Here is a 57,671-nt window from a genome sequence, read left to right on the forward strand (position 1 = left end):
AACGCATTGAACAGGCCCTGGTGGCCCTGGACCCGGCGCATTTGCAGGTGCTCGACGAGAGCCACATGCACAGCCGCGGCCAGGAAACCCATTACAAGGTGGTGCTGGTCACCGACCGTTTCGCCGGCCTGTCGCGCGTGAAGCGCCAGCAGATGGTCTATGCCACCCTGGGTGAGCTGATGGGGCAGTTCCACGCCCTGGCCCAGCACACCTACACCCCCGAGGAATGGGCACAGCTGGGCGTCGCCCCGGCGTCGCCCACCTGCGCGGGCGGGCATTGATCCAGAGCAATACTTCCTGGGCCGGTTTTTTGATAGAATTGGCCCAGGTGTAATTGCTGACACTGTGGGAGGTTGCTTGTGTGGGAGCTGGCTTGCCAGCGAGCCTTTGATTCTCAGAGCTCGCTGGCAAGCCAGCTCCCACACAAGCAACCTCCCACATTTATTTTTCGTACCCCTGAACCATCAACCCGGTCCGCCCTTTACGAGGGCAACCACCTGGAGTTTCATCCATGACACAAGCCATTGTCGTGGCGGCACTGTACAAGTTCGTCACCCTGGAAGATTACGTTGACCTGCGCGAGCCCCTGCTCAATGCCATGGTCGACAACGGCATCAAGGGCACCCTGCTGATCGCCGAGGAAGGCATCAACGGCACGGTCTCCGGCACCCGCGAAGGCATCGACGGCCTGCTGGCCTGGCTGCGCAGCGACGCGCGCCTGGTGGACATCGACCATAAAGAGTCGTACTGCGACGAGCAGCCGTTCTACCGCACCAAGGTCAAGCTCAAGAAAGAGATCGTGACCCTGGGCGTGCCGGGCGTGGACCCCAACCGCAGCGTCGGCACCTACGTCGACCCCAAGGACTGGAACGCGCTGATCAACGACCCCGAAGTGTTGCTGATCGACACCCGCAACGACTACGAAGTGGCCATCGGCACCTTCGAAGGCGCCATCGACCCCAAGACCACCTCGTTCCGCGAGTTCCCCGACTACATCAAGGCGAACTTCGACCCGGCGGTGCACAAGAAAGTGGCCATGTTCTGCACCGGCGGCATCCGCTGTGAAAAAGCCTCCAGCTACATGCTGGGCGAAGGCTACGGCGAGGTGTTCCACCTCAAGGGCGGCATCCTCAAGTACCTGGAAGAAGTGCCCCAGGAAGAGTCCAAGTGGCAGGGCGACTGCTTCGTGTTCGACAACCGCGTCACCGTGCGCCACGACCTCACCGAGGGCGACTACGACCAGTGCCACGCCTGCCGCACGCCCATCAGCGTCGAAGACCGTGCCAGCGAGCACTACGCGCCCGGCATCAGCTGCCCGCATTGCTGGGACAGCCTGAGCGAGAAAACCCGCAAGAGCGCCATCGACCGCCAGAAGCAGATTGAATTGGCCAAGGCGCGCAACCTTCCGCATCCGATAGGCCATAATTACCGTAAAGCCGCTGCCCAGGACTGACCCCATGCAAAACCGCCTGCTCTACGTGATGGACCCCATGTGCTCCTGGTGCTGGGGCTTCGCACCCGTGGCGCAGGCGCTGATCGAGCAAGCCCAGGCCGCTGGCGTGGGCGTGCACCTGGTAATGGGCGGCCTGCGCACCGGGGGCGGCGCGGCGCTGGAACCGTCGCTGCGCAGCAGCATCCTGCACCACTGGCACGCGGTGCACGAGGCCACCGGCCAGCCGTTCCAGTTCGACGGCGCGCTGCCCGAAGGCTTCGTCTACGACACCGAACCGGCCTGCCGGGCGGTGGTGGCGGTGCGCAGCCTCGACGAAGGCGCGGCCTGGGCCATGGCCAAGCTGATCCAGCACGCTTTCTACGCCGAAGGCCGCGACGTGACCCAGGTGGCGGTGCTGGTGGAACTGGCCGAGGCGGCCGGCATCCCGCGCATCGAGTTCGCCGCCGCCTTTGACAGCGCCGAGCAGCTGGCGGCCACCGCGGCCGACTTCAACTGGGTGCGCGACCTCAACATCGCCGGCTTCCCCACCTTGCTGGCCCAGCGCGGCGGCCAGATGGCCCTGCTGACCAACGGCTACCAGCCGCTGGACGAGCTGGCGCCGCTGTTCGCCCGCTGGCTGGAACGGGCTGCCCATGCTTGAGCTGCCCGGGCCGACCGAACTGCCCCTGCGGCCCGAGCCGGTCACCCCCGACCGGCTGAGCTGGGCGCACATTCGGCAATTGGCCCTGCGGCACCGCAAAGCCCTGTGGCTGGCCAATGGCGTGGCCGTGCTGGCCACCCTGTGCAGCGTGCCCATTCCCCTGCTGTTGCCGTTGCTGGTGGACGAAGTGCTGCTGGGCCATGGCGACACCGCGCTGCAAGTGATGAACCACGTGCTGCCCGGCGCCTGGCAGAAGGCCGCCGGCTACATCGGCCTGATGTTGCTGGTGACCTTTGCCCTGCGCTGCCTGGCGCTGGTGTTCAACGTGGTGCAGGCCAGGCTGTTCGCCGGGCTGGCCAAGGACATCGTCTACCGCCTGCGCATCCGCCTGATCGAACGCCTCAAGCGCATCTCCCTCAGCGAATACGAAAGCCTGGGCGGCGGCACCGTGACCACGCACCTGGTCACCGACCTGGACACCCTGGACAAGTTCGTCGGCGAGACCCTGAGCCGCTTCCTGGTGGCCATGCTCACCCTGGTGGGCACCGCCACCATCCTGATGTGGATGAACTGGAAGCTGGCGCTGCTGATTCTGTGCTTCAACCCGCTGGTGATCTTCGCCACGGTGCAGTTGGGCAAGCGCGTCAAGCACCTGAAGAAGCTGGAAAACGACAGCACCGCACGCTTTACCCAGGCGCTGACCGAAACGCTGGAGGCCATCCAGGAGGTGCGCGCCGGCAACCGCCAGGGCTTCTTCCTCGGCCGCCTGGGCCAGCGCGCCCGTGAAGTGCGCGACTATGCCGTGGCCTCGCAATGGAAAAGCGATGCCTCGGGGCGTGCCAGCGGCCTGCTGTTCCAGTTCGGCATCGATATCTTCCGCGCGGTGGCCATGCTCACCGTGCTGTTTTCCGACCTGTCCATCGGCCAGATGCTGGCGGTGTTCAGCTACCTGTGGTTCATGATCAGCCCGGTGGAGCAGTTGCTCAACCTGCAATACGCCTACTACGCCGCCGGTGGCGCGCTGACCCGCATCAACGAACTGCTGGCGCGCGCCGACGAGCCGCAATACCCCGGCGGCATCGACCCGTTCCGCAACCGCGACACCGTGGGCATCGAGGTGCGCGACCTGAGCTTCGGCTACGGCGAGGACCAGGTGCTGGAGCACCTGGACCTGTCCATCGCCCCGGGCGAGAAGGTGGCCATCGTCGGCGCCAGTGGCGGCGGCAAGAGCACCCTGGTGCAACTGCTGCTGGGCCTGTACACGCCGCAGAGCGGGGTCATCCGCTTTGGCGGTTGCACCCAGCAGGACATCGGCCTGACCACCCTGCGTGAAAACGTCGCGGTGGTGCTGCAGCACCCGTCGCTGTTCAACGACACCGTGCGCGCCAACCTCACCATGGGCCGCGAGCGCAGTGACGAAGCCTGTTGGCAGGCCCTGGAGATCGCCCAGCTGGACGCCGCCATCCGCCTGCTGCCGCAAGGCCTGGACAGCATCGTCGGCCGCTCTGGCGTGCGCCTTTCCGGCGGCCAACGGCAGCGCCTGGCGATTGCCCGGATGATTCTGGCGCAACCCAAGGTGGTCATTCTCGACGAGGCCACCTCGGCGCTGGACGCTGCCACCGAGTACAACCTGCACCAGGCCATGGCGCGCTTCCTCAACGGCCGCACCACGCTGATCATCGCCCATCGCTTGTCGGCGGTGAAACAGGCCGACCGGGTGCTGGTGTTCGATGGCGGAAGGGTGGCCGAGGACGGCGATCACCAGCAATTGATTGCCGATGGCGGGCTGTACGCGCGGCTGTACGGCCACTTGCAACAGGTCTGAAACGTCCGGTTTTGAGTACATTTGTACCAAAGACAACGCTAGCCATTCATTTGGATAGGCCTGTAAAGTGCCGCCTTGAACGAAATGTAATGCCTGATCATCGATAACCCACTGAACGCGCAGTTTTCGCCTAGGCTGAGCTGATGTGAGTGGAGTTTTCCTGGATGGTTGTCTGGCTCTGCTGATGCAAGGGACCTCATGAAGCAAAATCGGACTCTCGAAACGCCGAGATTATTAGGCATCGTCTGGCCATTTATAGCAGTCGTATTGTTTCAGGCACTATTGGGGTGCATCAGCCTATACGCGTTGTCGGCCGTGCGGGGCTATGTGGCCGGCGAGAGTCTGTGGTCCAAGGGCCAGAAAGACGCCATCTACTACCTGAACCTGTACGCCGACAGCCGCGACGAACGCATTTTCAGCAAATACCAGGCTGCCATTGCCGTGCCGCAGGGCAGCCATGACCTGCGCGTGGCCCTCGACCAGCCCGTTCCGGACCTGGTCGCGGCACGCCAGGGCATCCTGCAGGGCGGCAACCACCCTGACGATGTGTCCAGCCTGATCTGGCTGTACCTCAATTTCCGTCATTTCAGCTACCTGGAGCGCGCCATCGAGCGCTGGACCGTGGGCGACAGCTACCTGGTGCAGCTGGACTCGGTGGCCCAGCAGATGCACGCCGGCATCGGCAGCGGCAGCGCCAGCGAAGAAGACATCATGCGCTGGAAGGACCGCATCCTGGCCATCAACGACGGCGTCACGCCGGCGGCCAAGGCCTTCAGCGACGCGCTGGGGGAGGGCTCGCGGTTCCTCTGGCGGCTGTTGATGCTGGTCAACGTCGGCACCGCGCTGCTGCTCATCGCCCTGGCCCTGTGGCGCAGCCACAAGCTGCTGGTGCAGCGCCGCGCCTTCGCCACGGCCCTGGAGCTTGAGAAAGAGCGTGCCCAGGTGACCCTGGCGTCCATCGGCGATGGCGTCATCGCCACCGACTTCGAGGGCTGCATCGCCTACATGAACCCGGCTGCCGAGCAGCTCACCCACTGGAACGCCGAGCAGGCGGCCGGCCTGCCGCTGGCCTCGCTGTTCAACCTGCTGGACGAAAACGCCGAGAAAGACAGCTTCACCCTGATCGAGCACATTCTCGGCGGCCAGCTGACCGGTGGCAGCGAGCACGCCAAGCTGATCCAGCGCCTGGACGGCAGCACCGTGTCGGTGACCCTGGTGGGCGCGCCCATCCGCACCGATGGGCGCATCAGCGGCACCGTGCTGGTGCTGCACGACATGACCCAGGAGCGGCAGTACATCGCCAACCTGTCCTGGCAGGCCACCCACGACGCCCTGACCGGCCTGGCCAACCGCCGCGAATTCGAATTCCGCCTGGAGCAGGCGCTGGGCAACGTCGGTCGCAACCAGTGCCGCCACTCGCTGATGTTCCTCGACCTGGACCAGTTCAAGCTGGTCAACGACACCTGCGGCCACGCTGCCGGCGACGAGCTGCTGCGGCATATCTGCACCTTGTTGCAGTCGGGGCTGCGCGACGGTGACACCCTGGCGCGCCTGGGTGGCGACGAGTTCGGCATCCTCCTGGAAAACTGCCCGGCCGATGTCGCCGAGCGCATCGCCGACAGCCTGCGCCAGACCGTGCAGAACCTGCATTTCGTGTGGAAGGGCCGGCCGTTCGTGACCACCGTGAGTATTGGCCTGGTGCACATTGCCCAGCTGCCTACCACCCTGGAAGCCTCCCTGCGCGCCGCCGACATGGCCTGCTACATGGCCAAGGAGAAGGGCCGCAACCGCGTGCAGGTGTACCACGCCGACGACACCGAGCTGTCCATGCGCTTCGGCGAGATGGCCTGGGTGCAGCGCCTGCACATGGCCCTGGAAGAGAACCGCTTCGTGCTCTACGCCCAGGAAATCGCCGCCCTGGGCCGCACTTCGGCCTCCGGCGGCCATGTGGAGATTTTGCTGCGCCTGCACGATGAAAGCGGGCGCATCATCATGCCGGAGAACTTCATCCCCGCCGCCGAGCGCTACGGCCTGATGACGGCCCTGGACCGCTGGGTGGTGCAGAACGTCTTCAAGATCATCCAGCAGTGCATGAGCGAAGGCGTGGAAGGGCCGCTGGCCATCTGCGCCATCAACCTGTCGGGCACCAGTATCGGCGACGAGGCGTTCCTGGAGTACCTGCGCGAGCAGTTCCAGCGCTTTGCCATCCCGCCGGAGCTGATCTGCTTCGAAATCACCGAGACCGCGGCGATTTCCAACCTGGGCAGCGCCATTCGCTTCATCAACGAGCTCAAGAGCCTGGGCTGCCGCTTCTCGCTGGACGATTTCTGCGCCGGCATGTCCTCGTTCGCCTACCTCAAGCACCTGCCGGTGGATTTCCTCAAGATCGACGGCAGCTTCGTCAAGGACATGCTCGACGACCCCATCAACCGCGCCATGGTCGAGGTGATCAACCATATCGGCCACGTGATGGGCAAGGAAACCATTGCCGAATTCGTCGAAACCCCGCTGATAGAGCAGGCTTTGCTGGAAATCGGGGTAGATTATGCCCAGGGTTATCTGATAGAACGTCCACAGGTATTCACCTGCGAAAGTCTGCAACGTCGCGAGGTCCGCCCGCGCCCCTTGTTGTTCAAGGCGCCGGGGACTTTTCGCTGATGCCGCAGCCGTGACCGTCACTCAATAAAGAAGGAATCTGACAAGTGATCGAGGCGTTCGTCCGTACTGGCCCCCTCATGGAAGCCACCAGTTACCCGCTCTGGGCCCAACAGCTGATTCGTGACTGCAGCGAAAGCAAGCGGCGCGTGGTGGACCATGAGCTGTACCGCGCCATGCGCGATGCCACCCTCAGCGCCAAGACCATGCGTCAGTACCTGATTGGTGGCTGGCCGGTGGTGGAGCAGTTTGCCCTGTACATGGCCCAGAGCCTGACCAAGACCCGTTTTGGCCGCCACCCGGGCGAGGACATGGCCCGCCGCTGGCTGATGCGCAACATTCGCGTGGAACTCAACCATGCCGATTACTGGGTGCACTGGTGCAACGCCCATGGCGTCAGCCTGGAAGATCTGCAGGCGCAGGACGTGCCTGCCGAGTTGCTGTCGCTGAGCCATTGGTGCTGGCAGACCACGTCGGCGGATTCGCTGATCGTCGGCATCGCCGCCACCAACTACGCCATTGAGGGCGCCACCGGCGAATGGTCGGCGGTGGTCTGCGCCAACGACGTGTACGCCAATTCTTTCCCCGAGGAAGGTCGCAAGCGCGCCATGAAGTGGCTGAAGATGCACGCCCAGTACGACGATGCCCACCCGTGGGAAGCGCTGGAGATCATTTGCACCCTGGCCGGCCACAACCCCACCAAGGCGCTGCAGGCCGAGCTGCGCCGCGCGGTGTGCCGCAGCTACGACTACATGTTCAACTTCCTGGAGCGCTGCATGGCGTTCGAGCGCGAGCAGCACAGCGTGCGCCGCGAACGCCTGGCGGCGGTGGCCGCCCAGCACTGAGGGTGATTACTGGGCGTTGAACGCCTGGCCGTTCACGCCCGTGCTGTCGGGGCCCATCAGGTACAGGTACACCGGCATGATGGCCTCGGGCAGCGGGTTTTTCTCCGGCGCTTCCGCCGGGTAGGCCTGGGCGCGCATGCTGGTGCGCGTGGCGCCCGGGTTGATGCTGTTGGCGCGCAACGTGCCCATGCCATCGAGCTCGTCGGCCAGGGTCTGCATCAGGCCTTCGGTGGCGAATTTCGACACCCCGTACGCACCCCAGTAGGCCCGGCCCTTGCGCCCGACGCTGCTGGAGGTGAACACCATCGAACCATCCGCCGACAGCTTGAGCAGCGGCAGCAGCGTGCTGGTGAGCATGAAGGTGGCGTTGACGTTGACGTGCATCACCCGCATGAAATGCTCGCCTGACAGCTGGTCGAGGGGCGTGCGCGGGCCGATGATGGAGGCGTTGTGCAGCAGCCCGTCGAGGCGGCCGAACTCGTTCTCGATCATCACCGCCAGCTCGTCGTAGTGATGCGGCAGGGCAGTTTCCAGGTTGAAGGGGATGACCACCGGGCGCGGGTGCCCGGCGGCCTCGATCTGGTCGTAGACCTCGCTCAGGTTGGCTTCGGTCTTGCCTAGCAGCAGTACGGTGGCGCCGTGGGCGGCGTAGGCGAGGGCGGCTGCGGCGCCGATGCCGCGGCCGGCGCCGGTCACCAGGATGACGCGGTCCTTGAGCAGGGCGGGTGGGGCGGTGTAGTCGAACATGAAAATTCTCCTTTGCGGCCGCCACATCCCCGTAGCCGCTGGCGAAGCCTGCGCTGGCCCTGAAGTGCGCCGTAGATCTCCAGCGGGGCATAGGGCCAGCGCAGCCTGGCGGCAGCGGCTACGGGCGTGGTGGGCCGGCGGTCAGCAGCTGCAAATGGCCTGGTCGAGCACCTTGCGCAGTTCCAGCGGGTGGTCCACCACCACGTCGGCGCCCCAGTGGCTAGGGTTGTCGTGGGGGTGAATATAGCCGTAGCGCACGGCCGCGGTGCGGGTGCCGGCGTCGCGGCCCGACTCGATGTCGCGCAGGTCGTCGCCCACGAACAGCACGCTGGCCGGGTCCAGGTCGAGCATCTTGCACGCCAGGGTCAGCGGCTCGGGGTCGGGCTTGCTGTTGGTCACGTGGTCCGGGCAGATCAGCAGCGCCGAGCGCTCGGCCAGCCCCAGCTGTTGCATGATCGGCTCGGCGAAGCGCACTGGCTTGTTGGTGACCACGCCCCAGCGCAGGCCGGCTTTCTCGATGTCGTCCAGCAGCTCGGCCATGCCCTCGTAGAGGTGGCTGTGCACCGCGCAGCCAACCTGGTAGCGCTCCAGGAATTCCAGGCGCAGGGCCTCGAACTCCGGCGCCTGGGGCGACAGGGCGAAGGTGGCCGAGACCATGGCCTTGGCACCGCCCGACACCACGTCGCGAATCAGCTGCTCATCGATGGCCGGCAGGTTGCGCTCGGCGAGCATGGCCTGGCAGATGGCGATGAAGTCCGGCGCCGTGTCCAGCAGGGTGCCGTCCATGTCGAAGAGAACCGCTCTCAAGCGCATCGATCACTCCTCCCGCAGGGTCTGGACCATGTAGTTGACGTCGACGTCGGCGGCCAGCTTGTAGTGCTTGGTCAGTGGGTTGTAGGTCAGGCCGATGATGTCCTTGACCGACAGGCCGGCGGTGCGCGCCCAGGCGCCCAGCTCGGAAGGGCGGATGAATTTCTTGAAGTCGTGGGTGCCACGCGGCATCAGCTTGAGGATGTACTCGGCGCCGATGATGGCGAACAGGTAGGACTTGGGGTTGCGGTTGATGGTGGAGAAGAACACCTGGCCGCCCGGCTTGACCATTTTGTAGCAGGCGCGGATCACCGACGACGGGTCGGGCACGTGCTCGAGCATTTCCAGGCAGGTGACCACGTCGAACTGGCCAGGCATTTCCTCGGCCAGGGCCTCGGCGGTGATCTGCCGGTATTCCACCTGCACGCCGGACTCCAGCTGGTGCAGCTGGGCCACGGCCAGTGGTGCCTCGCCCATGTCGATGCCGGTGACGGTGGCGCCGCGCAGGGCCATGGCTTCGCTGAGGATGCCGCCGCCGCAGCCTACGTCCAGGACCTTCTTGCCGGACAGCTTGGCGCGCTCGTCAATCCAGTTGACGCGCATGGGGTTGATGTCGTGCAGGGGCTTGAACTCGCTCTCGCGGTCCCACCAGCGGTGCGCCAGGGCTTCGAACTTGGCGATTTCGGCGTGGTCGACGTTGCTCATTGGGGTGTCCTTTTGAAAACTGTGTTGAATTTGGCGTAGTGCCGGCCGCCACCAGGCGGCCGCAAGGGTTATTCGTGCCGGGCCGCGATGCGCTGGCCCCAGCCGGCGGCGGTGGCCGCCAGGCCCTGTTCGTCCATGCGCGTCAGCGCGCGGTCCTGGAGCAGGGCGGTGCCACCGACCCAGACGTGCGTCACGCAGTCCCGGCCCGTGGCGTAGATCAGTTGCGACACCGGGTCGTACACTGGCTGCTGGGCCAGCCCCGACAGGTCGAACGCGGTCATGTCGGCGGCCTTGCCCACTTCCAGCGAGCCGATGCTGGCCTCCAGGCCCAGGGCGCGGGCGCCGTTGAGCGTGGCCATGCGCAGGGCACGGTGGGCGTCCAGGGCGGTGGCGTTGCCGGCCACGGCCTTGGCCAGCAGCGCGGCGGTGCGCGTCTCGCCCAGCAGGTCGAGGTCATTGTTGCTGGCGGCGCCGTCGGTGCCTACTGCCACATTGACGCCGGCCTGCCACAGGCGTTCCACCGGGCAGAAGCCGCTGGCCAGCTTGAGGTTGGATTCGGGGCAGTGCACCACGCTGGTGTTGCTTTCCACCAGCAGGGCCAGGTCCTCTTCGCTGATTTGCGTCATGTGCACGGCCTGGAAGCGCGGGCCCAGCAGGCCCAGGCGGCCCAGGCGCGCCAGTGGCCGTTCGCCACCCTGCGCCAGGGCCTGCTCCACTTCGCCAGCCGTCTCGTGCACGTGCATCTGGATGGCAGCGTCCAGTTCGTCGGCCAGCACGCGGATTTTTTCCAGGTTGGCGTCACCCACGGTATAAGGGGCGTGGGGGCCGAAGGCAATGGAGATGCGCGGATGGTGTTTCAGGTCGCTGAACAGTTCCACGCCCTGGTGCAGGGCTTCATCAGCGCTGCGTGCGCCCGGAATGGGGAAGTCCAGCACCGGAATGCTGATTTGCGCGCGCATGCCGCTGTGGTGCACCCGTTCGCTGGCCGCGCGCGGGTAGAAGTACATGTCCGAAAAACAGGTAACGCCGCCTTTCAATTGCTCGGCGATGGCCAGGTCAGTGCCGTCGCGCACGAAGGCCTCGTCCACCCAGCGGCCTTCGGCGGGCCAGATGTGGTCCTGCAGCCAGGTCATCAGCGGCAAATCGTCGGCCAGGCCGCGGAACAGGGTCATGGCCGCGTGGCCATGGGCGTTGACCAAACCCGGGGTCAGCAGCATGCCGGGCAGCTCGCGCACCTCGCGGGCCGCCAGCTTCAAGGCTTCCGCTCGCGGGCCGATAAACACTATATTGCCATCACGCACGCCCAGGCCATGCTCCTTCAGCACCACGCCGGCCGGTTCCACGGGCACCAGCCAGCTGGGCAACAGCAACAGGTCGAGGGGCTGGGCAGCGTCGGGCATGGTGAGGTTCCAGTGCTTTGGGTCGGTGATGGCGAAGTATACCCGAGCGTCTTCCCCGGGGGCTCGCTATAATCGGCCGCTTTTGATGTCAGCTTTCAGATCAGGGGTGGGCAATGCGCGAACGTCTATTGGCAGCAGAGAAAGTGAAGGCCATCGACTGGCGTGACGGGGCCCTGCATCTGCTCGACCAGCGTGTGCTGCCGCACCAGGAGACCTGGCTGGCCTACACCGACGCCGCCGGCGTCGCCGAGGCCATCCGTGCCATGGTGGTGCGCGGGGCGCCGGCCATCGGCATCAGTGCCGCCTATGGCATTGTCCTGGGCGCTCGCCAACGCCACGCCCAGGGTGGCGACTGGCTGGCGGCATTGGAGCAGGATTTCACCGTGCTGGCGGCCTCACGGCCTACGGCGGTCAACCTGTTCTGGGCGCTGAACCGCATGCGCGAGCGCCTGGAGCGGGTCAAGGCCCATGCCGACGTGCTGGGCCTGCTGGAGGCCGAGGCCCTGGCCATCCATGAAAGCGACCGCGAGGCCAACCTGACCATGGCCCAGCTGGGCGTGGACCTGATCCGTCGTCACCAGGGCAACGCCCAGGCCATCCTCACCCACTGCAACACCGGCGCCCTGGCCACCGGCGGCTTCGGCACGGCGCTGGGGGTGATCCGCGGGGCGTTCATCGAAGGCATGGTCGAGCGCGTCTATGCCGACGAGACCCGCCCTTGGCTGCAGGGCTCGCGCCTGACCGCCTGGGAGCTGGCCAACGAGGGCATCCCGGTCACCGTCAACGCCGATTCCGCCGCCGCGCACCTGATGAAAACCAAGGGCATCACCTGGGTCATCGTCGGCGCCGACCGCATCACCGCCAACGGCGACGTGGCCAACAAGATCGGCACCTACCAGCTGGCCGTTACCGCCATGCACCACGGCGTGCGCTTCATGGTGGTGGCGCCCAGCTCCACCATCGACATGAGCCTGGCCAGTGGCGAGGACATTCCCATCGAGGAGCGCGACGGCCGCGAACTGCTGGAAGTGGGCGGGCAGCGCCTGGGCGCCGACGTCGATGCCTTCAACCCGGTGTTCGACGTGACCCCGGCAGACCTGATCGACGCGATCATCACCGAGAAAGGCATCGTCGAGCGGCCCGACGCGGCCAAGCTGGCCCAGTTGATGTGTCGCAAGCGGTTGCATTGACTCACACCTGCGCCACGCACGCTCTGGGACTGCGCCGATCCGGGACGCAGCCTTCGGCAGCTGCTACGGGGAAATCAGGGGTGTAAACATTGCCAATTGCGCACAAAAGCCCCTCAGAGCCATCCCAGGCGCGATCACTCATCAATTAATGGGTTTGCAAGCCTTCCAGGGGATAGGTCCCTGACGGGCTTTGTGGTAACATCCGACGGTTTCCAGGGTCGCCCTTTGAGGCGGCCCCCACTGCGCAGATCCAGAGCATAACTCGTTGATTTGTCGTAAGTCGCCTCACGGCCGTGCCGTCGGCGGCGAGCTTCGTTCGTCCCATTGGATGTGACGGAGTTTCACCAGAAAAAGGAATCAGGCTTCTCATGGGCGAACTGGCCAAAGAAATCCTCCCGGTCAATATCGAAGACGAGCTGAGACAGTCCTACCTCGACTACGCGATGAGCGTCATCGTCGGGCGTGCACTGCCTGATGCGCGTGATGGCTTGAAGCCCGTGCATCGCCGCGTTCTGTTTGCGATGAGTGAACTGGGTAACGACTGGAACAAACCGTACAAGAAATCCGCCCGTGTGGTCGGTGACGTGATCGGTAAGTACCACCCTCACGGTGACACCGCGGTCTACGACACCATCGTGCGTATGGCCCAGCCTTTCTCCCTGCGCTACCTGCTGGTAGACGGCCAGGGCAACTTCGGTTCGGTGGACGGCGACAACGCCGCGGCCATGCGTTACACCGAAGTGCGCATGACCAAGCTGGCCCATGAGCTGCTGGCCGACCTGCACAAGGAAACCGTGGACTGGGTGCCCAACTACGACGGCACCGAGCAGATCCCGGCGGTGATGCCGACGCGCATCCCCAACCTGCTGGTCAACGGCTCCAGCGGCATCGCCGTGGGCATGGCCACCAACATCCCGCCACACAACCTCGGTGAAGTCATCGACGGTTGCCTGGCGCTGATCGACAACGCCGACATCACCATCGATGAACTGATGCAGTTCATCCCTGGCCCCGACTTCCCGACCGCAGGCATCATCAACGGTCGCGCCGGCATCATCGAGGCCTACCGCACCGGCCGTGGCCGCATTTATATGCGTGCCCGTTCCACCGTCGAAGACATCGACAAGGTCGGCGGGCGCCAGCAGATCGTGGTCACCGAGCTGCCGTACCAGCTGAACAAGGCTCGCCTGATCGAGAAGATCGCCGAGCTTGTGAAAGAGAAGAAGCTGGAAGGCATCACCGAACTGCGCGACGAGTCCGACAAGGACGGCATGCGCATCGTCATCGAGCTGCGTCGCGGCGAAGTGCCGGAGGTGATCCTCAACAACCTCTACGCCCAGACCCAGATGCAGGCCGTGTTCGGCATCAACGTGGTGGCCCTGATCGACGGCCGCCCGCGCGTGCTGAACCTCAAGGACCTGCTGGAAGCCTTCGTGCGTCACCGCCGCGAAGTGGTCACCCGCCGCACTGTGTTCGAGCTGCGCAAGGCCCGCGAGCGCGGCCACATCCTGGAAGGCCAGGCCGTTGCCCTGTCGAACATCGACCCGGTCATCGCCCTGATCAAGGCCTCGCCGACGCCGTCCGAGGCCAAGGAAGCGCTGGTCAGCACCGCCTGGGAATCCAGCGCCGTGGTGGCCATGGTGGAAGCGGCCGGCGCCGAGTCGTCGCGCCCCGAGAACCTGGACCCGCAATACGGCCTGCGTGACGGCAAGTACTGGCTGTCGCCGGAACAGGCCCAGGCCATCCTCGACCTGCGCCTGCACCGCCTCACCGGCCTGGAGCACGAGAAGCTGCTGGCCGAGTACCAGGAGATCCTCAACCAGATCGGCGAACTGATCCGCATCCTCAACAGCGCCGCGCGCCTGATGGAAGTGATCCGCGAAGAGCTGGAAGTGATCCGCGCCGAATACGGCGACGTGCGCCGCACCGAGATCCTCGACGCGCGCCTGGACTTGACCCTGGGTGACATGATCCCGGAAGAAGAGCGCGTGGTGACCATCTCCCACGGCGGCTACGCCAAGACCCAGCCACTGGCTGCCTACCAGGCCCAGCGCCGCGGCGGCAAGGGCAAGTCGGCTACCGGCGTGAAGGACGAAGACTACATCGCCCACCTGCTGGTGGCGAACAGCCATACCACCCTGCTGCTGTTCTCCAGCAAAGGCAAGGTGTACTGGCTCAAGACCTACGAGATTCCGGAGGCCTCGCGTGCCGCCCGTGGTCGCCCGCTGGTCAACCTGCTGCCGCTGGACGATGGCGAGTACATCACCACCATGCTGCCGGTGGAGGAATACACCGAAGGTCACTTCATCTTCATGGCCACCGCCAACGGCACCGTGAAGAAGACCCCGCTGGAATCCTTCAGCCGCCAGCGCAGCGTGGGCCTGATCGCCCTGGAGCTGGACGAAGGCGACGTGCTGATCTCGGCCGCCATCACCGACGGCGAGCGTGAAGTCATGCTGTTCTCCGACGGTGGCAAGGTCACCCGCTTCAAGGAATCCGACGTACGGGCCATGGGCCGCACCGCCCGCGGCGTACGCGGCATGCGCCTGCCAGAAGGGCAGAAGCTGATTTCCATGCTGATCCCTGAAGAAGGCAGCCAGATCCTCACCGCTTCCGAGCGTGGTTATGGCAAGCGCACCGCCATCGGCGAGTTCCCCGAGTACAAGCGTGGCGGCCAGGGCGTCATCGCCATGGTCAGCAACGACCGCAACGGCCGTCTGGTCGGGGCTGTACAGGTGCTGGACGGCGAGGAGATCATGCTGATTTCCGACCAGGGCACCCTGGTGCGTACCCGCGTCAGCGAAGTCTCCAGCCTGGGCCGTAACACCCAGGGCGTGACGCTGATCAAGCTGGCCAGCGACGAGACGCTGGTAGGCCTGGAGCGCGTGCAGGAGCCATCGGAAGTCGAGGGCGAGGAATTGCTCGAAGGCGAAGAGGGCTTCGAAGCGCCGGCCGAAGGCGCCGAGGTGCCGGATGAGGCGCCAGGCGACGACGAGTTGCCGCAGGAATAAATTGTCGTGATGGATCATGGGGGCACTTCGGTGCCCTCAATGATATTTGGGTGGTGGTGCTGGTTGCCGTCAACGTTGGCCGTAGGAGCCGGCCTTGGCCGCGATGGCCTCACCGCCGATCTAACGAATTCAAGCAGAGCGAGAGTGGATGTGAGCAACCGAGCCTTTAACTTCTGCGCAGGTCCCGCTGCGCTCCCTGAAGCTGTCCTGCAGCGCGCCCAGGCCGAAATGCTGAACTGGCGCGGCAAGGGTCTCTCTGTCATGGAGATGAGCCACCGCAGCGACGACTACGTGGCCATTGCCGAGAAGGCCGAGCAGGACCTGCGTGACCTGCTGTCCATTCCGTCCAACTACAAGGTCCTGTTCCTGCAGGGTGGCGCCAGCCAGCAGTTCGCCGAGATCCCGCTGAACCTGCTGCCCGAAGGCGGCACCGCGGACTACATCGAGACCGGCATCTGGTCGAAGAAGGCCATCGAGGAAGCGCGTCGCTACGGCAACATCAACGTCGCCGCCAGCGCCAAGCCCTACGACTACCTGGCCATTCCTGGCCAGAACGAGTGGAACCTGACTCCAGGCGCCGCCTACGTTCACTACGCGTCCAACGAAACCATCGGCGGCCTGGAATTCGACTGGGTACCGCAGACCGGTGACGTGCCGCTGGTGGTGGACATGTCCTCCGACATCCTCTCGCGCCCCATCGACGTGTCGCAGTACGGCATGATCTACGCCGGTGCGCAGAAGAACATCGGCCCCAGCGGCCTGGTGGTGGTGATCATTCGCGAAGACCTGCTGGGCCGCGCCCGCAGCGCCTGCCCGACCATGCTCAACTACAAGATCGCCGCCGACAACGCGTCGATGTACAACACCCCGGCCACTTACTCCTGGTACCTCTCGGGCCTGGTGTTCGAGTGGCTGAAGGAGCAGGGTGGCGTCGAGGCCATGGAAGCGCGCAACCGCGCCAAGAAAGACCGCCTGTACGGCTTCATCGACAGCAGTGCCTTCTACACCAACCCGATCTCGCACAACGCCCGCTCGTGGATGAACGTGCCGTTCCGCCTGGCGGACGAGCGCCTGGACAAGGCCTTCCTGGCCGGCGCCGACGCCCGTGGCCTGCTCAACCTCAAGGGTCACCGTTCGGTGGGCGGCATGCGTGCCTCCATCTACAACGCCTTGGGCCTGGACGCGGTTGAAGCGTTGGTTGCCTACATGGCCGAGTTCGAGAAGGAAAACGCCTGATGTCTGACCAGGAGCTGAAAGCCCTGCGGGTGCGCATCGATGCCCTGGACGAGAAAATTCTCGAACTGATCAGCGACCGTGCCCGCTGCGCCGAAGAAGTTGCCCGCGTGAAAATGGCCTCCCTGGCCGAAGGCGAGGTGCCGGTGTTCTACCGGCCCGAGCGTGAAGCCCAGGTGCTGAAGCGCGTGATGGAACGCAACAAGGGCCCATTGAGCAACGAAGAGATGGCGCGCTTGTTCCGCGAAGTCATGTCCTCGTGCCTGGCCCTGGAGAACCCACTGAAAGTCGCTTACCTGGGCCCTGAAGGTACCTTCACCCAGGCGGCGGCCATGAAACACTTCGGTCACGCCGTGATCAGCAAGCCGATGGCGGCCATCGACGAAGTGTTCCGTGAAGTGGTGGCCGGTGCGGTCAACTTCGGCGTGGTGCCGGTGGAAAACTCCACCGAGGGTGCGGTCAACCACACCCTGGACAGCTTCCTGGAACACGACATGGTCATCTGCGGTGAGGTGGAGCTGCGTATCCATCATCACCTGCTGATTGGCGAAAGCACCAAGACCGACGCGATCACGCGTATCTATTCCCACGCCCAGTCCCTGGCCCAGTGCCGCAAGTGGCTGGACGCGCATTACCCCAACGTCGAGCGTATCGCCGTGTCCAGCAACGCCGAGGCCGCCAAGCGGGTCAAGGGCGAGTGGAACTCGGCGGCCATTGCCGGCGACATGGCGGCCAGCCTCTACGGCCTGACCCGCCTGGCCGAGAAAATCGAAGACCGCCCGGACAACTCCACGCGGTTCCTGATCATCGGCAACCAGGAAGTGCCGCCCACCGGCGACGACAAGACCTCGATCATCGTCTCTATGAGCAACCGCCCGGGTGCGCTGCACGAGCTGCTGGTGCCGTTCCACGACAACGGCATCGACCTGACCCGTATCGAGACCCGTCCGTCACGCAGCGGTAAATGGACCTACGTATTCTTCATCGATTTCGTCGGCCATCACCGTGATCCGCTGATCAAGGGCGTGCTCGAGAAGATCAGCCAGGAAGCCGTGGCACTCAAGGTGCTGGGCTCGTACCCGAAAGCCGTTCTCTGAGGTTTAGCAATGAGTGATTTTCTCGCCCTCGCGCAGTCGGGCGTACAAAAGCTGTCGCCTTACGTCCCCGGCAAGCCGGTGGATGAACTGGCCCGCGAGTTGAACCTGGACCCGGCGAACATCGTCAAGCTGGCCAGCAACGAAAACCCGCTGGGTGCCAGCCCCAAGGTGCGCGAAGCCATCGCCAACGAACTGGCCGAGCTGACCCGCTACCCCGATGGCAACGGCTTCGAGCTGAAGACCCTGCTGGCCGAGCGCTGCCGCGTGCAGGTCAACCAGGTCACCCTGGGTAACGGCTCCAACGACATCCTCGAGCTGGTGGCCCGCGCCTACCTGGCCCCTGGCCAGAACGCGGTGTTCAGTGAACACGCCTTCGCCGTCTACCCGATCGTGACCCAGGCCGTGGGCGCCGAGTCGCGCGTGGTGCCGGCCAAGGAGTGGGGCCACGACCTGCCGGCCATGCTGGCGGCCATCGACGCCGACACCCGCATCGTCTTCATCGCCAACCCCAACAACCCTACCGGCACTTGGTTCAATGCCCAGGCGCTGGGCGATTTCCTGCGCGACGTGCCGCAGGACGTGCTGGTGGTGCTGGACGAGGCCTACATCGAATACGCCACCGGCGGCGAGCTGCCGGACGGCCTCGACTACCTGGCGCAGCACCCCAACCTGCTGGTCTCGCGCACCTTCTCCAAGGCCTATGGCCTGGCAGCGTTGCGCGTGGGCTACGCGCTGTCGTCGCCGGTGATCGCCGACGTGCTCAACCGCGTGCGCCAGCCGTTCAACGTCAACAGCCTGGCCCTGGCGGCCGCCTGTGCGGCGCTGACCGACTCCGCTTATCTGGCCAAGAGCCGCGAGCTCAACGAGTTCGGCATGCAACAGCTGCAGGAAGGCTGCCGCGAGCTGGGCCTGGGCTGGATCCCGTCCAAGGGCAACTTCCTCTGCATCGACCTGGGCCGCGTGGCCGCACCGGTGTTCCAGGGCCTGTTGCAGGAAGGCGTGATCGTGCGTCCGGTGGCCAACTACGGCATGCCCAACCACCTGCGGGTGACCATTGGCCTGCCGACTGAAAACGCTCGTTTCCTGGAAGCGCTGAGCAAGGTCCTGGCACGTGGTTGATGGTTTTTCGGTAGTAGCACCCAAGCCCCTGATCGGCCGCCTGGTGGTGGTTGGCCTGGGCCTGATCGGTGGTTCCTTCGCCAAGGGCGTGCGCGAAAGCGGCCTGTGCGCGGAAGTGGTGGGCCTGGACCTGGACCCGCAGTCGCGCAAGCTGGCGGTGGAGCTGGGCGTGGTCGACCGCTGCGAGGCCGACCTGGCCGAAGCCTGCAAGGGCGCCGACGTGATCCAGCTGGCCGTGCCCATCCTGGCCATGGAAAAGCTGCTGGCCAAGCTGGCGCAGCTCGACCTGGGCGATGCCATCCTCACCGACGTGGGCAGTGCCAAGGGCAACGTCGTGCGTGCGGCGCGTGAGGTGCTGGCGCCGGCGCAGCTGCTCAACTTCGTGCCCGGCCACCCCATTGCCGGGTCCGAGCAGAGCGGGGTGGAGGCCTCCAACGCCAAGCTGTTCCAGCGCCACAAGGTCATCCTCACGCCGTTGCCGGAGACCGCGCCGCGTGCGCTGTCCATCGTCGACGCGCTGTGGCGTGCGCTGGGCGCCGACGTCGAGCACATGGCCATCGAGCGCCACGACGAAGTGCTGGCGGCCACCAGCCACCTGCCGCACCTGCTGGCCTTCGGCCTAGTGGATTCCCTGGCCAAGCGCAACGAAAACCTGGAAATCTTCCGCTACGCCGCGGGCGGTTTCCGCGACTTTACGCGCATTGCCGGCAGCGATCCGGTGATGTGGCATGACATCTTCCTGGCCAACCGTGACGCGGTGCTGCGCACCCTCGACACCTTCCGCAGCGACCTGGACGCGCTGCGCGACGCCGTGGACGCCGGCGACGGACAGAAGATGCTCGGCGTGTTCACCCGTGCGCGCATGGCGCGCGAGCACTTCGGCAAGATCCTCGCCCGCCGTGCCTACGTGGACAAGCGCGAGGCGCGCGACCTGAACTTCGTCGCCGCGCCGGGCGGCCGCCTCTCGGGGCGCATTCGCGTGCCGGGCGACAAATCCATTTCCCACCGTGCGGTGATGCTCGGCGCGCTCGCCGACGGCACTACCGAGGTGGAGGGCTTCCTTGAGGGTGAGGACGCCCTGGCCACCTTGCAGGCGTTCCGCGACATGGGTGTGGTCATCGAGGGTCCGCACCACGGCCGCTTGACCATTCATGGCGTCGGCCTGCATGGCTTGCAGCCGCCGCCGGGGCCTATTTATGTCGGCAATTCCGGCACCAGCATGCGCCTGCTGGCCGGGCTGCTCGCGGCCCAGCGCTTCGACAGCGTGCTGACCGGCGATGCGTCCTTGTCCAAACGCCCCATGAGCCGCGTGGCCAAGCCGCTGCGGGAAATGGGTGCGCAGATCGAGACCGGCGCCGACGGCCTGCCGCCGCTGACCATTCGCGGTGGCCAGCCGCTCAAGGCGCTGGACTACACGCTGCCCATGGCCAGTGCCCAGGTCAAAGCCAGCCTGCTGCTGGCGGGCCTGTACGCCCAAGGCGAGACCCGCGTCACCGAGCCGGCGCCGACCCGCGACCACACCGAGCGCATGCTGCGTGGCTTTGGCTACCCGGTGAATACGCAGGACGCCACGGTGTCCCTGGCGGCCGGCCAGCCACTGACGGCCACGCGCATCGAAGTGCCGGGGGATATTTCTTCCGCCGCGTTCTTCCTGGTGGCCGCGTCCATCGCCGAAGGCTCGGACCTGGTGCTGGAGCACGTGGGTATCAACCCCACACGCACCGGTGTCATCGACATCCTGCGCCTGATGGGCGCCGACATTCGTCTGGAAAACCGTCGTGAAGTGGGCGGCGAGCCGGTGGCCGACCTGCATGTGCGCTCGGCGCCGCTCAAGGGCATCGATATTCCTGTCGAGCTGGTACCGCTGGCCATCGACGAATTCCCGGTGCTGTTCGTCGCCGCCGCCTGCGCCCAGGGGCGTACCGTGCTGCGCGGCGCCCAGGAGCTGCGGGTCAAGGAATCGGATCGCATCCAGGCCATGGCCGACGGCCTCAAGGCGCTGGGTGTAACATGTCAGCCAACCGAGGACGGCATCATCATCGACGGCGGTGCAATGCAGGGCGGCGAAGTGCAAGGGCAGGGCGACCATCGCATCGCCATGGCCTTCAGCGTCGCCGCGCTGCGCGCCAGTGCGCCCATCCGCATCCTGGATTGCGCCAACGTCGCCACCTCCTTTCCCAACTTCCTGGCCCTGTGCGGCCAGGTCGGGATCCGTGTAACCGAAGAGGGCAAGTCGTGATTTCCCACGCGCCAGTAATTACTATCGACGGCCCAAGCGGCTCGGGCAAAGGCACTGTGGCCGGTATCCTGGCCAAGCGCCTGGGCTGGAACCTGCTGGACTCCGGCGCCCTGTATCGCCTGCTGGCCTTCAATGCCGGCAACCATGGCGTGGCCCTGGACAACGAAGCCTTGCTCGCGCAACTGGCCGCTCATCTGGATGTGCAATTCATCGCCGCCACCGAAGGCCAGCTGCAACGCATCATCCTCGAGGGTGATGAGGTCAGCAGCGTGATCCGCACCGAGACCGCCGGCGCCGGCGCCTCGAAAGTCGCCGCCCTGCCGGCCGTGCGCGACGCCCTGCTGCAGCGCCAGCGCGCGTTCCTGGAGGCCCCGGGCCTGATCGCCGATGGCCGCGACATGGGCACCGTGGTGTTCCCTGACGCACCGCTGAAAATCTTCCTGACCGCCAGTGCCGAGGAGCGTGCTCGTCGACGTTACTTGCAGTTGAAGGGCAAAGGCGAAGATGTTAGTCTGTCGAGTCTGCTAGATGAGATACGTGCGCGCGATGAGCGTGACACCCAGCGAGCGGTAGCCCCGCTCAAGCCGGCGGCTGACGCCATACAGCTGGATTCCACGGAATTGTCCATAGAGCAGGTGTTGGAACGCATCATGAGCGAAGTCGCACTACGCGACATCGCCGGGTGACCAGAACGCGTACGGGAAACCAGTCCCTAGCCCGTACGCCTTCTTTACTATGAACGAACCCGCATTGTCTGGAGTGCGGCTGATGGGCGTTTCTACCGCCCAAATCTACAGGAATTAAAATGAGCGAAAGCTTTGCGGAACTCTTTGAAGAAAGCCTGAAAACCCTCAACCTTCAACCAGGTGCGATCATCACCGGTATCGTTGTCGATATCGACGGTGACTGGGTTACTGTCCACGCCGGTCTGAAATCCGAGGGCGTCATCCCGCTCGAGCAGTTCTACAACGAAGCTGGCGAGCTGACCATCAAGGTCGGTGACGAAGTTCACGTTGCGCTGGACGCGGTCGAAGACGGCTTTGGCGAAACCAAGCTGTCCCGTGAAAAAGCCAAGCGCGCCGAGTGCTGGATTGTTCTGGAAGCAGCTTTCGCCGCCGAAGAAGTGGTCAAGGGCGTTATCAACGGTAAGGTTAAAGGCGGCTTCACTGTCGACGTTAACGGCATCCGTGCGTTCCTGCCTGGTTCCCTGGTCGACGTCCGTCCGGTTCGTGATACCACGCACCTGGAAGGCAAAGAGCTGGAATTCAAGGTCATCAAGCTGGACCAGAAGCGCAACAACGTTGTCGTTTCCCGTCGCAGCGTCCTGGAAGCAGAGAACTCGGCCGAGCGCGAAGCTCTGCTGGAATCGCTGCAGGAAGGCCAGCAAGTCAAGGGTATCGTCAAGAACCTCACCGACTACGGCGCCTTCGTGGACCTGGGCGGCGTGGACGGCCTGCTGCACATCACCGACATGGCCTGGAAGCGCATCAAGCACCCTTCCGAAGTGGTCAACGTTGGCGACGAGATCGACGTCAAGGTTCTGAAGTACGATCGCGAGCGCAACCGCGTTTCCCTGGGCTTCAAGCAACTGGGTGAAGACCCATGGGTTGCTATCAAGGCTCGTTACCCAGAGAACACCCGCGTCATGGCGCGCGTGACCAACCTGACCGACTACGGCTGCTTCGCTGAGCTGGAAGAAGGCGTTGAAGGTCTGGTACACGTTTCCGAAATGGACTGGACCAACAAGAACATCCACCCTTCGAAAGTCGTACAAGTCGGCGACGAAGTGGAAGTCATGGTTCTGGACATCGACGAAGAGCGTCGTCGTATCTCCCTGGGCATCAAGCAGTGCAAGTCGAACCCATGGGAAGACTTCTCTGGCCAGTTCAACAAGGGCGACGAAATCTCCGGCACCATCAAGTCGATCACCGATTTCGGTATCTTCATTGGTCTGGACGGCGGCATCGACGGTCTGGTTCACCTGTCCGACATCTCCTGGAACGAAGCTGGCGAAGAAGCAGTACGCCGCTACAAGAAAGGCGATGAGCTGAACACTGTGATCCTGTCGGTTGATCCAGAGCGTGAGCGCATCTCCCTGGGCATCAAGCAACTGGAAAGCGATCCGTTCTCCAACTACGTTGCTGTCAACGACAAAGGCGCTATCGTTCGCGGTACCGTTAAAGAAGTTGACGCCAAAGGCGCCATCATCACCCTGGCCGACGACATCGAAGCCACTCTGAAAGCTTCCGAAATCAGCCGTGACCGCGTTGAAGACGCGCGTAACGTCCTGAAGGAAGGCGAAGAAGTCGAAGCCAAGATCATCAGCGTTGACCGCAAGTCGCGCGTGATCAACTTGTCCATCAAGTCGAAAGACGTTGAAGACGAGAAAGAAGCAATCCAAAGCCTGCGCGACAAGCCAGCTGCTTCGGACATCGCAACTGGTCCAACCACCCTGGGTGACCTGCTGCGTGCTCAAATGGAAAAGCAGAACTAAGTTCTGATTGACCATTAGAAAAAGGGCGACTTCGGTCGCCCTTTTTTGTGCCCGCGATTTACCTGCCGGCGATCGAGCGACACTCCCCGTAGCAGCGGCCGCCAGGCCGCGTCCGCAGGCGCTGGCTACTCCAGGCGTATCACGGTTCACCCAGACGCGGCCTGGCGGCCGCTGCTACGGCTTCATTTTGAAACAATCCCTTCGTTGATCCTCCTGCCTCTCCTGTCGCACTATCGTCCGCTCACCCACGCAGGAAGCCCGCGCGTTCCCATCGTCGCGGCTGTTCATTCAAGGAGAAGCGCCCATGCCCACCGGCACCGTCAAATGGTTCAACAACGAAAAAGGCTTTGGCTTCATCGCCGCTGAAACAGGCAAGGATCTGTTCGTTCACTACAAGGCCATCAAGGGTGATGGCTTCAAGAGCCTCCTGGAGGGCCAGAGAGTGACCTTCAGCGTCGAGCGCACCCCAAGGGGGGATCAGGCCGTTGAGGTCGAGGTGCAGTGAGCCAGTGGCCTCCAGCAGCAGGCAGGCCGTTTCGGCCTGCCTGCTGATTGTGCCGGTGCGGCAGCGGTGTACCTTCATCCGGCCTGCTACATTAAACAGTCATAAACAGTCGCCACTCTGATGCTCCGCCGGAAGAAATCCGGAATGCAGGAGAATCTCCTGCAAAATCAGTTGTCTACCCAAAAGAGGGCATGCGGCAAATTGGCGAAAGGGTCATTGACCGTTTTCGGGGCAATCGAAAGGATAGGTAATGAAAGGATGGCTGCCACTCACCCTGTTGATCGCGTTGTCCGGCTGCGCAGCGACCATGTCCAGCCATAACGTGAAGGGCATCGCTACCCTGCACATCAATTGCTCGGGTATTACCTCTTCCTGGGAGAAGTGTTACGAGAAAGCGGAGAGCGCCTGCGGTGCGCCAGGGTATAGCGTGCTGAGCAAGTCCACGGACCTGAGCGACGATACGCCTGACTACCCCTTTGGTATCAATCCTGCAGGCATGTCGAGCCGTAGCCTGGTGGTGCGTTGCAGGCAATCCTGATGGCTGGACTCCGTGATCTACCGTAAACCTTTGCAACAAGTCAATACGCGGGCTGTTCAAATCCCTCCAGCCATGCTAAAACCTTTGAAGCGATTGTCTAGCTTCTTGATAAAGAAGGGAAAAATATGACGAAATCTGAACTGATCGACCGTATTGTCACCCATCAAGGCCTGCTTTCATCCAAGGATGTGGAGCTGGCCATCAAGACCATGCTTGAGCAGATGTCACAGTGCCTGGCCACGGGTGATCGTATCGAGATTCGCGGTTTTGGCAGCTTTTCGCTGCACTACCGGGCGCCACGGGTAGGCCGCAATCCCAAGACCGGGCAGTCGGTCAGTCTGGATGGGAAATTCGTTCCTCACTTCAAGCCGGGCAAAGAGCTGCGCGATCGAGTGAATGAGGATGAAGAGCATGAACATGCCTGAGTTCGGTTCGGCCTGGAGAATGCAGTGCGCAACTTGAAAAAACTCTTACTTATTATCTTTGTGCTGCTAGTGCTAGCAGTTGTGATTGTATTTGTGCTGGAAAATCAGCAACCCTCGACATTGGTTGTGTTTGGCCACGCCCTGCCTCAGTTACCTGTCTCGTTGTTCATTCTGTTGGCCTTCCTGGGCGGCATGGTTGTCGGGCCTATCCTGGCTCTGATGGCGTCCATGCGTCGATCGCGAGCCCGGAAGGTCCGCAGCCTCTAGGCGTGCGGATCTGTTTTTTCGATGTCTGGAAACTTGAAGCAGGCTTTTGCTGTCTATATACGGTTGCAAAACTTCCCTCTTGCAGAGCGCCGACAAGAACCCTTCCCAAGACCTTCTCTGATATTCTAACCCGGTTTACCCATGATCCCATTCCCAGGCTGCGGCGGCTTGTCCAAGCGTTGAATCCGGGGGTGTCGTGGTCTGGTTCAACCAACATGATCGTTGCTGTTTCCAGGGTCCGACTGGGCGGCCGTTAAGGATTTTTCAAAGCTATGGAACTGATTCCTGTAATTCTCTCCGGTGGTGTTGGTAGCCGGTTGTGGCCTGTCTCTCGGGAAGCTCATCCCAAGCCCTTCATGGCGCTGCCAGATGGTCAGAATCTGATCCAGAAAACCTTCATCCGCGCGGCGCGCCTGGAGGGAACGGTAGAAGTCATGACCGTTACCAACCGCGAGCTGCTCTTCAAAACTGAAGATGAATACCGTGCGGTGAACCAGGCCGGCCTCCCACAGGGTTATATCCTCGAGCCGTTCGGCCGCAACACTGCCGCCGCCGTCGCCGCCGCCGCCCTGCAGTTGAACGCCTCCCACGGGGCCGACGCGCAGATGCTGGTGTTGGCCGCCGACCATCTGATCGCCGACGAAGAAGCGTTCGGCGTTGCCGTCAAGCAGGCCTCGCACCTGGCCGCCCAGGGTTGGCTGGTGACCTTCGGCATCGAGCCCCAGTATCCGGAAACCGGGTTCGGCTACATCGAGGCCGCTGGCCCTGGCTCGCTGGAAGGGGGGCTGCAGGTCAAGCGCTTCGTCGAGAAGCCCGACCTGAAGACCGCCGAGAGCTACATCGCCGCCGGCAACTATTTCTGGAATTCGGGCATGTTCTGTTTCCGCGTGGGCACGGTCCTCGAGGAACTGGGCAAGCATGCCCCGGACGTGCTCGCCGCCGTCTCCCTGACCCTGGAAAAATCGCGCTGCACCAAGGCGGCCGACTACAGCTGCCTGGCCCTGGATGCCGAGGCGTTTGCCCAGGTGCCGGATATCTCCGTCGACTACGCCCTGATGGAGCGCTCCTCGAAGGTGGCGACCATTGCGTGCAGCATCGGCTGGAGCGATATCGGCTCCTGGAACGCAGTCAGCGAGCTGACCGCAGCAGACACCAATGGCAATCGCTTCGAGGGCGAAGTGCTGGCCCATGGTTCGGTCAACAACTATGTGAACAGCGAGCATCGCCTGACCGCGCTGGTCGGTGTCGAGGACCTGCTGGTCATCGACACCCCGGACGCCATGCTGATCGCGCACAAGGACCATGCCCAGGACGTCAAGCACATTGTCGGCCAGCTCAAGGCCAAGGCCCACACCGCGCACCTGCTGCACCAGACCGTTCACCGCCCTTGGGGAACCTACACTACCCTGGAGAACGGTGAGCGCTTCAAGATCAAGCGAATCGTGGTCAAACCCGGTGCTTCGTTGTCGCTGCAAATGCATCACCACCGCAGTGAGCACTGGATCGTCGTCAGCGGCATGGCCGTTGTGGTCAACGATACTCAAGAGCTGATGCTCAACACCAACGAGTCGACCTTCATTCGCGCGGGGCACAAGCACCGCCTGAAAAACCCGGGGGTAATCGACCTTGTGCTGATCGAAGTACAAAGCGGTGATTACCTGGGCGAAGACGACATCGTGCGCTTCGAAGACAACTACGGACGGGTCGACAAGTAAGTCGGCACTGAACCAGATCCGAGCCTTGTTGCCTTACAAGGCTCGCGCCAGCGGACTTTCACGCTGGTGGTCCATTCTCGCCGCTGGCCACCCTCGGGTGGCCACGGACATTTCAGTCGGTGAACAGAATGTATCCCCCAATCCAGACTCAATGCTTCAAGGCGTACGACATCCGCGGCCAAGTGCCTGCTCAACTCAATGATGACATTGCCTATCGAATCGGGCGCGCGCTGGTCGCCGAGCTTCAGGGCAAATCCTTCGTGGTGGGGCGTGACATGCGCCTTGAAAGCCCGGGCCTTGCGGCCGCGCTGGTGCGCGGCCTTACCGAGGCCGGTGCCGATGTGATCGATATCGGGCTATGCGGCACCGAAGAAGTCTACTTCGCCACCAGCCATTACCAGGCTGACGGTGGTGTGATGGTCACGGCCAGTCACAACCCCAAAGGCTACAACGGCATGAAACTGGTCAAGGCGCAGTCGCGTCCGATCAGTGGCGACACCGGTCTCAACGCCGTACGCGACCGCGTCGACGCTGGCAACCTGGGTGCGTCGGCCGCCACTCCCGGCCAGGTGCGCGAGGCGTTCGACAAGTCCGCGTACCTCGAACACCTGCTCAGCTACGTTGACGTCAAGGCGCTCAAGCCACTCAAAGTTCTGGCGGACCCTGGTAACGGCGCCGCAGGCCCGGTGGTTCAGGCCCTGGTCGACAAACTGCCCTTGCAATGGGTGTTCATCAACGTCGAGCCTGATGGCAACTTCCCCAACGGCGTGCCCAACCCGCTGCTGCCGGAAAACCGCGAGCTGACCCGCCAGGCGCTGCTGGCAAACGGCTGCGACCTGGGCCTGGCCTGGGATGGTGACTTCGACCGCTGCTTCTTCTTCGACGCCGACGGCCGCTTCATCGAGGGCTACTACCTGGTCGGGCTGCTGGCCGAAATGCTGCTCAAGCTGCACCCTGGCAGCAAGATCATTCACGACCCGCGCCTGACCTGGAACACCATCGAGCAGGTCGAGCAGGCAGGGGGCGTGGCCATCCAGAGCAAGACCGGCCATGCGTTCATCAAGGAGCGCATGCGCCAGGAAGACGCCGTGTACGGCGGCGAAATGAGCGCCCACCATTATTTCCGCGATTTCGCCTACTGCGACAGCGGCATGATCCCGTGGTTGCTGGTGGCGGCCTTGATGTCCGAGACCGGCAAGACCCTGGCGCAATTGGTGGATGAGCGCATCCAGGCATTCCCTTGCAGCGGCGAGATCAACTACAAGGTCAATGATGTAGCCGGCAGCATCGACAAGATCCTGGCCCACTATCTGCCCCAGAACCCCTCGGTCGACAAGACCGATGGCATCAGTGTCGAATTCGCCGACTGGCGTTTCAGCCTGCGCGGCTCCAACACTGAGCCACTTTTGCGTTTGAATATCGAAAGTCGAGCAAATCCGGCATTGGTAGACCAGCGTTTGATTGAAATTGAGCGTCTGATTCAGGAGTAACTATGTTTGGAATGCTGACGGGGCTCTGGAACTACCGGGGCTTCATTCTTTCGTCAATACGGAACGAGTTCGTTACCCGTTTTGCCCGCAGCCGCCTGGGTGGCCTGTGGATGATCGTCCACCCGCTGGCCCAGGTCGCCATCTACGCGTTGATCCTGTCCAACGTACTGGCGGCCAAGCTGCCAGGGGTGGAGAACAGCTACGGCTACCCCCTGTACCTGATGGCTGGTTCGCTGGCCTGGAACCTGTTCTCTGAAATCATCAACCGCTATCTCAACCTGTTCATTGAGCATGGTAACCTGATGAAGAAGATGAGCTTCCCACGCATCACCCTGCCGGTGATCGTGGTAGGTTCCGCGCTGCTCAACAACCTGCTGCTGTTCGTGGCCATGCTGGTGGTGTTCGCCTTGCTGGGGCAGATGCCTAACGTGCAGATGTTCTGGCTCATCCCCCTGACCATCGCCGTGGTGGCGCTGGGGGTGGGGCTGGGCCTGATCCTGGGCGTGCTGAACGTGTTTATCCGTGACATTGGCCAGGTGGTGCCGATCATCATGCAGGTGTGGTTCTGGTTCACGCCTATCGTGTACCCCGTCAACATCATTCCCGAGTACCTCAAGGGCACTGTCGACCTGAACCCGATGTTCTCCATCGTCAGTGCGTACCACAGCATCCTGGTATACGGCAAAACCCCGGACCTGACCTCCGTCGGCATCACCATGGCCATCTCGTTTGCCTTGATGATTGTCGGTCTGTTCATGTTCCGTCGCGCAGCCCCTGAAATGGTAGATGCCCTATGAGCCTGCTGATCGTCAACGACCTGGGCAAGGCCTACCGCACCTACCGTTCGGAATTCCAGCGCATAGCCCGCTGGTTCTACCTGCCTTCGCGGCCCCGTGAAGAACATTGGGTGCTCAAGGGCATCAATTTCGTCATCGAGCCGGGCGAGGCCATTGGTATCGTCGGCCAGAACGGCGCTGGCAAGTCCACATTGCTGAAAATGATCACCGGTACCCTGCAGCCCACCGTGGGCAGCGTGCAGGTCAATGGCCGCATCGCCGCCATCCTGGAACTGGGCATGGGGTTCAACCCTGAGCTCACCGGCCGCCAGAACGCTCACCATGCCGCTGGCCTGATGGGTTTCAGCTCGGAGCAGATTCATGGTGCGATGAAAGACATCGAGGCGTTCGCCGAAATCGGCGACTACTTCGATGAAACCGTGCGTACCTATTCCAGCGGTATGCAGATGCGCGTGGCGTTTGCCGTGGCCACGGCATTCCGTCCCGACATCCTGATCGTCGACGAGGCGCTGTCGGTTGGCGACAGCTATTTCCAGCACAAGAGCTTCGAGCGTATTCGCGAGTTCCAGGAGCTGGGCACTTCGCTGCTGATCGTGTCCCACGACCGCGGGGCCATCCAGAAACTGTGCGGCCGCGCGATCCTGCTCGAGGGCGGCGCGGTGCTCAAGGACGGCAAGCCTGAAGAGGTCATGGACTACTACAACGCGCTGATCGCCGAGAAGGAAAACGAGACCGTCACGGTCCATCGCCTGGAAGACGGCAGCGTCCAGACTGTGTCCGGCAGCCGCGAGGCGACGGTTGAGTCGGTCAGCCTGCACAACGAGAAGGGCGAGGCGGTCGAGTTCGTGGCCGTGGGTGAGGCCGTGCGCCTCAACGTCAAAGCCCGGGTCAACAGCGACATTCCCGAGCTGGTGATTGGCTACCTGATCAAGGACAGGCTGGGGCAGCCTGTGTTCGGTACCAACACCCACTTCCTGGAGTGCAAGCTCGAGGCGTTGAAGGCGGGGGAAGAGCTGAGCTACAACTTCAGCTTCAACGCAAACCTGGGGGTGGGCTCGTATTCAGTGGCCGTCGCCCTGCATGCCGATGATAATCACGTGGCCAAGAACTACGAGTGGCGTGATCTGGCGTTGGTGTTCAACGTGGTCAACACCTCCAAGAAAGAATTCGTGGGGATGGCGTGGATACAACCGACTGTGGAATTTAATCGATGACCTCGCCGTTTTATCGTGCATTCGAAGATCGTCACCGTGGTACCCGCGAGTTGATCCAGCAGCGACTCCAGGTTTACCTGCCGTTCATCAAACCGTTGCAGACCTTGTATCCCGAGTGCCCGGCCATGGACCTGGGTTGCGGCCGCGGGGAGTGGCTGCAGGTGCTCATGGAGCAAGGCTTTGCGCCGTTGGGCGTCGACCAGGACGAGGGCATGCTGCAAGCATGTCATGAACTGGGCCTGCCGGTGGAGCGGGGCGACGCCCTGGCTGCCCTGGCTGCCAAGGGCGAGGAAAGCCTGGTGCTGGTCTCGGGTTTCCATCTGGCCGAGCACGTTCCCTTTCCGGCGCTGCAGAAGTTGGTCAGCGATGCATTGCACGCGCTCAAACCCGGTGGCCTGCTGGTGCTGGAGACGCCCAACGCCGAAAACCTGGTGGTGGGCTCCAGCAATTTCTACCTCGACCCCACCCACGAACGCCCGATCCCTTACCTGCTGCTGAGTTTTCTGGCCGAGCACACGGGCTTCGCGAGGGTCAAGCTGTTGCGGCTCAACGAACCGCCGTCGGTCGCTGATTCCAACCCTGTGGACCTGATGAGTGTCCTGGGTGGGGCTAGCCCGGACTATGCGATCGTCGCACAGAAGGCAGCACCCGAGGCGCAGATGGCGCTGTTTGAGGCGGCATTTTCTTCACACTATGGAGTCGGACTCGACATGCTTGCCGCGCGTTACGATCACGGTATCAATCAGCGACTGGAAGCGCTGGAAAACCTGCCAGCTTCACTCGAAGACGTACAGCAGACGGCCAACCAGTCCCTTGTCGAAGTTCAGCAATTGAAGCTGCAGACCGAAGACTTGGATAAACGTACAGAGCTTATCGAAACAATGACCCGGCGACTGGCAATTTCTGACACCTATGCCGAGCAAGTGCTGAAGCTTGCCCGCCAGGTTGAAAGCACCGAACGCAGCCTCAACGAGTCGCTCGCCAACGCCCACCACTGGTGGCTGCAGGCTGAGGAGTATCGGACACGGCTGGAGGATATCCAGCGCAGTACTTCGTGGCGCCTGACCTGGCCACTGCGTTTCATCATCAAGGCGCTGCGTGAAGGCACGCGCTCCCCGGTGCTGATCGCCCGGCAGATGAAGCATGCCCTGGTGGGCAGTCGCCGCCGTGGCCAGCGTCGTCCAGGCCAGGGCAAGCAGATGTTCATCGACATTTCCGAGTTGATGCAGCGCGATGCCCGTACCGGTATTCAGCGCGTGGTGCGCAGCATTCTGGGGGAGTTGCTGAACAACCCGCCGGCCGGCTACGAAGTGCGTCCGGTGTTCGGCACGGCCGATGGCCTGGGCTACCAGTACGTCACGGTCAATCAGGACGCTCACGGTTTCAGCTTCACCAAGGCCGATTTCGCCCCCATCGAATATCATGCCGGCGACCAGTTCCTGGGCCTGGATCTACAGCACCAGGTAGTGATCTCGCACGCGCACGAATACGCCAAGATGCGCCAGGCCGGGGTCAAGATGCAGTTCGTCATCTACGACCTGCTGCCGATCTTCATGCCCAACTCCTTCTGGCAGGGTGCTGCGCACCTGCATGCCGACTGGCTGGGCGTGATTGCCCAGAACGATGGCGCCATCTGCATCTCCAAGGCCGTGGCCGACGAATACAAGACCTGGCTGGTGCAAACCCGCCGTCTGCCCCACGAGCAGCTCAACATCGGCTGGTTCCACCTGGGCGCCGACCTCAAGAGCTCTGCCCCCACCACCGGCCTGCCTGAAAACGCACCGGCCGTGCTGGACACCCTGACCTGTCGGCCGACCTTTTTGGTCGTGGGCACTGTGGAGCCACGCAAGGGGCACGCGCAAGTGGTAGCGGCTTTCGACCTGCTGTGGCAGAAGGGTATTGACGTCAACCTGATGATTGTCGGCAAGCAGGGCTGGAGCGTCGAGCCGCTGGTAGAGCAGATCAACACCCATCCCGAGTTCGGCAAGCGCCTGATCTGGGCGGACAGCGCCAGCGATGAGTACCTGGAGGCCATCTACAAGGCGTCCACCTGCCTGGTGGCGGCGTCCGAGGGCGAAGGCTTTGGCTTGCCGCTGATCGAAGCCGCCCAGCACGAGATCGCCATCATTGCCCGCGACCTGCCGGTGTTCATGGAAGTGGCCGGCGAGCACGCCTACTACTTCAGCGGCAAGGAGCCGGCTGCGCTGGCAGACGCTGTGGTGAGCTGGCTGGAGATGCGCGAGCGTGACGAGATTCCACGCTCCACCGGCATGCCTTGGCTGACCTGGGAGCAATCCACGTTGCAGCTCAAGGACGTCGTCCTCAATAACCAGTGGTACCTGCGAGCCGGCAGCGAGGCAACGCCCGCAGTTTCCAACACGGGCGCGGTCTGATTCGAGATAACTATGCGTATTCTTTTTCTCTCGCTGTACCCCGTGGATGACCCCAAGCACGGCGGCCAACTGCGCTCGCAAGGCCTGATCGATACTTACCGCCGTGCCGGGCACCAGGTGCGGCTGGCGGGCATTCTCGGCAGTGCCGGCTACCCCCGCAGTGAAGGCTTCGTCGACTACCCCGGCGATCACCGTTTTGCCACCGCCGCCTTGGGCGGGCAGGGCAACGAGGATTACGGCATTTCGCGCTTGCTGGTGGAAGACGAGGCGCTGTTTGCGGCCTTGGTCGGCCAGGTCCAGGAAGTGCCGGACCTGATCCATGTCGAGCAGCCCTGGCTGTTCGACTTTGCGCGCAAATACGTCGCCAGCGTGCCGGGGGCCAGCGCGGCCAAGGTGATTTACGGTTCGCAAAACATTGAATACCACCTCAAGGGTGACATTCTCAGGGCTGCCAACCACCCGGACGCGGAGCGCCTGACCCGTGAAGTGCAGGCGCTGGAAACCCGTGCCATGCAGCAGGCGGACGGCGTGTTGTGCGTTTCGCGCCATGACGAGGAGTGGGCGCGCCAGGTGACTTCGGCACCCGTGCAGTTCGCCCCCAACGGCATCAGCCCCTGGGTGGTGTCGGACGCCGGTATTCGCGAGGCTAACCAGTTGACCCAGCAGCGCAAGATCGCGTTGTTCTGTGGCAGCGCCCACCAGCCTAACGTCAACGGCTTCGCCAGCATGATGGCGGGTGGCTTCGGGGCGCTGGATTTCGACCAGCGCCTGGTGGTGGCGGGTGCCGCAGGCTACCTCATCAACCAGCATGAGGTGCTGCACAGGTCCTCGGGCCTGGCCGATCACACCATTATCGCCGGCATGGTCAGTGCCCCCTGCCTCACGGGGCTGCTGGACACCGCCCATTGCCTGGTGCTGCCCCTGACCCAGGGCGGCGGTACCAACCTGAAAACCGCCGAAGCCTTGTGGTCAGGCCGTCATGTAGTGGCCACCAGCGTCGCCATGCGTGGTTTCGAGGCCTTTCACGAAGCCCCAGGCGTTACCGTGGCTGATACCCCGGCGGCGTTCAAGGCAGCGCTTCGTGCGGCCATGCAAACCGCGCCGCTGGTGTTGAGCGAGCCGCAGCAGGCGGCCCGCCGCGTTGTATTGTGGGAAGCCTGCCTGCAGGCACTTCCCTCTTTTGTTGAGACTATTGTCGCCAGGGCTTCTTGATGAGCAGAACCATCCCCACTGTCTGGATGAACGTCACCACCAGCAGTAACTGGCAGCGCCCGGCCGTTGGTGTCGTGCGCGTCGAGCAGGAACTGACCCAGGGCCTGGAGGCCATGTTCGGCACGGTCAACTTCAAGCGTTGTGTGTGGAACCACGACCGCTTCGTTGACCTGGACGTCTATGCTGCCAAATACCCCACCAAGGCACCTGCTGCGGCAGCCGTCGCGCCTGCCGCCAGCGCTGCGGTGGCCACGCCACCGGCTGCACCGCTGATGTTCCCTTTGCTGGGCCGCAAGGCGGCGCTGGCGGCAATGGCGCAGGCTGCGCTGTCCCTGACCCCCGCGCGCTTTCGACCCGGCGTCAATCGCCTGTTGATGTCGGCCAAGTTCCGCACCCAGCGTTACCTGCAAAAACGCAACCCCAACCTGGCCTACCTGCCACCGGTGCAGGCCGAAGCCAGCGATGGTCGCTCAGGCTCGGCGCTGCCAGGGGCCGAATTCAAGGCCGGCGACATCCTGCTCAGTGTGGGGCTGGATTGGGATTACCCATATTGGCGCTCGTTCGCTGCCCTGCGCAAAGTGTATGGCGTCAAGGTGGTAACGTGCTGCTATGACCTGATCCCGGTGTTGTACCCGCAGTATTGCGTCAGTGACGTAGCCAAGCGCTTCACCGGTTATTTCATTGATGTGGCCGAAGGCTCGGACCTCACCCTGTGCATTTCCCGGCAGAGCCAGAAAGACCTGGTCGGCCTGCTGGACCAGGTAGGTGGCGTGCAGGTGCCCACGCACATCTTCCCGCTGGGCGACAACGTGCAGAAGGCTGCGGGCGAGCCGTCGGCCGCCGTGGCCCAGTTGGCGCAGGAGCCCTACATTCTGTTCGTGTCCACCATCGAGCGGCGCAAGAACCACGAAGTGCTGTACCGCGCCTATCACCTGCTGTGCGCCCAGGGGCACAAGGACAAACTGCCCAAGCTGGTGTTCGTGGGCATGCCGGGGTGGGGTGTCTCCGAGTTGCTGATGGACATGCAGCTCGACCCGCTGGTACAGGGCAAGATCGTCCAGCTCAACCACGTCAGCGACAACGACCTGAGCCACCTGTACCGCCACGCCACATTCTTCGTGTTCCCGTCGCTGTATGAAGGCTGGGGTCTGCCAGTGGGCGAAGCCTTGGCCATGGGCAAGGCCGTACTGTGCTCCGATCGCGGTTCGTTGCCCGAAGTGGGGGGCGACCTGGTTCAGTACGTGGACCCCTGGTCGCCTCAGGCCTGGGCCGATGCCATCCTGACCCTGAGCACCGACAAGGCTGCGCTTGCGGCCATGGAGCACAAGGTGCAAACCCAGTACCGCATCCGTACCTGGCAAGATGCCTGCCTGTCGGTCAAGGGCGCACTCGACGCAGTGATTGCCAAGCCATTCCAGCTCAGCCTGCAGGCCGGTTACGACATGCGCACCGAGGTTGGCCTTGCCAGCGGCCCCTGGATCAGAGGGCAGGGCGTGCCTGGCCTGTTGATGGCCGGCCCCGCGCGGTCGGTGGCGGCAGGCAGCTACCGCTTGCAGGTGTGGGGGCGGGTTACCCAGCCGGGCACTGAAAGCACCTTCGAGGTGGTCAGTGACAGCGGCGCGGTGTGGCTGGCGCCGCAGACGGTGCGCAGCGCTGGCGTGACCGCCGGTCACAGCGAGCTGCTGGCGCAGTTCGAGGTGCATTTCGCCAGCTACGGCCACGCCGTGCAGGTAAAATGTGCTCTGCTGGTCGGCAGCCTGGACATTGAGCGGGTGGTGTTCGAGCCGCTCATGGCGAACTGATCGCAGGCGGTTAATTGACGCTATAAACATGGCGCATGGCCTGCTTTTTTTGGGCAACCTCTCGACAAAGCCGGGGCGGCGTAACACCATATACGCCGCCCATTCGGCCACCCCCGAAGATGTTGCACGCGCTTTCCGCCTGCAGCCCCCCAGAGAGTGTCCGTGTCCGAATTCGGGTTAACGCCACGAATCAAAGGACAGACACGATGCGCCACTCGCTAGGGCTCAAAGCCCCTGCCCCTTATTTCCCGTATATCGACGGCTTGCGAGCATTCGCTGTGCTCTCCGTGGTGCTCTATCACCTGCACGGTCCTTGGCTGCCCGGTGGTTTCATTGGCGTGGACGTGTTCTTCGTCATTTCCGGCTTTATCGTCAGCGCCTCGGTGGCCCACTTCAAGGGCGGTGGCATATTCTCGTTCCTGGGCTTCTTCTATGCCCGGCGCATCAAGCGGATTTTTCCCGCACTGATTGTCTGCCTGCTGGCTACGGCCCTGCTGGTGGCGTTGTTTGTTCCGCAGTCGTGGCTCAGTTCGGTCAACCAGCAGACCGGCCTCAGTGCGTTTTTCGGCTTGAGCAACTTCGTGCTGGCGCGTACCGGCCGCGATTACTTTGCGCCCACCACCGAATTCAACCCCTACACCCATACCTGGTCGCTGGCAGTTGAAGAGCAGTTCTATGTGGTGTTCCCGTTTCTGTTCCTGGCCTGGCTGGCCGGCAAACGCTGGCGCTGGGTAAGCGTGGGCCTGCTGGCTGCCGGCATCGTCGCCTCGGTTGCCTATTCGTGGTGGCAAAGCGCGGCAGATCCCACTTCGGCCTTCTTCCTCAGCCCGGGACGCTTCTGGGAACTGGGTGCCGGCGTGCTGCTGTACCAGATGGTCAGCCTGCAAGCCATCAATGGCCCAACCGACGCACACCCTCAGCGCTGGCGATTGCCGCTGGGTGTGGTTTCGCTGGTCGCCCTGCTGGCTTCTTTCGTGATCGCCCGGCCAGTGAATTTCCCCATGCCGGGTGCACTGATGGCGGTACTCGCTACCCTGGGGTTGATCCTCAGCCTGCATCACATCGGCCCACGTAACCTGCTGCACACCCTGATCGGGCACCGCTCGCTGGTGAGCATCGGGCGGATTTCGTATTCCCTGTACCTGTGGCACTGGCCGGTATTCGTGCTGTTCCGCTGGACCTGTGGCTTGGAAACCGCGCTGACCCGCACCGTTGCGGTGGCGTTGTCATTCCTGCTTGCCTACTTGTCCTACCGTTACGTGGAAAGCACTGTCCGCCACTCCACGCGCCTGCGGCGCCTGCCGCAATACGCCACGGTACTGATTGGCCTGGTGGTGATCGGTGCCGCCTGGAGCGTCGCCGGCAAGATTGACCGGCGCACCCCGCATATCTCGCTGAGCGTGCTCAGCAAGCACCCGGAACAGTGGTACCCCGACGGTACTTCGACCAATCCGCAATACCCGGGCTGCGTCGCCGCGCCGGCCATCTACAGCGTAGGTGGCGGTATCGCCGTGAGCTACAGCGTGCAGGGCTGCCAAACCCCACGGCCGGCGTCCGATGCCACCTTGTACGTGATCGGCGACTCGCACGCCATGGCGTACACCGGGATGTTCAAGCAGTACTCCATCCAGAGTGGCGTCCGCATCAACGCCTACAACAATGGCGGCTGCCCGTTTATCAGCCTGGAGCCAGACCGTGACATCGAGAATCCCACCTGCAAGGTCATGACCGACGCCGCGGTCAACGACCTGCTGACCCGCGTCAAACCTGGCGACATCCTGTTCCTGGCCTCACTGCGCCTGCCGCGCCTGGCAGACCAATGGGTGTACTTCGGCGAGGCCGACGTGCGCGAAAAACTCTTCAGCCCCCGCGCCCAGGCCGCTCGCCAGCGGGCAGAAGCGGATGCCGTCAACGTACTGCGCCAATTTACGCAAAGGGGCGTGCGGGTCGTGTTCGAAGCGCCCAAGCCGCTGTTCAAGGCGCCACCGCTGCGGTGTGCTGACTGGTTCGACCGCGACAACCCCATCTGTGCCGGCGGCTTCAACATGTCCCGCAGCACCCTGGAGGAATACCGCGCACCGATCCTGCAAAGCTATACCCACATTGCGGCTCAACTGCCAGGCGTAGACGTATGGGACCCAGCGGCCGTGCTGTGCTCCAGCACCAACTGCAATGCCTTTGACGGCAGCCTGCCGTTGTTCCTGGACGGTGACCACATCAGCGGCCACGGCAACGACGTGCTGCTGCCTTCCTTCAGCCAGTTCATGACCCCACGCCTTGGTCGCTACGCCGCCAAGCTGGAAGACGGCCTGATCTTGAGCAAGCCGGGCGTGCCCAGCTTCCTGCAGGGCATCCAGGGCTTCTCAACGGCCGAACCCTGGGGGCGCTGGACCGATGCGCGCCTGGGCGCTGCCAGCATCACATTCGCTGCGCCGCTGCCGGAGGACTTTGTCCTGGAACTGGAGGCCTCGGCCTACGGCACCAACATCGGCAAGCCAGTGAAGTTGGTGATTGGTGGCGTAGAACGCCAGGTCATCCTGGCTCGCGACCTGGCCAAGGTAAGCGTGCACTTCCAGGGCGTGCAGGGGGCTACGACACTGAGCATCGTGCCGCCGGCGCCGGTTAGCCCGGAGGCGTTTGATGGTAGTCCCGATCCTCGGGAGTTGGGGGTGGGGGTTGCTGCAGTGCGGGTGGTTGATGGCGGGAGCCAGGCGAGGAATGCCATGGTTGAGCGCGCGGGTGCTCTATAACTAGGCTTTGAAAAAACCGCTGCGGTATCCCAACTTACCGCAGCGTTCCTGCATCATTGGATGACCGCATTGTGGCTACCTTTTCACTTGCTGCTGTAAGTGTTTCGGCCATTCTGAACCTTCCCACGTTCTGCACGTCCCACATTTGAAAGCGAAGCATGCATTCGCTGGAGGTCTGTGGGAGATTGATGAAGAATTCTGGAGGAGCACTCAATCCACTCTCGACCTCAAAGTATTTTGTCTAAGATGATGAATTTTGTGACGCATGATCTTTTAAGGTGAAGAGGGTAGTTAATGGCATTTATCGGAAGTGATGTAGCCCAGGTATCTCCAGAAGCCTTCGCATCTCCTCGTACGGCCATGGATGAAGTCGTTGCTCCTAGTCAGCACTCCAGTCGGCCTGCGATCAAGGTGACGCCTGACAACACAGGGCATTGGACCATATTCCAAGGTTTGACCTGGGTGCCCGAGATAAAAAAAGCGTACACATCTTGGGACCTGAAAGAAGGTGGGAAGTCCCAAGTCGTCATTATGCGGCATGATCCGGAGGGGGCTTTTGAGCTTCGGTCTGGTGATGTATCGCAGTACATCACTCATGGGCAGGACCTCGGGCATGCATTCTACAAGGGAAAACTTTATTTGTTTTCAGCGAGTGTGGATGGTCGGGGCGTAACTGTCTTCACACCGCCAACGACTAATTGCGGACCCATCGGGGATATTCATCACTTTACGCTCTTCCCCGAAGGCTGGGTGGTCGCCTTTCCCAATGAATCCTCCGACTTTCGCTCCATTGTCGCTACCGCTTGGGACACGTCCAGATCTGATAATCCGTACTTTTCGCGAGTGTTCGATTTCGACAGGCTTATGGAGGGGCCAGATGGAGATCGATCAGGTGAAGCGGTTCAAGAGGTCAATCTTTCGCCAAAAGATGACTACTGGGGGCATCAAAAAAATACTATCCAGTCCGCAACGACCGATGCCAATAGCCTTTATGTGTTGACCGGGACGGATGTAATCAGTGATCCGAAGTACATCTCAGCGTTCAATCTCGGGACGGGCAAACGGCTCTGGCGAATGCCTTTGAAGGCTGGTAGCCAGCTGGCCTCAGGCAGAGGAATGGGGAAGATTCTTGAGTATGAAGGGCTAGCGTGGGTTAAAAATCGTCAGGGTGAGCTCACCTTATGGGTGGGGCTCAGGATGCAGAACAAAGCCGGAACGGGCTCTGAAATGTATGTGATGCCCATTCAGGATTTGGTGTCAGCTGAGTCGAAATACCAGCGTGGGGATCACTTTTCTGCTGCGGCAGTCCATCAACTAGTCGTATCCCCGGCAGGCATGCCTATCGCAGTGCACCAATTTGATGCGGTGGGCAGGCTAATTGGGAGAGATTCAATTCGTACCATTCCCGGAGTCTGACGCCGGTCTGATAGATGGGCTTCGGGCGTGGGCCATTTTTGTTCAGGGCAGGCTCAGCATTACGGAGGATTACGATCTTTTGCCCGTCCTGGAGTCTCTGCGACGGCGCCCGTCTGTAGGTGTGCCCCCTCGGCATGATGTAGTTGGTGGCCGGGGTGTTGGTGTGCTTCCTGATACAAGTTTTTCAGGGTGAATTTGATTTTTAGCTCAAGAAAGGCTGTTTTTTGTCGATAAATGCACGTAAATCGCCCCAAGAACCTATTTCAGCCTACGACACCTCCGGTGTTGAGCACGTAAGCTCTGGATTGTAAGGTCTTTTTTTCGTATCCTTGACGTGCTGTTAAGGGTGTCATTCCAGTAGGAGCGATAACTTATCTACGCGTATTTTTCCGCAAAAAAAGGAGTCCGGCATGGAGTGTAAACCAGCGCTATTTGTAGCGGGAGATGAGCGAATCTTTTTCCCTGCGCTAGTTGCCCTTGATAGTATAAAAGCCAATAACCCGGATCAATTCGATTGTTTTATCTGCTTTGATGGTAGCAAATTAACATCAGAGATGACTGCCGCGCTTGAGTACCATCAAATTCAATTTATTGATTCCAAGCTTCTTGGTGTCGATGAAAAGATCTCTCAGTTGCCTAAGATGAACGAGGGGCGCTGGCCGATCGAAATTCTTTTGAATTGGGCACTTCCGGAGTATTTTTACGCTAAAGGTTATAAGCATTCAATAAAAGTCGATTACGATATACTGTGCATAAGGCCCTATGTTTTGTCGGACGTTCTACCCCAGCGCACCGTCGCGAGGGGGCTAGTGTTCGATATCAACGTAGAAAAGGAAGGGGTCTCTAAGCACGTCATTCAGACAGCAATTAAAGAAGGTATTTTTAAAGAGGGTGTTCGTGCATACATGAATGCTGGCTTTATCGCTTTCAATAATCAGTTGTGTGAAGAGTCGAGATTTTTTGAAAGACTGCTAAAAATTTACTCTTTCATCTCAATTCATAGTCCAGGCGCAAAATTGATTGAGCAGCTGGCGGTTTTCTTTACATTTACTACCTTCGATGGTGGTGTTGAAGAGTTAGATGCGCTTTACAATCACCGAGTCCGGTGGGGGGTTCTGGTAGATGAGAATCTTCATCTGACTGCCAAGAATATTCATTACATTACCAGTATCAAACCTTGGTCGCCCTTTGATCGCTTGGCAATCCGGTCATTTGTCAATGCGAGGCAAGGTGTCCTTTTCTCGTATCGAGCAATTTGGTTGGAGTATGCCGCCAAAAGTCCGTGGTTTAAGTCTTTCTGTAACGAAGAACCCATGTCGCAAGAACAGACTTTGGGTATGAATATTATTATATTTCATAACTACAATCAGCGAATTTTAGAGCTGGAAGCAAAGCTGAAAGATATTCAGCAGTTGGCTCGCATCTGATTTTTTAGCTAGTTGGGAAATCGGTGGGGGCAACGGTGTCAGCACTGCTCCCCAGACGAGATTTGTCACCTCTCGGGGTGACGCATTCTTTGTCAGTCTTTACGAGATTTTGTTCACTTCAAAGGTCTCGTGGGCGTCTGCTTTTACGCGGTCCAGTGTTAGCCCCCCGTTATAAACCAGTTTTGACGCTCTCAGGTAAAATTGACCGCATTTTAAGGCGATCTTATTGTTGCTGATAAATTCTACTAAAAAATGGTCGTCGATTTTGTCTTTCAGTCCTTTTCCTATCAGCGAATTGTTGATCGAAATCCCGCTTGAGAAGCCACTGAGTGTGTGCTCTATGCCATCGACCTCAGTCGTTAGATGAACTTTCGTGGAGTCTATGAATTTCAGGTGAACCGGCAATAGCTGATTTGGGTAGAATCCTTGTAGGGATTTGTGAGTTTGGATGCATCGGTTGGTAACGCGGTCATACATTACACGTCTGCCGAAGTGAGTTAGCAAGTGCACGGCGGCCGTTTGCGCTCTGCCATGGGCCGATAACGCTGTTTTAGATATTCCGCGCTTGATGGTATTCGTCAACCAACGGTAGTCGTGATGGTAGTGTTCACATTCCCGTTGCCATGAAAAAGACCGGTAGTTCCAGAACAGAATTGTCGCAATGGAGATTGTCGGGTGTTCAATCGCCCATGTCGCTTTCCGGTTATGGGGTATCGGAGTGACGCATTCGCTGCCGCGATTTGAGTCGAGAGAGATTCGCTCCAGCGTGGAACCATTCGGTGTGGGGATAAATATTTTTAATAGTTTGTCTTTAAGTATCCGCGCGGCGAGATTTAGCTGGGCGGTAGAGTCAGCGCTATGCAAGTTGATGTAGGCGTTTGTTCCTCGAAAATTGATATAAAACCCTAGGCAGATGTTGTTAGTATTGAACGAGATCTGTTGTGGGTGCTCAATCGTGAGAAAGGTTTCGCTCATCAGTGAGTTGGTAATTGTGATAGCGCTCGTGTCACCTCTTTGTTTTGCCTTCTCACCTAGGTGCTCCCAGGAAAGGTTTTGCGTGAAGCTTAGTTTGCTAGCGCAGAAGGCGTTATCGGGAGGTGCGAGTAATGCAGATCCAATTAGCTCTCCGCATTGCTTCATGAGAAAAGAGGCAGGGTGTGTGGGGGTCTCATAAAGCAGGCTGATGTCGCACTCTACAAGAGCGTGTAGGTGGTTGAGGATGTCTTTAAAGTCTAAAAATTGGGCGCCGGTGGCTGCAGCAATTTTTTCTCGTTGGCGATATACGTATTCGTGAGTGTTGAGGTAGTCAATTTTTGATATGGCCGTAATGATCAGGCGTGTGTGGCTAGAGATTGTTGCTGCGATCTCGTAGATTGCCTGCTGAGTAAGGTCGGTGCTGGCCGAGAAATCACCCGAGTGATAGTACTCCTGATCGTTGGGCATGCTGTCGAAGAATACATAGTCGTAGCTGGAGAATTCTATATCCAGCATCGCTCCGAACTGTGTTCCAGGTGATGCGCCGATTGATCGATTGGTTATCTCAGCCGTTCGTAGCGCATTCTTCAAGCCGCTCACCCAGCCGTCACGAAGCAGGCTGTTTGAGGTTCCCAAGATCAAAATCTTCATTCGTTATCCTTTAACGCTTTTACGTTTTTGGCGCGGACCGATTGTGAGTGCGTGGCGCTGTAGGCCTGTATGGTTCACCAGTCATTTGTAATGTTAAGCTTGACGTGATGTGGTATGAGTCGGAAGGGCAGTTGAACTGCGTTTCGAAATCTGCGCACTTGAATGTAGATGCACTTTCTGGTCGGCTAATTGTAGTAGGTCGCTATGTGGGAAATTGAGCACCTAGCGATTGCGCTAGGTGCTCGTTCATTTACCCTTCTATCGCCGCATTGAACATGCTGTCGACTGTTTTGTTGTAATCCGCACTACAAAACTTCTTATGCTTGATCGGCTTATTAATATGCCGAGTCATCCCCAGCGCCAGCCCCTGTACGCTGTTTTCCACCAACATGCCGAAGCCAGGCTTCAGAATGCTATGCGGCCCTGGAATATCGGTAGAGATCACCGGCTTGTTCAGGATGAGTGCTTCGATCACCGCCAGGCCTTGGCCTTCATGGTCTGAAGAGAACACGAACAGGTCCAGCGCCTTGATGATCGGGTAAGGGTTGGGACGGATACCTGCCAGCAGCACACGGTCGGACAGACCGAGTTCGATGATGTGCTGTTGCAGGATCGACCACTGGGAGCCGTCGCCCACAATCAATAGCTTGGCGTCGGTCTTGGTGGCCTTGATCACGTCGGCGAAGGCGGTGATCAATTTGTAATGGCCTTTTTCCGGTGACAGGCGACCCACCGTGCCGAAGAGTTTCGATTTGCCGGCCCATTTGCGGATATCGTCATCCAGCGGTGCCTTGGATTTCTCTTCGATTTCCTCAACGTTGACGTAGTTGTCGCAGTAGATGAAACGCTCCTCGGGGATCTGGGTAAGTGGCGCCAGGTTGACCAGGTTCTGTTCGTTGACGCTTTCGGACACCGACACCAGTTTTTCATAGCTGGGGTACAGCTTGAAGATGCCGGCCAGGAACTCGTACTTGGTGACGTACTCTTCCAGCATGTTGTTATGCAGGTAGATGATCTTGTTCGAGTCGGTGGTGCCGTGGCCCAGCAGGCCGGTCCAGAATTTGCCGTAGCCTTCGAACTGGATGATGGTGTCGAAGGTGGCGCAACCGAACACGCGGTTGAACTCCTTGCGCATGGCGGCGCGGTACACCTCCCACATGGCTTCGGAGTGCAGCGTGTTGTGCTCGTTGAAGGTGTCGATGACCAGCTTTTCTTCAGGCGAGTAGTTGACGATGCCGACGCGGCTGATGACTTGCACCTTGTCGCTGATGGACTCCAGCTTGTTGACGCGGTACTGCTCGACCTCGATGGTGTCCGGGTCAATCACCAGCACGATGCGGTACTGGGTGCTGTCGATAGCGTTGATCAGGCTGATGCACGACTGGGTGATGCCGTTGGCGGGCAGGGCGCCTGCGTAGATCAGGATCGACTTGCGCTCGTCCTTGAACGACTTGATGGCGTGGGTGCGGTCATCGTTGAGCAGCAGTTGTACCGCGCGCTGGGTGGCCTGGCCGTTGGAGGTGTCCAGGTACTTCAGGTTGTCGGCGGTAATCTCCAGTTTGCTGCCCAGTTGGTCGATCGCCGATTCGATGGCGTCTCGCAGCTGGTTGCAGTCCTCGACGACTACGCCCGGCAGGGTGTGAATGTCCAGGTACATGCCACGCTCGCTGCGGTATTCCTCGTAGTCGTAGGCGTAGTAGATCACTGGCTTGCCGGTGGGCATGAAGTCGAAGCAGATGCTCGAGTAGTCGGTGATCAGGATGTCGGTGGCCGACAGCAATGCCGAGGTTTCAACGTCAGCCGGAACCGAGTCGAAGCCATGGGCGGCGATCAGTTTCTCGGACATGTGGTGGCCCCGGAACAGCAGGTTGCACTTGATGCGCGACAGCGTCTCGAGGTCTTTGACCATGCGTTCCAGGTCCACCAGCGGGGCGGCGGTGGTGCCACGCCAGGTTGGAGCGTAGAGCACGGTCGGCAGCGCAGGGTCGAGCTTGAGGCGCTTGGCCAGCTTGGCTTGGTCTTCGCCTTGGTTGACCAGTACGCGGTCGTTACGTGGATAGCCAGTTTCGGCGATGATGCCGGTAAATGCGCCGTCGATGTCGTGGCGGGTGATCATCACGTCCGAGGTGTGCGAGTTGGGGCTGAGCAGGTGCGTGGCGTGCAGGAAATTGCGCGAGACATTCTTGTGCGACATGAATGTGCTCTTGATGTCCTTGCCCAGGCCCTTCATCGGCGTGCCATGCCAGGTGTTCAAGTACTTCTGCTCGGGACGACGGACGAACCAGGGCATGAAGGTGTTGTTGTTGATCAGGTATTTGGCCGTGGCCACATACCGGCGATACAGGTGGGTGTTACGCTCGACAATGATGACATTGGCGGCGTTTTTCATCTCTTTTGGCGCAGTGCCCGGGTCGTTAAGCGCCCAGACATGGGTCAGGTGGCTGTAGGCCGGATCGGCGGCCAGGGCGGTGTAGATGGCAAAGGGATTACAGCTCACCGTGGCACCGTGGTACGCCTCGTAGAACACCACGTTTTCGTCGACCGGCAGGGTTTCCACCAGTTCGTTGTACTCGATGGCGTTCTTCAGGCCCGCGTTTTTCTCGTACTTGCCGTAATCGAAGCCGTAGGCTTTCTTGATGATGCGAGTTCTTTCGAACGCGTCGCAGGCTGCTTCGAACGCACCGGCGCGGGTCAGGCAGTAGCCCTGCAAGTAATACCAGCTCTGCACGTGGGTGGCGCTGCGGCTGATGGCGCGGCCGTAGGCCTGGGAAGCTTCATGCCATTTGCCACGTTGCTGCAGCTCTTCGGCCAGCTCGATATGCAGTTCGATCACCGACGGGTTGCTGTTGGTGATTTCACCCAGGGCATACGCGCGGTCGATGGAAGCAATGTAGCTTTCCATCGCTTTCATGTGGTCGGTCTGCTCGACCAGGGACAGCTCGCTGCTGGTATCACCCAGTACCGAGGAATCCACGAACACAGGTGGGTTCTTCGAGGTCTTCAGGTAAGCCAGGCACGCCTCTTCGAACTTGCCGGCCTGCTTCAAGGCATAGCCTTGGCGGTAGAACCAGTAGGCCTCGTGCTTGGCGCTGCGAAGCCCGGCAATGGCGTAGGCCAGCGCCGCTTCATTGAACTGCCCTGCGCGTTCGAGCACGAAGCCCAGGCGGTAGAACCAGTAATGGTTGCTGGGGGCCAGGCCGATGGCGATCTTGTAGCTCTGCGCGGCCAGCGCCCACTCGAAGCACCGGTCGTGGGCCATGCCCACGCGGTAGTGAAGCTCGGCGTCCAGCGGCTTGCTTTCCAAGTGCTGGCTGTAGGCCTTGGCAGCTTCTTTCCACAAGCCACGTGCCTGGTGGTGCACGCCTACCCCGAAGCGGATCACGGCTTCGTTGGCGGTTAGCTTGACGCTTTCTTCATAGCACAGTGCGGCACTGGCTTCGTCTTCCACGCGGCTGTGCAGGTAGCCCAGGCGATACAGCCACTGTTCGTGCTCAGGCTCGATGGTCAGAGCCTTGGAGTAGTCGATGATCGCATCGTTGAAGCGGTTCATCTTCTCGCACAACTCGCCGCGGCGAGCGAACCATTCTGCGCGCTCGGGGTTGAGCTCGCAGGCGGTCTGCAGGGCGTCGATGGCTTGCCACCACTTCTTCTGAGCGATGTACAGGCGCGCCAGGGCGTGGAAGTGATCGGCGACTTTACCCAGGCTGCAGATGTGGCTGTAGATCAGCTCAGCGTTGGCCAGGCGACCGACGCGCTCCAGGTAGGCTGCGACGTTCAGGCATTCTTCGACTGTAGGCTTGCCAACCATCAGGAAGCGCTTGCACGCATCATCGAGCCGGGACAGCTTGAGCTTGCCGCGTCCCTTGATCGACAGGCCGGCCGCGCGGCCAATGGTGTGGAAGTGCACCAGTGGGTTAAGGTCCGCCGATTCGTCTTGTTGATGCACCAGCCAGTACCAGCCGGTATCGAATTCTGCGCTTGGGTTGCGGAATTCGGCGGCACCGTACTCAAGGAAGTGCACCAGCGGATTCATGTTGTGCTCGGCAACATCCGGGTTGGCCTTGAGGTAGTACTCAGTGTTGAACAGCTCGGACGGGTCATGGCCGGCGGAACCTGCGTTCACCACGTAGTGCTCGACGGCGGCCTGGGTGGCAGTCAAGGGCGAAGATTCGCACGCCTTGGCCAAGTCAGGGTGGCAGGCCAGGTAGTAATCTTTGTCGAACAGGCCGCTGGCCAGCACGCGCTCCACGATGTGGTTGAGGGCACGGCGCGCTTCGGCCTGCTTGGCGGCTTTTTTCTGCGCCTTGTCAGCGGCCTTGGTGGTCAAGCGCTCGATGTCGTGTACGAACGGGTTCTCGCCCTTGGCGTCCGGGTATTCAGAGCAGTACTTGACGGGGTCGAAGTCTTTGCGGGGCTTGCGGCCCTCAGCTGCCCCATACCTTACGTAATGCTCAATGGGATGCATACCGCTGGCCACTACGTCGGGGTAGGTCGCACGGTAGAAATCCAGATCGAAGCGCCCTGATGAGACGATGATCTTGATATCGTCCAGTAGACGATTGCGGGCTGAGGTCACGGAGTTCATACAGTCGCCAGGCTTTCTTTGATTTCAGTGGTCGAGATCGACGGGGTACGTTCCAGGTACACAACCTCGCACTGGGCCTTGAGCATGTCGAATTTGCCCTCCCAGTCGTTACCCATCACGAAGATCTGCGCGTCATATTTGTGGATGTCGGTTACCTTCTGCTCCCAGGTTTCCTCCGCGAACACGAAGTCGACGTAGCGGATCGACTCGAGTACCGCCTTGCGGTTCTCGTAGTTGAGCAGCGAGGATTTATGTTTGCCAGCGTTGAACTCGTCCGAAGACAGGCCGACGATCAGGCGGTCGCCCAATGCTCGCGCCCGCTTGAGCAGGTTGATGTGGCCACGATGCAATATGTCGAAGGTGCCGTAGGTGATGACTGTTTTCACGACGTAATGCCCTTTAGTTTAATAAATGTTCAATCCGTTTAACCAGTCGCGATGAGTTGCAGTCGTCGTAGTGGTCGAAGAAGATTCTTTTTTTCCATTGATAGCTGGCCAGGGCCAGTGGGTCGGCTGTTTCGCCACTCGCGGCGAGGGCGCGCTGCAGGTCGCTGAAATTGCGGCATACAGGGCCCGGGAAGACGTGTTCCAGGTCATAGAACAGGCCTCGCTCCACGCACGCGTAGTGCTCCAGGTCATAGGCGAAACTGATCATCGGCTTGTCGGTGAGCATGAAGTCGATGAAGCAGCTGGAGTAGTCGGTTATCAGCAGGCTGGCCTCACGGTACAGAACCTCGGGGTTCGGGTACTCGGCGGCGGTAAGGGCTACCACGGGCAGATCTTGTAGTTGTCGGGTATACGAGCCTGAGCGGTCGGCCATGTGCTCGCGCACGCCCAGTACCGCATTGTTCTGGTCCAGCCACTGGTGCAGCGCGTGGCGTTGCTCGGCGCTGAAGGCGTAGCAGGCGTGTTCCTGGCCGTTGCGGAAGGTGGGCATGAACAGCACCAGCTGTTTGCCTTGCAGGGTGGCCTGCAGGCGCTGGCTTTCCTGGCGCAGGTCGCTGGGCAGCAGGTCGAAGGCACGCAGGATGAAATCGTTGCGCGGCAGGCCGGTGGGCCACACGTCGTTGTAACTGAGCGGGTAGAACGCCGCCGCCATGGCCAGGGTGTCGATGTGCGACGAACTGATCACGGCCTTGCAGCGGCTGTGTTCCTGGGCGATGGCCTGGGTGCGTGTCTGCTGGTCGATGGAGGCATAGCCGATGCGTTTGAGCGGGATGCCGTGCCATAGGTTGATCAGGTGGTGCAGTTCGCTGGACAGCGGGTACACCGCGTTGCGGGTGGGGGTGTGCTTGATGAACACCACTTTGGCGCGCAGCAGGTAGTACTGGCCTTCGGGGCTTTCCAGGGGCACGACGATCAGATTGTTGCCGGTCAGTGCCACGGGCTGGCCGCGGGTGAGGATGATTTTGCGGAGGCTGTCGTCGTCCTTGACCTGTTCGTACACGGCGCGCTCGTTGCCGGAGAACACGCCCGTGAAGGCGCACACCGGAAAGGCCCACCAGTCGTCATGCTTGGGGGTGCGGTGGTCGGCTTCGATGAAGTGCGCGTCGTCGAGCAGCGCGGCGGGGACGCCCTCGTTGTCCTTGAGGTGCGAGGTGCCGATGTACAGGTTGTGTTCCAGCACCTGGGGATCGGTGATGCGCAGCAGGTTGCGCTCCATCACCTGGGTGTCGGCAGCCGGCACGGCGCGGGCGATCCTTTCCTTCCAGCGGAACAGCTGCGCCACCTGGTAATGGTTGGCGGTCAGCAGGTAGCGTTTGAACAGCGGGAAGCCTTCCTCGATCAGGCGGAAGTGCCAGTTGGTGTAGATCGGGTGGAAGGGATACAGGTCGGGCATGAAGGTATCGAACACCAGGCCGCGCGTGATCAGGTAGCGGGTCAGGCCGATCTCGTACTTCTGCACGATGTTCTGTTTGTTCGGCTGGGCCACTACCGAATTGAGCAGCTTGCGGAAGCCGGCGTCGTTGATCACCGGCGTGCGGTAGGCGACGAAGTAGGAGCCGACCAGGAAATCGTACAGGTCGTCGTCTTCGAACGCGTCGAGCATCGAGGCGCGCACCACCGGCAGCGGGATCGGCTGCTTGAACTGGTTGCTTTCGGCAGCGCGGGTCTTGGCGATGCCTTTGGTGGCCTGCAGGCCCCACCAGTCGCAGCGGCGCGCGTCCATGCGGGCGAACACCGCATCGAAATCGCTTATCAGGTAGCAGCTGTCGTTGGCCAGCAGCAGTTCGTCGTATTGGCTGATGACGTCCCAGCCCACCAGCGACCGCGCCAGCATCGAGTACGAGCCGAAATCGTAGGTGCCGTGCCGGCCGGCCCAGGCGCCCTTGATGATGCCGCGCAGCTTGTTCAGCTCGGCGGCTGGCATGGCGCAATCGGCCAGGTAGTAGATATCGGCGTGGCGGCTGAGGGCGCGCAGGTAGGCCACCACGTAGTCGTCGATGACGTTATGCGGGTCGTAGCCTGCGAACAGGCAGATACGTCGCACGGGGCCTTGGTGGCGGTAGCCGTTGGCGTCGTTGAGCGCGAACGGGCCGACGGGGCGCGGCGACAGGCCGGCGTCCTGCCCGTGGTGCAGGTAATGGGTGAGCGGGTTAGTGGCCTCGCTGGCGGGTTCCAAGTAGGTGGACCAGTACCACCACACGTCGAATTCGGCGCTGGGCTTGCGCAATTCCTTCCAGCCTGCCTCGCAGAAGTGCAGCAGCGGGTTGATGCCGGCGTCGGCCACGTCCGGGTTGGCGGTCAGGTAATAGCGCGTGTTGAAGTGCGAGCAGGGGTTGCGGCTTTCCCGGGCGCCGTGGCGCACATAGTGCACCAGTGGGTGGACGCCGCTGGCGGCCACGTCGGGGTATTGCGCCAGGTAGTAGCGGGCGTCGAAGGTTTCCGTGCGCCACAAGGCAGCGATGACCGGGTCTGTCGTCGCTTCGGGTGGGGCCTGGAAATGTTCGAACGGCATTGCAGTGTCCTTTGGTGCGCGCGTGGTTGAGTACGCGGGTGCAACGATGTAGGGGCGGTCAGCTTGCCGACCAGCGAATGGCGGTGGAGCGGGGCGGCAGGGCCAGCCCGCCATAGGGACCGCTCAGGTAATCGGCGCTGAGCGCCGGGTGGTAGTGCATGTCCTGCTCGCCGTTGCTGAACCAGCGCTCCATGAACCACTGCTGTTCACGCAGGGCGCGGGAGCGTTTGTCGCTGGAAATGTCCTTGCCGCGGCTGGCCGATTCGGCGTGCACCAGGCGGGCGAACGCCGACCAGATCAGTTTGTAGCCATGCTTGCGGATGCGCAGGCACAGGTCGACGTCGTTGAAGGCCACGGGGAAGGCAATGTCGTCGAGGCCGGCCAGGCCGGTGAACAGCGACTTGCGCATCAGCAGGCAGGCGGCGGTGACCGCGCTTTGCTGGCGGGTCAGCTGGTTGCTGGCCAGGTAGCCAGGGTCGCGGTCTTCCAGGGTGTTGCCGCTGTGGGCGGCCAGGCCGTTGATGCCCACCACCACGCCGCCGTGCTGAACCATCCGGTTTGGCCACAGCAGCTTGGCGCCGACCGCGCCCACGCCTGGGCGCAGCAACTGGCTGAGCATTTCCTTGAGCCAGCCGGCGTCGATGATCTCGATGTCGTTGTTGACCAGGCCGATGATCTCGCCGGTGGCGTGTTCCACGGCGCGATTGTTGATGGTGGCATAGTTGAACGGGTAGGGGTGGTCCAGCACTTTCACGCCGCGGCCACGCAACTCGGCCAGGTAGGCCAGGGTTTGTGGTTCGCTGGACTGGTTGTCGACGACGATGACTTCCAGGTGCGGGTAGTCGGTCTGGCCGACCAGGCCTTCGATGCAGGTGCGCAGCAGGCCGACCTGGTCACGGGTGGGCACGATTAACGAGATGCGCGGCAGTTTCTCCGGCAGTGGCCAGTGCACGCGCAGCAGGCCGGGGTGGGCCGGGTGCGGGAGTGGGGTGGCGCCCGGTGCCAGGCACTGGCTGAGCCAGGCCACGGCCTGGTGGCGGTCCATGGACGGGCGCACGTGCTCGGGGCTGGCGATGCTGGCGTGGCTGCGGTGGTAGAGGATGAACGGCAGGTGCGCGACGCGGCGCTGTTCCGACTCGCTGATCAGGGCGATTGCAGCCATCAGGTAATGCCAGTCCAGCCATTGCAGGCCGCTTTCAGGTGTCAGCAGGCGCAGCGCATCGTCGATAATGGCGCGGCCCAGCAGGGCGCCTGGGCTGAAGATGTCGGCCCCCAGGAACAGGTCCAGGTCCCAGCTGGGCTTGAACCACGGCAGGCTGCGTTCACCGTGCGGGCCATCACGGTCACAGTCGCCGTAGCACCAGGCGGCGCCGGCTTCCAGGCCGCGTTGCAGTTGGTCCATCGCGTGCACGGGCAGGTGGTCGCCGGCGTGCAAGGGCAGGACGGCGTCACAGCCCAGGTCCAGCAACTGGCGCAGCCCGGGCAGGATGTTGTCGGCGGTGGCGATGGCGGTGTGTACGTGGCCAAGGCGCTGGGCCTCGACGCTGCGTTGGCTGATGCGCTCTTGCGCGGCGTCGCCGTGGCTGATCAACAGCACGCCCAGGGTGCGCCGTGGGGTGTCCGGCGCCAGTGCCGGGGGCTGTTGAAACGCTGCGTGCCAGTGGGCGTAATGCTGGAAGCCGGCGCTTTTGGGCAGGCGCATGGCCTGCTCCTTGGCCAACTGTTCGGCCAGGGTCAGCAATGGGCTGCGGGTGCTGTCGGCGCGGTATTCGCGCAGCAGCCCCTCCATGCCTTCGGGCCAGCAGCACAGGGTGAACGGGCTGCCGGACAGCGGTACGCCGGCGTCGGTTTCCACGTGCAGCAGGTGGGGTTTGCCGTCGGCCAGTGCCCAGGGCAGTTCCAGTTCGAAGCCATGATCATCGCTGCTGCGCTGAGCCAGTGCAGGGTGGCGCTGGTTGCACAGGGTGCGCTCCAGCTGGCGGTCGCCTTCGCGCACGGTGATGGTCACGTGGCGTCCGGGGGCTTGCGGGTCCCAGGCCCAGCCGGCCAGGCGCAGCCCGCCGGTGTGCCATACCTGGCTGGCGACAGGGGCGGGCGCCTTGGGGGCGGCGCTGGGCAACTGCACGGGGTTGTCCAGGTAGTGGGCGGTATTGGCGATGCGCACGCTGATGTGGCGGGCGCCAGCCAGCCAGGTGTCGCGCAGTTGCACGGCAAAGCCGTGGAACTGGTCGCCGTGCTCGGCGCTGGGCTGGAACTGGTCGGCCCGGGCCATGGCCACGCAGGCACCGTCCACGCACACTTCGACGACCAGGCGCAGGTCTGGTTGGCTGGCGTCCAGTGCCCAGCCTTGCAGTACGTCACCGTACAGGCCGGTGATGGCCCCCTGCCAGGCGATGGATGGGGTGGAAGTGGCTGTTTGGGTCATGTTTTCACCGGCGCGGGGCGCGGCTCCGTGGAATAGGCAGCAGTGAAATGGCGTGCGCGCCTGCTTCTTCGCACACGGCATGTGCCGGGGCGTACAGGGGCAGGCTATGGGCGGCTGCCAGCGCAGGCGCCGCCCAGCTTGAATCAGGGGTGGCGTCCAGGCTGAGCGCTGCCTGGACGCCGGCCAGTTGCAGGCACTCGCCAAGGCTGAGCCCCGGCATGGCCTGCACCGCCTCCACTGCGCCGGTGTTCAGCAGATTGGGCAGCCAGGCGCCGTCGTGCAGGCACAACAGGCGCAGGGGCAGCTTTTCAAGGGTGATCTGGCGTGCCAGGGCCTGCCATTGGCGGGCGATTTCGGGCTGCTGAAGGCTGTCGGCGATCAGCAGTACCTGGGGGTTCTTGCCGGCCTTGGGCAGGCGGGTGCGCTTGCCCGGTGCCAGCAGGGGCACCTCCGGCAGCAGGCGCGCGTAGCTTTCCACCTGCGCCGCCCAGGGCAGTTCCAGCTGTCGCGCCTGCCGTGCAAAGTCGAGCCAGGCAGCGTCCTGGCTGGTGGCCAGGTCGTCATGGCAGTGAATGCGGTAGGGACGGACCAGTTGCGCGGGCAAGGCCAGGGCTTGGGTCGGGCAGCGCGACGGTTGCAGGTACACCAGTTCGGCCAGCGGCAAGCCTTGCAGGTCGTCGAGCAACTGCTGGTGTTGCTCGGGCATGCGGTACTCCAGGCGCACGGGCAGTGGCGTGAGGTGGGCCGTGAGTGTGGCGATGCAGCCGCGGGCGGCGTGCTGGTAGCACAGGGTCAAGGGCGCGGTCACGTCGCGGTCGGCATGGATGATCAGCTCGGCGTGCTGCGGCGCTTCGCCGATCCAGTCGGCGAGTTGCACCAGGCGGGCGCGTTGCAGGCCCTGGCGAACATCGTGCAGCGGGTCGCGCAGGCAGAAGCGCTGGTAGCGGCCTGGGGCGTCGGGGTAGCGTCGGCGCAGAATGGCGTTGTTGTGGGCCACCCGCAGGGCTTTCTCATTCCCAAAGGAGATGCCGCCCTGATGGGCGACGAACACCCGTGGCGCACCCATGTGGCGCCAGCCCAGGGAGCGAGCGCGCAGGCACCAGTCGGTTTCTTCACCGTAGCCGCGTAGCAGGTGAACTTCGTCCAGGTAGCCAACGGCGTTCAAGGCGCTGCGCTTTATATAGAGACAGAACCCGCAGCCGGTTTCGATTTCCACGGCGTCCTGGGGCAACCCGGCAGCCAGTTGGTCCAGCTGGGCGTGCTGCTCGGCGTCGGGCATGTCGTGACTGATGCGGCTGGCCGGGAAACTCATCAGCTCGCCGTTATTGGTGAAAGGCGTGACCGAGGCGATGTCATCGGCCTGGTAGGCCACTTCGCGCAGGCGGTCCAGCCAGTTGCCGTGCACGCGGGTATCGGCGTTGAGCCAGACCACGTCGCGGTCCGGGCTCAGGGCCATGCCGCGGTTGGTGTTGCGGATGAAGCCCAGATTGGTGGGCTGGCGCACGTAATGGATGCTGCCGGCCTCGGCAAGCGCCACCAGCGCGTTTTGCAGTGCGCTGTTGGGGGTGGCGTCGTCGAGTACCACCAACCGGTGCTCGGTGCGGTTCAGGTGGGCGTTGCGCAGCACGCTGTCCAGGCATTCCAGGGTTTCGTGCAACCCTTCATACACAGGGACCAGTACGTCCACCGGGCGCGCGGCGAAATCCACGGCCAGCGGTTGCGGTGGCTGGAACGCGGCCAGGATCGACAACGGGCTACCGGCCAGCGCCACGCCATCGGCGCTGCCAAGGGTGACTTCACCCAGGCCTGGCGCGGAGATGCGAAAAGCGCCGTGGCTGCCAGGCAGCCCGGCTTCGGCCAGCAGGCGCGATGGTGCGTCGGCCAGCACCGCTTGGCTGCCAGTGGCGCTGCGCAGCAGCAGGCGAGGGGCGTGGCCAGGCGCGCGCAGGTCGACGGCCCAGCCGTGCAGCTCGCCTGTGGCGATGTCGTGGTGCACCACGCCGATCAGCGTGGGTGCCTGCTTCTGGCCAGCCAGCAGGCCCATCAGCAACTTCAGCTCGCGGCCGTCGGTTACCTCGGGCAGGTGCTTGAGGATGGCTGGGGTCAGGGGGAGCGCATCGCGCTGTTGTCCGCGTGCTTGCCACAGCGCCATGCGCAGGGTCACGTCCAGTGGCGCGTCGCGCCAGGCGGCGGCAAGAAAGCGCAGGGCCAGTTCGGGGCGGCCCTGCAGCTGAATGCTGCGACCCAGCAGCGCCAGGACGTCACCGCGCTGGGGCAATGCCCTGGCAGCGTTGCTCAGGTGGCTGAAGGCACTCTGAGGCTTGTTGTGTTGCAAGGCATCGATCCCTTTCCAGATCAGTGCCTCGGAACGATATTCGGGGGTATGCAAGGCACGCTCAAGATGAGCAGCAGCACTTCCAGGCTGACCGTTCTGACGGTAGCGATGGAAATGGTCCATGAGAGTCTCGAGCTCATGGTTGAGGTGTCTTGACATGGAAATTCGGTACCACTGAGGGATAAAAAAGAGGGGCACCTTTCGGAGCCCCCTTTTCAAACTCTTCCGGCCCAGGGGCCGGAAGGGTTCAGGCTTGCGACGAGGTAGCGTTACGCTACGCCGTGTACCACTACAACGCTGGTGTTGTGAGCAACAGCTTCGTCGGAACCGACGATGGCGATTGCCACTTCAGCCTGAGTGGCGCCGTTTGCCAGGGCAGCGGTCCAGTCAGCCTTGCCTTGAGCGTCAGCAGTGCGGCCCAGCGCTTCTTCGTACAGGTTGTCGAGGAAGTCGGAGGTGACCTTGGCCGAAGCTTCGGACGAGTCAGCGAATGCCTCGGCAACGGTTGCACGGTCAGTGCCGTTGGCCAGTGCGTTGGTCCAGTCAGTCAGACCGGCGTCGTCAGCGCTGCGACCCAGGACGCTGCTGTACAGTGCTGCTACGTACTGTGCGTCGGTGGTGTTGGCAGCGGTGGCTTCAGCGGAACCGGCAATGGCGTTGACCACGTCGGCACGGCTTTCACCGGAGGCCAGGGCGTTCAGCCAGGTAGCTTGGCCTTCGCTGTCGGCGTCGCGGCCCAGCAGGTTGCTGTACAGCGAGTTGACGAAGTCGGCGTTTGCCTTGTTCTGGTACTCGGTGGAGCTCAGGAACGCGTTGGCGACGTCGGTCAGCGAAGTGCCGTTGTCAACAGCGCTGGTCCAGTTTTGAGCGCCTTCGGCGTCAGCGTCGCGACCCAGCAGGGCGTCGTACAGGCGCAGAGCGGCAGCTTCGTCATCGTTGCCGACTACAGCGATGGAGGCGCCGTTGTCGAAGCTGATGAACTCGGCGTTCGAAGTGGTGATGGTGTGCGAGCCGTTGGTCAGCACCAGGTCGGTGTCGTTGACGGTAGCGGTGAAGTCAGCTTTGGAGCCCGAAACCACAACGGTGTCGTAACCAACGCCAGCATTGATGGTGTCGTTGCCGGTGCCAGCGATGATGGTGTCATTGCCGTAGCCAGTGGTGATCGAGTTGTCGCCGCTGCCAGCGATGATCAGGTCAGCGCCGTTGCCGGTGGAGATGGTGTCGTTGCCAGCGCCGCCGTCAACTACGGTGTTGCCGCCAGCTACGGTGATGGTGTCGTTGCCGTTGCCGCTGACGATGACGCGCTCGTTGGTATCAGCACCGTCGTAGGTGAAGTCCAGAGTCAGGTTGGCATCGCTGGAGAATACGAATGCTTTGGCAGCGTCCAGGCCGTCAGCGTTCAGGCCAACAGTGACGTCGGTGCCGGCAGCGCCTGCAACGTCAGCGATGATGGCTTGAGCGGACTCGCCAGCTGGGGCGATAACGGTGCCCACGCCATCCCACGAACCAACGACTACGGTCGACGCGGTGTTCAGATCCAGGATCTGCGAGATCGCGTTGACGGTGGTAGCCGACAGGTTGGTGTTGGCGTTCAGTGCTTCGGTGACTTCGCTGGAGAGGATTGGATTGTCATACTGCATGATTTAATTCCTGTAGATCAGGCCAACTGGCCCTCAGTGCTATATTTTTGCGTAACCGCAGGGTTTTCCCATGGAGACTTATAGCGGGGAGCGTTGATCTCAGGATGGGGGGAAATCGATAGCTTGATGCCAACCAGCGCTTCCTTGCCCGTAGGCCCGAACAGCATCTGGTCAGCGGCAATAGGTTGTGGGCCTGCACCAGCGAACGCCACTTCACCGCTCACTTGATAGTGGCGGCTATTGGGGCCGGTGAGGCTGAAGCCGACGGCCACCAGGGCTGCGCCCTTGGCGCGGGTGCCGCTGTAGTGGCCCGACAGTACCTTGGGGCTGGGGCCGGCGCCGGCGATGGTGCTGGTGTACACCAGGTCCACGCCTTCCGGGCGGTTGGCCCAGTCGATGAGGAAGCCTTCCAGGCGGGCCGTGCCGTTGGCATCGCCCAGCCAATCATGGGTCGTGGTGATATCGCCGCGTGACTGGACATGGCCGAGCAGTTTCAATTGTGCGCCGCTGGTAGCGGAAGTAGATGCCGGCGCGGCCACTGTTGAACTTGGGGCCGGGCTGGAAAAGTTGCGCATAATAGCGGCGGAAGTGTCGATGCGGTCAATGCGCAGGTCGACAGGGTCAACGGCGACGTTGGCGAGATGGTACTCGGTAATCAGTACCGTAGTTACGCCATTTTTTACGCGGC

Annotated in this window: 39 protein-coding genes (2 of these 39 cut by a window edge); 27 read left to right on the top strand and 12 right to left on the bottom strand. The window is 62.1% G+C overall.

Annotated elements, in window-relative coordinates; genetic code table 11:
* The 6 genes from AC0J42_RS07560 to AC0J42_RS07585 all read left to right on the top strand — a co-directional run.
* Positions 1-281 carry the 3' portion of a BolA family protein gene (locus AC0J42_RS07560; RefSeq protein WP_473005681.1) on the top strand. Its footprint begins 13 nt before the window's first position, so the window shows 281 of its 294 coding nt (coding positions 14-294); its start codon lies beyond the left edge, outside the window; the stop codon is at positions 279-281.
* A gap of 230 nt (positions 282-511) precedes the next feature.
* A complete protein-coding gene (trhO, locus tag AC0J42_RS07565) occupies positions 512-1,453 on the top strand; it encodes an oxygen-dependent tRNA uridine(34) hydroxylase TrhO (RefSeq protein WP_416423005.1) in 942 nt (313 codons plus the stop codon).
* A 4-nt stretch (positions 1,454-1,457) separates the two neighbouring features.
* Positions 1,458-2,093, top strand: a complete 636-nt coding sequence (locus AC0J42_RS07570; protein ID WP_416423006.1) for a DsbA family protein — start codon at positions 1,458-1,460, stop codon at positions 2,091-2,093.
* A complete protein-coding gene (locus AC0J42_RS07575) occupies positions 2,086-3,918 on the top strand; it encodes an ABC transporter ATP-binding protein (protein WP_473005682.1) in 1,833 nt (610 codons plus the stop codon). The genes AC0J42_RS07570 and AC0J42_RS07575 overlap by 8 nt, the downstream gene beginning before the upstream one ends.
* 198 nt (positions 3,919-4,116) lie before the next feature.
* Positions 4,117-6,576, top strand: coding sequence for an EAL domain-containing protein (locus AC0J42_RS07580; protein WP_416423008.1), 2,460 nt, complete (start codon positions 4,117-4,119; stop codon positions 6,574-6,576).
* A gap of 44 nt (positions 6,577-6,620) precedes the next feature.
* A complete protein-coding gene (locus AC0J42_RS07585) occupies positions 6,621-7,418 on the top strand; it encodes a TenA family transcriptional regulator (RefSeq protein WP_416423009.1) in 798 nt (265 codons plus the stop codon).
* Between the two features lie 6 nt (positions 7,419-7,424).
* Here the strand turns inward: AC0J42_RS07585 and AC0J42_RS07590 are convergent, their stop codons facing one another.
* From AC0J42_RS07590 to AC0J42_RS07605, 4 genes are all read right to left on the bottom strand, one after another.
* On the bottom strand, positions 7,425-8,165 hold the full coding sequence (locus tag AC0J42_RS07590) for a YciK family oxidoreductase (RefSeq protein ID WP_473005683.1): 741 nt from the start codon (positions 8,163-8,165) through the stop codon (positions 7,425-7,427).
* Between the two features lie 141 nt (positions 8,166-8,306).
* Complete coding sequence (gene mupP, locus AC0J42_RS07595) at positions 8,307-8,978, bottom strand: N-acetylmuramic acid 6-phosphate phosphatase MupP (RefSeq protein ID WP_473005685.1); 672 nt, start codon at positions 8,976-8,978, stop codon at positions 8,307-8,309.
* Positions 8,979-8,981: 3 nt separating this feature from the next.
* Positions 8,982-9,680: a bifunctional 2-polyprenyl-6-hydroxyphenol methylase/3-demethylubiquinol 3-O-methyltransferase UbiG gene (gene ubiG / locus AC0J42_RS07600; RefSeq protein WP_416423012.1), complete on the bottom strand. Its 699-nt coding sequence runs from the start codon at positions 9,678-9,680 to the stop codon at positions 8,982-8,984.
* A gap of 68 nt (positions 9,681-9,748) precedes the next feature.
* Positions 9,749-11,080 carry a TRZ/ATZ family hydrolase gene (locus AC0J42_RS07605; protein WP_473005686.1) on the bottom strand — a complete coding sequence of 444 codons (1,332 nt, stop codon included), beginning with the start codon at positions 11,078-11,080 and terminating at the stop codon, positions 9,749-9,751.
* Positions 11,081-11,193: 113 nt separating this feature from the next.
* On the opposite strand from AC0J42_RS07605, the gene mtnA reads away from it, so the two are divergent.
* The 21 genes from mtnA to AC0J42_RS07710 all read left to right on the top strand — a co-directional run bounded on the left by mtnA (position 11,194) and on the right by AC0J42_RS07710 (position 41,414).
* Complete coding sequence (gene mtnA, locus AC0J42_RS07610) at positions 11,194-12,270, top strand: S-methyl-5-thioribose-1-phosphate isomerase (protein WP_416423014.1); 1,077 nt, start codon at positions 11,194-11,196, stop codon at positions 12,268-12,270.
* Between the two features lie 368 nt (positions 12,271-12,638).
* Positions 12,639-15,281 (top strand): DNA gyrase subunit A, encoded by a 2,643-nt coding sequence (gene gyrA, locus AC0J42_RS07615; RefSeq protein WP_416423015.1) that lies wholly within the window; start codon positions 12,639-12,641, stop codon positions 15,279-15,281.
* Positions 15,282-15,431: 150 nt separating this feature from the next.
* Positions 15,432-16,517 carry a 3-phosphoserine/phosphohydroxythreonine transaminase gene (gene serC / locus AC0J42_RS07620; protein WP_416423016.1) on the top strand — a complete coding sequence of 362 codons (1,086 nt, stop codon included), beginning with the start codon at positions 15,432-15,434 and terminating at the stop codon, positions 16,515-16,517.
* The gene (pheA, locus tag AC0J42_RS07625; RefSeq protein WP_416423017.1) at positions 16,517-17,611 is read left to right on the top strand and encodes a prephenate dehydratase; all 1,095 of its coding nucleotides are present in this window, start codon (positions 16,517-16,519) and stop codon (positions 17,609-17,611) included. Before serC ends, pheA begins: the two co-directional genes overlap by 1 nt.
* A gap of 9 nt (positions 17,612-17,620) precedes the next feature.
* Positions 17,621-18,730 (top strand): histidinol-phosphate transaminase, encoded by a 1,110-nt coding sequence (hisC, locus tag AC0J42_RS07630; RefSeq protein ID WP_473005688.1) that lies wholly within the window; start codon positions 17,621-17,623, stop codon positions 18,728-18,730.
* Positions 18,731-18,758: 28 nt separating this feature from the next.
* Positions 18,759-20,969 carry a bifunctional prephenate dehydrogenase/3-phosphoshikimate 1-carboxyvinyltransferase gene (locus tag AC0J42_RS07635; protein ID WP_473006821.1) on the top strand — a complete coding sequence of 737 codons (2,211 nt, stop codon included), beginning with the start codon at positions 18,759-18,761 and terminating at the stop codon, positions 20,967-20,969.
* A complete protein-coding gene (gene cmk / locus AC0J42_RS07640; RefSeq protein WP_416423019.1) occupies positions 20,966-21,655 on the top strand; it encodes a (d)CMP kinase in 690 nt (229 codons plus the stop codon). The genes AC0J42_RS07635 and cmk overlap by 4 nt, the downstream gene beginning before the upstream one ends.
* 119 nt (positions 21,656-21,774) lie before the next feature.
* Complete coding sequence (gene rpsA, locus AC0J42_RS07645; protein ID WP_027977357.1) at positions 21,775-23,463, top strand: 30S ribosomal protein S1; 1,689 nt, start codon at positions 21,775-21,777, stop codon at positions 23,461-23,463.
* Between the two features lie 304 nt (positions 23,464-23,767).
* Entirely contained in the window at positions 23,768-23,968 is a 201-nt protein-coding gene (locus AC0J42_RS07650; RefSeq protein WP_416423020.1) for a cold-shock protein, read from the top strand.
* A 250-nt stretch (positions 23,969-24,218) separates the two neighbouring features.
* On the top strand, positions 24,219-24,506 hold the full coding sequence (locus AC0J42_RS07655) for a hypothetical protein (protein WP_416423021.1): 288 nt from the start codon (positions 24,219-24,221) through the stop codon (positions 24,504-24,506).
* A gap of 125 nt (positions 24,507-24,631) precedes the next feature.
* Positions 24,632-24,931 carry an integration host factor subunit beta gene (gene ihfB / locus AC0J42_RS07660; protein ID WP_008370717.1) on the top strand — a complete coding sequence of 100 codons (300 nt, stop codon included), beginning with the start codon at positions 24,632-24,634 and terminating at the stop codon, positions 24,929-24,931.
* Between the two features lie 539 nt (positions 24,932-25,470).
* Positions 25,471-26,913, top strand: coding sequence for a mannose-1-phosphate guanylyltransferase/mannose-6-phosphate isomerase (locus AC0J42_RS07665; protein WP_473005690.1), 1,443 nt, complete (start codon positions 25,471-25,473; stop codon positions 26,911-26,913).
* A 128-nt stretch (positions 26,914-27,041) separates the two neighbouring features.
* The gene (locus AC0J42_RS07670) at positions 27,042-28,403 is read left to right on the top strand and encodes a phosphohexomutase domain-containing protein (RefSeq protein ID WP_473005691.1); all 1,362 of its coding nucleotides are present in this window, start codon (positions 27,042-27,044) and stop codon (positions 28,401-28,403) included.
* A gap of 2 nt (positions 28,404-28,405) precedes the next feature.
* The gene (locus AC0J42_RS07675) at positions 28,406-29,200 is read left to right on the top strand and encodes an ABC transporter permease (protein ID WP_473005692.1); all 795 of its coding nucleotides are present in this window, start codon (positions 28,406-28,408) and stop codon (positions 29,198-29,200) included.
* The gene (locus tag AC0J42_RS07680) at positions 29,197-30,414 is read left to right on the top strand and encodes an ABC transporter ATP-binding protein (protein WP_473005693.1); all 1,218 of its coding nucleotides are present in this window, start codon (positions 29,197-29,199) and stop codon (positions 30,412-30,414) included. The genes AC0J42_RS07675 and AC0J42_RS07680 overlap by 4 nt, the downstream gene beginning before the upstream one ends.
* A complete protein-coding gene (locus AC0J42_RS07685; protein ID WP_473005694.1) occupies positions 30,411-32,807 on the top strand; it encodes a glycosyltransferase in 2,397 nt (798 codons plus the stop codon). The genes AC0J42_RS07680 and AC0J42_RS07685 overlap by 4 nt, the downstream gene beginning before the upstream one ends.
* Before the next feature lie 12 nt (positions 32,808-32,819).
* A complete protein-coding gene (locus AC0J42_RS07690) occupies positions 32,820-34,019 on the top strand; it encodes a glycosyltransferase (RefSeq protein ID WP_473005695.1) in 1,200 nt (399 codons plus the stop codon).
* On the top strand, positions 34,019-35,821 hold the full coding sequence (locus AC0J42_RS07695; protein ID WP_473005696.1) for a glycosyltransferase family 4 protein: 1,803 nt from the start codon (positions 34,019-34,021) through the stop codon (positions 35,819-35,821). Before AC0J42_RS07690 ends, AC0J42_RS07695 begins: the two co-directional genes overlap by 1 nt.
* Before the next feature lie 206 nt (positions 35,822-36,027).
* The gene (locus AC0J42_RS07700; protein WP_473005698.1) at positions 36,028-38,571 is read left to right on the top strand and encodes an acyltransferase family protein; all 2,544 of its coding nucleotides are present in this window, start codon (positions 36,028-36,030) and stop codon (positions 38,569-38,571) included.
* A 294-nt stretch (positions 38,572-38,865) separates the two neighbouring features.
* Entirely contained in the window at positions 38,866-39,987 is a 1,122-nt protein-coding gene (locus AC0J42_RS07705; protein WP_473005699.1) for a hypothetical protein, read from the top strand.
* Between the two features lie 410 nt (positions 39,988-40,397).
* A complete protein-coding gene (locus AC0J42_RS07710) occupies positions 40,398-41,414 on the top strand; it encodes a glycosyltransferase (RefSeq protein WP_473005700.1) in 1,017 nt (338 codons plus the stop codon).
* A gap of 99 nt (positions 41,415-41,513) precedes the next feature.
* On the opposite strand, the gene AC0J42_RS07715 is transcribed toward AC0J42_RS07710, so the two are convergent.
* From AC0J42_RS07715 to AC0J42_RS07750, 8 genes are all read right to left on the bottom strand, one after another.
* Positions 41,514-43,040, bottom strand: coding sequence for a hypothetical protein (locus tag AC0J42_RS07715; protein ID WP_473005701.1), 1,527 nt, complete (start codon positions 43,038-43,040; stop codon positions 41,514-41,516).
* 250 nt (positions 43,041-43,290) lie between these two features.
* On the bottom strand, positions 43,291-47,625 hold the full coding sequence (locus tag AC0J42_RS07720; protein ID WP_473005702.1) for a CDP-glycerol glycerophosphotransferase family protein: 4,335 nt from the start codon (positions 47,623-47,625) through the stop codon (positions 43,291-43,293).
* Positions 47,622-48,011 carry a glycerol-3-phosphate cytidylyltransferase gene (gene tagD, locus AC0J42_RS07725; protein ID WP_473005703.1) on the bottom strand — a complete coding sequence of 130 codons (390 nt, stop codon included), beginning with the start codon at positions 48,009-48,011 and terminating at the stop codon, positions 47,622-47,624. Before tagD ends, AC0J42_RS07720 begins: the two co-directional genes overlap by 4 nt.
* Positions 48,012-48,024: 13 nt before the next feature.
* Positions 48,025-50,583, bottom strand: a complete 2,559-nt coding sequence (locus AC0J42_RS07730) for a CDP-glycerol glycerophosphotransferase family protein (RefSeq protein ID WP_473005705.1) — start codon at positions 50,581-50,583, stop codon at positions 48,025-48,027.
* Between the two features lie 58 nt (positions 50,584-50,641).
* Positions 50,642-53,008 (bottom strand): glycosyltransferase family 2 protein, encoded by a 2,367-nt coding sequence (locus AC0J42_RS07735; protein ID WP_473005706.1) that lies wholly within the window; start codon positions 53,006-53,008, stop codon positions 50,642-50,644.
* Between the two features lie 4 nt (positions 53,009-53,012).
* Positions 53,013-55,466, bottom strand: coding sequence for a glycosyltransferase (locus AC0J42_RS07740; protein ID WP_473005707.1), 2,454 nt, complete (start codon positions 55,464-55,466; stop codon positions 53,013-53,015).
* 146 nt (positions 55,467-55,612) lie between these two features.
* A complete protein-coding gene (locus tag AC0J42_RS07745) occupies positions 55,613-56,983 on the bottom strand; it encodes a DUF4214 domain-containing protein (RefSeq protein ID WP_473005708.1) in 1,371 nt (456 codons plus the stop codon).
* 17 nt (positions 56,984-57,000) lie between these two features.
* A protein-coding gene (locus tag AC0J42_RS07750; protein ID WP_473005710.1) for a hypothetical protein crosses the window boundary here: on the bottom strand, positions 57,001-57,671 show its 3' portion. 154 nt of this gene lie beyond the right edge of the window; only the last 671 of its 825 coding nucleotides appear in the window; its start codon lies beyond the right edge, outside the window; the stop codon is at positions 57,001-57,003.

The sequence above is a fragment of the Pseudomonas sp. Tav-5-1A genome (assembly GCF_055755055.1).

Bases quoted from the DNA above. Each gene is read 5' to 3' on its own strand.
- trhO (WP_416423005.1), top strand. From the start codon at position 512: ATGACACAAGCCATTGTCGTGGCGGCACTGTACAAGTTCGTCACCCTG.
- AC0J42_RS07570 (WP_416423006.1), top strand. From the start codon at position 1,458: ATGCAAAACCGCCTGCTCTACGTGATGGACCCCATGTGCTCCTGGTGC.
- AC0J42_RS07575 (WP_473005682.1), top strand. From the start codon at position 2,086: ATGCTTGAGCTGCCCGGGCCGACCGAACTGCCCCTGCGGCCCGAGCCG.
- AC0J42_RS07580 (WP_416423008.1), top strand. From the start codon at position 4,117: ATGAAGCAAAATCGGACTCTCGAAACGCCGAGATTATTAGGCATCGTC.
- AC0J42_RS07590 (WP_473005683.1), bottom strand. From the start codon at position 8,165: ATGTTCGACTACACCGCCCCACCCGCCCTGCTCAAGGACCGCGTCATC.
- mupP (WP_473005685.1), bottom strand. From the start codon at position 8,978: ATGCGCTTGAGAGCGGTTCTCTTCGACATGGACGGCACCCTGCTGGAC.
- ubiG (WP_416423012.1), bottom strand. From the start codon at position 9,680: ATGAGCAACGTCGACCACGCCGAAATCGCCAAGTTCGAAGCCCTGGCG.
- AC0J42_RS07605 (WP_473005686.1), bottom strand. From the start codon at position 11,080: ATGCCCGACGCTGCCCAGCCCCTCGACCTGTTGCTGTTGCCCAGCTGG.
- mtnA (WP_416423014.1), top strand. From the start codon at position 11,194: ATGCGCGAACGTCTATTGGCAGCAGAGAAAGTGAAGGCCATCGACTGG.
- gyrA (WP_416423015.1), top strand. From the start codon at position 12,639: ATGGGCGAACTGGCCAAAGAAATCCTCCCGGTCAATATCGAAGACGAG.
- pheA (WP_416423017.1), top strand. From the start codon at position 16,517: ATGTCTGACCAGGAGCTGAAAGCCCTGCGGGTGCGCATCGATGCCCTG.
- hisC (WP_473005688.1), top strand. From the start codon at position 17,621: ATGAGTGATTTTCTCGCCCTCGCGCAGTCGGGCGTACAAAAGCTGTCG.
- rpsA (WP_027977357.1), top strand. From the start codon at position 21,775: ATGAGCGAAAGCTTTGCGGAACTCTTTGAAGAAAGCCTGAAAACCCTC.
- AC0J42_RS07650 (WP_416423020.1), top strand. From the start codon at position 23,768: ATGCCCACCGGCACCGTCAAATGGTTCAACAACGAAAAAGGCTTTGGC.
- AC0J42_RS07655 (WP_416423021.1), top strand. From the start codon at position 24,219: ATGAAAGGATGGCTGCCACTCACCCTGTTGATCGCGTTGTCCGGCTGC.
- ihfB (WP_008370717.1), top strand. From the start codon at position 24,632: ATGACGAAATCTGAACTGATCGACCGTATTGTCACCCATCAAGGCCTG.
- AC0J42_RS07665 (WP_473005690.1), top strand. From the start codon at position 25,471: ATGGAACTGATTCCTGTAATTCTCTCCGGTGGTGTTGGTAGCCGGTTG.
- AC0J42_RS07670 (WP_473005691.1), top strand. From the start codon at position 27,042: ATGTATCCCCCAATCCAGACTCAATGCTTCAAGGCGTACGACATCCGC.
- AC0J42_RS07675 (WP_473005692.1), top strand. From the start codon at position 28,406: ATGTTTGGAATGCTGACGGGGCTCTGGAACTACCGGGGCTTCATTCTT.
- AC0J42_RS07680 (WP_473005693.1), top strand. From the start codon at position 29,197: ATGAGCCTGCTGATCGTCAACGACCTGGGCAAGGCCTACCGCACCTAC.
- AC0J42_RS07685 (WP_473005694.1), top strand. From the start codon at position 30,411: ATGACCTCGCCGTTTTATCGTGCATTCGAAGATCGTCACCGTGGTACC.
- AC0J42_RS07690 (WP_473005695.1), top strand. From the start codon at position 32,820: ATGCGTATTCTTTTTCTCTCGCTGTACCCCGTGGATGACCCCAAGCAC.
- AC0J42_RS07695 (WP_473005696.1), top strand. From the start codon at position 34,019: ATGAGCAGAACCATCCCCACTGTCTGGATGAACGTCACCACCAGCAGT.
- AC0J42_RS07700 (WP_473005698.1), top strand. From the start codon at position 36,028: ATGCGCCACTCGCTAGGGCTCAAAGCCCCTGCCCCTTATTTCCCGTAT.
- AC0J42_RS07705 (WP_473005699.1), top strand. From the start codon at position 38,866: ATGGCATTTATCGGAAGTGATGTAGCCCAGGTATCTCCAGAAGCCTTC.
- AC0J42_RS07710 (WP_473005700.1), top strand. From the start codon at position 40,398: ATGGAGTGTAAACCAGCGCTATTTGTAGCGGGAGATGAGCGAATCTTT.
- AC0J42_RS07715 (WP_473005701.1), bottom strand. From the start codon at position 43,040: ATGAAGATTTTGATCTTGGGAACCTCAAACAGCCTGCTTCGTGACGGC.
- AC0J42_RS07720 (WP_473005702.1), bottom strand. From the start codon at position 47,625: ATGAACTCCGTGACCTCAGCCCGCAATCGTCTACTGGACGATATCAAG.
- AC0J42_RS07730 (WP_473005705.1), bottom strand. From the start codon at position 50,583: ATGCCGTTCGAACATTTCCAGGCCCCACCCGAAGCGACGACAGACCCG.
- AC0J42_RS07735 (WP_473005706.1), bottom strand. From the start codon at position 53,008: ATGACCCAAACAGCCACTTCCACCCCATCCATCGCCTGGCAGGGGGCC.
- AC0J42_RS07740 (WP_473005707.1), bottom strand. From the start codon at position 55,466: ATGGACCATTTCCATCGCTACCGTCAGAACGGTCAGCCTGGAAGTGCT.
- AC0J42_RS07745 (WP_473005708.1), bottom strand. From the start codon at position 56,983: ATGCAGTATGACAATCCAATCCTCTCCAGCGAAGTCACCGAAGCACTG.